General features: G+C 42.8%; 47 protein-coding genes. 28 read left to right on the forward strand and 19 right to left on the reverse strand.

Going from position 1 to position 50,933, the window contains the following annotated elements:
* The first annotated feature begins 148 nt into the window (after positions 1-148).
* Positions 149-811, forward strand: coding sequence for a uracil-DNA glycosylase family protein (locus IEY48_RS15285; protein ID WP_188921850.1), 663 nt, complete (start codon positions 149-151; stop codon positions 809-811).
* A 1-nt stretch (position 812) separates the two neighbouring features.
* Here IEY48_RS15285 and IEY48_RS15290 read toward each other — a convergent pair whose 3' ends face one another.
* Both IEY48_RS15290 and glnD read right to left on the reverse strand, forming a co-directional pair.
* Complete coding sequence (locus IEY48_RS15290) at positions 813-1,316, reverse strand: YcxB family protein (protein WP_188921852.1); 504 nt, start codon at positions 1,314-1,316, stop codon at positions 813-815.
* 98 nt (positions 1,317-1,414) lie between these two features.
* Positions 1,415-4,057: a [protein-PII] uridylyltransferase gene (glnD, locus tag IEY48_RS15295; RefSeq protein WP_188921853.1), complete on the reverse strand. Its 2,643-nt coding sequence runs from the start codon at positions 4,055-4,057 to the stop codon at positions 1,415-1,417.
* A gap of 70 nt (positions 4,058-4,127) precedes the next feature.
* Here glnD and IEY48_RS15300 point away from each other — a divergent pair, with 70 nt between their 5' ends.
* The 4 genes from IEY48_RS15300 (at position 4,128) to IEY48_RS15315 (ending at position 11,184) form a co-directional block, all read left to right on the forward strand.
* Entirely contained in the window at positions 4,128-4,838 is a 711-nt protein-coding gene (locus IEY48_RS15300; protein WP_188921855.1) for a 16S rRNA pseudouridine(516) synthase, read from the forward strand.
* Between the two features lie 67 nt (positions 4,839-4,905).
* Positions 4,906-5,862 (forward strand): LysR family transcriptional regulator, encoded by a 957-nt coding sequence (locus IEY48_RS15305; RefSeq protein ID WP_188921857.1) that lies wholly within the window; start codon positions 4,906-4,908, stop codon positions 5,860-5,862.
* 337 nt (positions 5,863-6,199) lie between these two features.
* Positions 6,200-8,539 (forward strand): OmcA/MtrC family decaheme c-type cytochrome, encoded by a 2,340-nt coding sequence (locus IEY48_RS15310; RefSeq protein ID WP_188921859.1) that lies wholly within the window; start codon positions 6,200-6,202, stop codon positions 8,537-8,539.
* 335 nt (positions 8,540-8,874) lie between these two features.
* The gene (locus tag IEY48_RS15315; protein WP_188921861.1) at positions 8,875-11,184 is read left to right on the forward strand and encodes an OmcA/MtrC family decaheme c-type cytochrome; all 2,310 of its coding nucleotides are present in this window, start codon (positions 8,875-8,877) and stop codon (positions 11,182-11,184) included.
* A gap of 751 nt (positions 11,185-11,935) precedes the next feature.
* Here the strand turns inward: IEY48_RS15315 and IEY48_RS15320 are convergent.
* From IEY48_RS15320 to pepA, 8 genes are all read right to left on the reverse strand, one after another.
* The gene (locus tag IEY48_RS15320) at positions 11,936-13,471 is read right to left on the reverse strand and encodes an MFS transporter (protein ID WP_188921863.1); all 1,536 of its coding nucleotides are present in this window, start codon (positions 13,469-13,471) and stop codon (positions 11,936-11,938) included.
* Positions 13,472-13,610: 139 nt separating this feature from the next.
* Positions 13,611-13,949 (reverse strand): PBPRA1643 family SWIM/SEC-C metal-binding motif protein, encoded by a 339-nt coding sequence (locus tag IEY48_RS15325; protein WP_188921865.1) that lies wholly within the window; start codon positions 13,947-13,949, stop codon positions 13,611-13,613.
* A 144-nt stretch (positions 13,950-14,093) separates the two neighbouring features.
* The gene (locus IEY48_RS15330; protein ID WP_188921872.1) at positions 14,094-17,006 is read right to left on the reverse strand and encodes a valine--tRNA ligase; all 2,913 of its coding nucleotides are present in this window, start codon (positions 17,004-17,006) and stop codon (positions 14,094-14,096) included.
* Between the two features lie 33 nt (positions 17,007-17,039).
* Positions 17,040-17,489, reverse strand: a complete 450-nt coding sequence (locus tag IEY48_RS15335) for a DNA polymerase III subunit chi (RefSeq protein ID WP_188921938.1) — start codon at positions 17,487-17,489, stop codon at positions 17,040-17,042.
* A gap of 85 nt (positions 17,490-17,574) precedes the next feature.
* Positions 17,575-17,946, reverse strand: a complete 372-nt coding sequence (locus IEY48_RS15340) for a hypothetical protein (protein ID WP_188921874.1) — start codon at positions 17,944-17,946, stop codon at positions 17,575-17,577.
* Positions 17,947-17,955: 9 nt separating this feature from the next.
* On the reverse strand, positions 17,956-18,648 hold the full coding sequence (locus IEY48_RS15345) for a hypothetical protein (protein ID WP_188921876.1): 693 nt from the start codon (positions 18,646-18,648) through the stop codon (positions 17,956-17,958).
* Positions 18,649-18,905: 257 nt separating this feature from the next.
* Positions 18,906-19,679 carry a substrate-binding periplasmic protein gene (locus IEY48_RS15350; protein ID WP_188921878.1) on the reverse strand — a complete coding sequence of 258 codons (774 nt, stop codon included), beginning with the start codon at positions 19,677-19,679 and terminating at the stop codon, positions 18,906-18,908.
* A gap of 208 nt (positions 19,680-19,887) precedes the next feature.
* Positions 19,888-21,396 (reverse strand): leucyl aminopeptidase, encoded by a 1,509-nt coding sequence (gene pepA, locus IEY48_RS15355; RefSeq protein WP_188921880.1) that lies wholly within the window; start codon positions 21,394-21,396, stop codon positions 19,888-19,890.
* 273 nt (positions 21,397-21,669) lie between these two features.
* Here pepA and lptF point away from each other — a divergent pair, with 273 nt between their 5' ends.
* Complete coding sequence (gene lptF / locus IEY48_RS15360) at positions 21,670-22,782, forward strand: LPS export ABC transporter permease LptF (RefSeq protein ID WP_188921882.1); 1,113 nt, start codon at positions 21,670-21,672, stop codon at positions 22,780-22,782.
* Entirely contained in the window at positions 22,779-23,837 is a 1,059-nt protein-coding gene (lptG, locus tag IEY48_RS15365; protein WP_188921884.1) for an LPS export ABC transporter permease LptG, read from the forward strand. Before lptF ends, lptG begins: the two co-directional genes overlap by 4 nt.
* Positions 23,838-23,949: 112 nt before the next feature.
* Here the strand turns inward: lptG and IEY48_RS15370 are convergent, their stop codons facing one another.
* From IEY48_RS15370 to IEY48_RS15380, 3 genes are all read right to left on the reverse strand, one after another.
* Positions 23,950-24,459, reverse strand: a complete 510-nt coding sequence (locus tag IEY48_RS15370; protein ID WP_188921886.1) for an RDD family protein — start codon at positions 24,457-24,459, stop codon at positions 23,950-23,952.
* A gap of 26 nt (positions 24,460-24,485) precedes the next feature.
* Positions 24,486-24,740 (reverse strand): DUF2960 domain-containing protein, encoded by a 255-nt coding sequence (locus IEY48_RS15375; RefSeq protein ID WP_188921888.1) that lies wholly within the window; start codon positions 24,738-24,740, stop codon positions 24,486-24,488.
* 222 nt (positions 24,741-24,962) lie between these two features.
* A complete protein-coding gene (locus IEY48_RS15380; protein ID WP_188921890.1) occupies positions 24,963-25,496 on the reverse strand; it encodes a GNAT family N-acetyltransferase in 534 nt (177 codons plus the stop codon).
* 91 nt (positions 25,497-25,587) lie between these two features.
* On the opposite strand from IEY48_RS15380, the gene IEY48_RS15385 reads away from it, so the two are divergent.
* Positions 25,588-26,160, forward strand: a complete 573-nt coding sequence (locus IEY48_RS15385) for a DsrE family protein (protein WP_188921892.1) — start codon at positions 25,588-25,590, stop codon at positions 26,158-26,160.
* A 186-nt stretch (positions 26,161-26,346) separates the two neighbouring features.
* Here the strand turns inward: IEY48_RS15385 and IEY48_RS15390 are convergent, their stop codons facing one another.
* Together IEY48_RS15390 and IEY48_RS15395 are read right to left on the reverse strand one after the other, a co-directional pair.
* On the reverse strand, positions 26,347-26,991 hold the full coding sequence (locus tag IEY48_RS15390) for a DUF2913 family protein (RefSeq protein WP_188921894.1): 645 nt from the start codon (positions 26,989-26,991) through the stop codon (positions 26,347-26,349).
* Positions 26,992-27,112: 121 nt separating this feature from the next.
* Positions 27,113-27,688, reverse strand: a complete 576-nt coding sequence (locus IEY48_RS15395) for a DUF4136 domain-containing protein (RefSeq protein ID WP_373293743.1) — start codon at positions 27,686-27,688, stop codon at positions 27,113-27,115.
* Between the two features lie 158 nt (positions 27,689-27,846).
* Here IEY48_RS15395 and IEY48_RS15400 point away from each other — a divergent pair, with 158 nt between their 5' ends.
* Positions 27,847-28,164, forward strand: coding sequence for a DUF1289 domain-containing protein (locus tag IEY48_RS15400; protein ID WP_188921942.1), 318 nt, complete (start codon positions 27,847-27,849; stop codon positions 28,162-28,164).
* Positions 28,165-28,206: 42 nt separating this feature from the next.
* Here IEY48_RS15400 and IEY48_RS15405 read toward each other — a convergent pair whose 3' ends face one another.
* Both IEY48_RS15405 and IEY48_RS15410 read right to left on the reverse strand, forming a co-directional pair.
* Positions 28,207-28,797 (reverse strand): TetR/AcrR family transcriptional regulator, encoded by a 591-nt coding sequence (locus IEY48_RS15405; RefSeq protein WP_188921896.1) that lies wholly within the window; start codon positions 28,795-28,797, stop codon positions 28,207-28,209.
* A 76-nt stretch (positions 28,798-28,873) separates the two neighbouring features.
* Entirely contained in the window at positions 28,874-30,295 is a 1,422-nt protein-coding gene (locus IEY48_RS15410) for a coniferyl aldehyde dehydrogenase (RefSeq protein ID WP_188921898.1), read from the reverse strand.
* 307 nt (positions 30,296-30,602) lie between these two features.
* On the opposite strand from IEY48_RS15410, the gene IEY48_RS15415 reads away from it, so the two are divergent.
* The gene (locus tag IEY48_RS15415; protein ID WP_188921900.1) at positions 30,603-31,034 is read left to right on the forward strand and encodes a universal stress protein; all 432 of its coding nucleotides are present in this window, start codon (positions 30,603-30,605) and stop codon (positions 31,032-31,034) included.
* Between the two features lie 137 nt (positions 31,035-31,171).
* Here IEY48_RS15415 and IEY48_RS15420 read toward each other — a convergent pair whose 3' ends face one another.
* Both IEY48_RS15420 and IEY48_RS15425 read right to left on the reverse strand, forming a co-directional pair.
* The gene (locus tag IEY48_RS15420) at positions 31,172-32,770 is read right to left on the reverse strand and encodes a PH domain-containing protein (RefSeq protein WP_188921902.1); all 1,599 of its coding nucleotides are present in this window, start codon (positions 32,768-32,770) and stop codon (positions 31,172-31,174) included.
* A complete protein-coding gene (locus IEY48_RS15425; RefSeq protein ID WP_188921905.1) occupies positions 32,763-33,494 on the reverse strand; it encodes a PH domain-containing protein in 732 nt (243 codons plus the stop codon). Before IEY48_RS15425 ends, IEY48_RS15420 begins: the two co-directional genes overlap by 8 nt.
* A gap of 194 nt (positions 33,495-33,688) precedes the next feature.
* Here IEY48_RS15425 and IEY48_RS15430 point away from each other — a divergent pair, with 194 nt between their 5' ends.
* From IEY48_RS15430 to bfr (IEY48_RS15515), 18 genes are all read left to right on the forward strand, one after another.
* On the forward strand, positions 33,689-34,015 hold the full coding sequence (locus IEY48_RS15430; RefSeq protein WP_188921907.1) for a winged helix-turn-helix domain-containing protein: 327 nt from the start codon (positions 33,689-33,691) through the stop codon (positions 34,013-34,015).
* 38 nt (positions 34,016-34,053) lie between these two features.
* Complete coding sequence (locus tag IEY48_RS15435; RefSeq protein WP_188921908.1) at positions 34,054-35,022, forward strand: magnesium transporter CorA family protein; 969 nt, start codon at positions 34,054-34,056, stop codon at positions 35,020-35,022.
* Between the two features lie 24 nt (positions 35,023-35,046).
* Entirely contained in the window at positions 35,047-35,694 is a 648-nt protein-coding gene (locus tag IEY48_RS15440) for an alpha-ketoglutarate-dependent dioxygenase AlkB family protein (protein WP_229786512.1), read from the forward strand.
* 122 nt (positions 35,695-35,816) lie between these two features.
* The gene (locus IEY48_RS15445) at positions 35,817-37,235 is read left to right on the forward strand and encodes a DASH family cryptochrome (RefSeq protein ID WP_188921910.1); all 1,419 of its coding nucleotides are present in this window, start codon (positions 35,817-35,819) and stop codon (positions 37,233-37,235) included.
* Between the two features lie 129 nt (positions 37,236-37,364).
* Positions 37,365-37,664: a BolA family protein gene (locus IEY48_RS15450; RefSeq protein WP_188921912.1), complete on the forward strand. Its 300-nt coding sequence runs from the start codon at positions 37,365-37,367 to the stop codon at positions 37,662-37,664.
* Positions 37,665-37,922: 258 nt separating this feature from the next.
* Entirely contained in the window at positions 37,923-39,011 is a 1,089-nt protein-coding gene (locus IEY48_RS15455; protein WP_188921914.1) for a TRAP transporter substrate-binding protein, read from the forward strand.
* Between the two features lie 143 nt (positions 39,012-39,154).
* A complete protein-coding gene (gene luxS / locus IEY48_RS15460; protein ID WP_188921916.1) occupies positions 39,155-39,664 on the forward strand; it encodes an S-ribosylhomocysteine lyase in 510 nt (169 codons plus the stop codon).
* Between the two features lie 179 nt (positions 39,665-39,843).
* The gene (locus IEY48_RS15465; protein WP_188921918.1) at positions 39,844-41,916 is read left to right on the forward strand and encodes a TonB-dependent receptor; all 2,073 of its coding nucleotides are present in this window, start codon (positions 39,844-39,846) and stop codon (positions 41,914-41,916) included.
* Between the two features lie 412 nt (positions 41,917-42,328).
* Positions 42,329-43,663, forward strand: a complete 1,335-nt coding sequence (locus IEY48_RS15470; RefSeq protein WP_188921920.1) for a Na(+)-translocating NADH-quinone reductase subunit A — start codon at positions 42,329-42,331, stop codon at positions 43,661-43,663.
* Positions 43,663-44,862 (forward strand): NADH:ubiquinone reductase (Na(+)-transporting) subunit B, encoded by a 1,200-nt coding sequence (locus IEY48_RS15475; protein WP_188921922.1) that lies wholly within the window; start codon positions 43,663-43,665, stop codon positions 44,860-44,862. Before IEY48_RS15470 ends, IEY48_RS15475 begins: the two co-directional genes overlap by 1 nt.
* On the forward strand, positions 44,855-45,640 hold the full coding sequence (locus tag IEY48_RS15480) for a Na(+)-translocating NADH-quinone reductase subunit C (RefSeq protein WP_188921924.1): 786 nt from the start codon (positions 44,855-44,857) through the stop codon (positions 45,638-45,640). The genes IEY48_RS15475 and IEY48_RS15480 overlap by 8 nt, the downstream gene beginning before the upstream one ends.
* Positions 45,640-46,272, forward strand: coding sequence for an NADH:ubiquinone reductase (Na(+)-transporting) subunit D (locus tag IEY48_RS15485; protein WP_188921926.1), 633 nt, complete (start codon positions 45,640-45,642; stop codon positions 46,270-46,272). The genes IEY48_RS15480 and IEY48_RS15485 overlap by 1 nt, the downstream gene beginning before the upstream one ends.
* Before the next feature lie 5 nt (positions 46,273-46,277).
* The gene (gene nqrE / locus IEY48_RS15490) at positions 46,278-46,886 is read left to right on the forward strand and encodes an NADH:ubiquinone reductase (Na(+)-transporting) subunit E (RefSeq protein WP_160055340.1); all 609 of its coding nucleotides are present in this window, start codon (positions 46,278-46,280) and stop codon (positions 46,884-46,886) included.
* A 45-nt stretch (positions 46,887-46,931) separates the two neighbouring features.
* A complete protein-coding gene (gene nqrF, locus IEY48_RS15495; RefSeq protein ID WP_188921928.1) occupies positions 46,932-48,179 on the forward strand; it encodes an NADH:ubiquinone reductase (Na(+)-transporting) subunit F in 1,248 nt (415 codons plus the stop codon).
* Between the two features lie 118 nt (positions 48,180-48,297).
* Positions 48,298-49,311: an FAD:protein FMN transferase gene (locus IEY48_RS15500; RefSeq protein ID WP_188921930.1), complete on the forward strand. Its 1,014-nt coding sequence runs from the start codon at positions 48,298-48,300 to the stop codon at positions 49,309-49,311.
* A 55-nt stretch (positions 49,312-49,366) separates the two neighbouring features.
* Positions 49,367-49,591 carry a (Na+)-NQR maturation NqrM gene (gene nqrM / locus IEY48_RS15505; protein WP_188921932.1) on the forward strand — a complete coding sequence of 75 codons (225 nt, stop codon included), beginning with the start codon at positions 49,367-49,369 and terminating at the stop codon, positions 49,589-49,591.
* A gap of 220 nt (positions 49,592-49,811) precedes the next feature.
* Positions 49,812-50,282 carry a bacterioferritin gene (bfr, locus tag IEY48_RS15510; RefSeq protein WP_188921934.1) on the forward strand — a complete coding sequence of 157 codons (471 nt, stop codon included), beginning with the start codon at positions 49,812-49,814 and terminating at the stop codon, positions 50,280-50,282.
* Between the two features lie 11 nt (positions 50,283-50,293).
* Positions 50,294-50,761, forward strand: coding sequence for a bacterioferritin (bfr, locus tag IEY48_RS15515; RefSeq protein ID WP_188921936.1), 468 nt, complete (start codon positions 50,294-50,296; stop codon positions 50,759-50,761).
* Positions 50,762-50,933: the final 172 nt, after the last annotated feature.

Genomic DNA, 50,933 nt, shown 5'->3' on the forward strand with positions numbered 1-50,933 from the left:
CGGTGAAACTCCCAAAGGGCAAGTTTTACACGCGTTTATGCTGCGTTATTGATTTTGGAAAGGGAACAACCATTACCTGCAATCAATGCCTTGCCTAAACGCGTGTAAATTCTTGCTGAAATCGAGCATCTTCAGGTTGTTTGGGTATATGACCGATTTTGAGGTGTTACTCAAGCAGGTTAATCAATGTCAGCTTTGTGCGGCTTCATTAACTCATGGTGTACGCCCTGTGGTGCAACTCGACCCTCAAGCAAAAATATTGATCATTGGTCAGGCGCCAGGGCGTAAAGTGCATGAAACAGGCATTCCTTTCAATGATGCCAGTGGCGATAGATTGCGTGAGTGGTTAGGCGTAAGCCGTGAGGTGTTTTACGATGCTAAGCAGGTTGCCATTATGCCAATGGGGTTTTGTTATCCAGGGAGTTATAGCGCGGCTACAGCTAAAAAAGGTCAATCGGGTGACTTACCGCCAAGACCAGAGTGCGCCCCTAAGTGGCATGCATTATTATTGGCTCACTTAACTCAAGTTAAATTGGTGTTGTTGGTTGGCCAATATGCGCAACAGTATTATTTAAGTGAGCATCGCTTAACGATTAATGCATTAACCAATAGTGAGTTCGTTGATTTCGATATCGCGAACAAACCTAAAACCCTCACCGAAACGGTCAAGCAATGGCGCAGCTTTGGGCCACTTTTTATCCCCTTACCGCACCCCAGTCCGCGTAATAATATCTGGTTGAGCCGCAACCCCTGGTTTAAAGACGATTTACTTAGCCACCTTAAACAGCGCGTTCGTGAGGCACTGGTTTAAATTACCCTTGTTTGCTGGCAATAAACTCGATACTTGCGGCATCTAAGCAGCGTTTAGATAAGTAGGTGATACTTTTTTGTAAGGCGATTAAAAAGCCTGCTTCAGTCTGGGTGATACGATAAACATCAGTCCATAAAACCTGCTGGTTCACATGGGTTGATTGACTGTGAATGCCGGTATCATCAATGACCAGTGTAACTGTGTCTCCAGCTGCTTTACTCATCATTTGACGCCATAACCACCAGGTTCTTTTAAAGCGGATACTTAACCATTCCACCACACCGAGACCAATAAAAAAGTACCCTAAGTAGTAGGTCTCTTTATTGCTAATAGGTAATTGGCTGAGGTTATTAAGCAGTAAAATACCTAAGCCAATTATCACAAAGATGGCGGTTTTAAGGTACTGCTTGGGATGCGTTTGCGTACTAACAGACTGATCAAAGCACTCTTCAAAGTAGGTTTTATCTAGCAGGTATTCTGCTGTGTAACTAAACGCTTGTGACATGATGATTTAATACTGATAAGAGAATAAATGTCATTATCGCATAGCCATTGGTTTGCTCAAAGTAAAGTGCAAACTAATGGCTAGGGCGTTGACCTTTGCTAATCCGTGATGGCGCTCGCCAACTCTAGGGTCAATTGTTGCTGTTCTTCAGGGGTTAATTGTTGGTCTTGCTTATTAGAGATTGAGAACACGTTGTCGGCACGCTCACCGACCGTACTAATAGTCGCTGAGTGAATATTAAGGTCGAGTGCTCTAAATGCACTGGCGATTTGCTCCATAAATTCACTGGTGTCTAGTGCTGATATATTGACTAGGGTGCGGGTTGATTTACGTGAATATAAAAACTCAATGCTGGGCTGATTATCAAAGCTTTGATGGCGTCTTGATGCCCGTCTTTTAGGGATGGTGACATCTTTATCGAGCACTTGATATAACTTGTTGAGCACTTGTTTGCGTCGTTGAGCGCTGGTAATTGGCTTCTCATCAAAGTCGAGGACTTTAAAAGATTCGACCACATAACCGTCTTTAGTGCGGGCAATTTGAGCCTGTTTTACTGACATGCGCAGTGCGGCTAAGGTATTAAATAATTTAACAAATAATCCGGCCCTGTCTTTGGTATACACAAATACGTCGCTGCAACCTTTAACCACTGAGTCGTCGAGTAAAATCAATGTATTGTATTGATTGTCTTCGACTGGCGTTTGATTATGTTGTAATAATGCTTGGGTGTATCTGGCAATATCGTCGGCTTCAGCATTACTGAAAAAACCAATCGGTAAACGTTTCCACAGTGCTTTAATCGCATCGGCTGTCGTTTCATCTGCATCTAACAGATTAAGGGCTTCTTGCTTGTGCTCGCGCACGAGAGTACGTATTTGCAACACATTTTCAAAGCCGCCGCGTAATGCTTTACGAGTAATAAAGTATAAATCTTTTAATAATGATGCTTTCCAATCGTTCCACAAGTCATCATTAGTGGCTTGAATGTCAGCAATGGTAAGGCAATAGAGTGCGTCTAATCGGGTAAGTGTGCCGACTTTTTTGGCAAAGGCATTGACGACTTCAGAGTCGTAAATGTCCATACGTTGCGAGGTAATCGACATTAATAAGTGGTTTTCTACTAACCAACTAATCAGCTTTTGCTGTGACACTTTTAGGCCGTGGAATTTGGCAAACATATTGGCATCCACTGCGCCTAACTCACTGTGGTCACCACCACGGCCTTTGGCCAAGTCATGAAATAATGCGCCAAATAACAAAGTCGATTTGTTGGACATTTTTTGGTAAATGTCTGCTGCTAACGCTAAGTCTTTATCGAGGCTTTTAATGTCTTTACCGTAGGCGTAGATGTTTTTCAGCACTTTATGGGTGTGCTCATCGACGGTGTAAGCATGAAATAAATCAAACTGCATTTGGCCGACCACTTCACGCCATTGGGGTAAATACGAGGCCAAAATACCGTGTTGATGCATTAAGGTGATGGCAAGCCCCATACCTTGTGGGTGGGCAAAAATGGCTTTAAATTGTTCGCGGCAACGCTGAAAATCTTGTAAGTCGCCCATGAGGCGACGCCTAACTTGACGCAACGAACGTAAAGTTTCGGCACTAATGCCAACGATTTTGTCATGATGAATCGCGATAAACTCAAACAACGCCATAATTTGAGTGCGATCAATAAAGACGGTTTCATCGCGAACATGAATGTATTGGTCGACAATTTCAAAGTTGTCGTTAATTGGGATGATTTGTGGATTGAGCTGCGGAATAATTTCTCGCTGAAAATACGCCATGAGTATTTTATTTAATTCGCCAATGCGCTTCATGGCCCTAAACAGCTGACGCATCATTTTTTCAATGGCGATATTGCCACTCTCGCCGATGGGCATACCATCACCAAAGCCCATAAGTTTGGCGACTTCTGCTTGATATTGCAGTAACAAACGGTTTTCTGAGCGCTGTGCTGCTTGGTGCAGGGCAAAGCGCACTCTAAATAAAAAGTGTTGGCATTCCATTAATTCAGAGTATTCATCATTGGTTAAAAAGCCAAAGCGTCGTAATGACTGCATACTGGCCACACCAAAATGTTTACGGGCAACCCAGGTGAGGGTTTGAATATCGCGAATACCACCAGGACTGGTTTTTAAATTAGGTTCGATACTGAACGAAGTGCCTTGCGCTTTGGCATGACGCTCTTGTTGCTCGCTCAGTTTGGCATTAAAAAATGCTTGGCTCTGCCATAAGTCCTGGCCATATAATGCATTTAATACTTGCTGTTGGTGTTCTGTATTGCCGTACAAGTGCCTGATTTCAAGTAAACTGGTGGCAATGGTGACATCTTCTTTACAGGCTTGAAAGGTATCGTCTAGGCTGCGTACAGCGTGACCTAGGTCGAGGCCGATATCCCACAGTTGTGTTAAAAAGTCGCTGACTTTCGCGCCGTCGCTGGCAGACAGTTTTCCATCGTGGATAATACAGATATCAATGTCTGAAAACGGATGTAAGGTTTGCCGGCCATAACCGCCAACTGCGTTAAGCGAAATATGATTGTGGTCTAGTTCGAGTGACTGCCAGAGTAGGCATAATAGAGTATCAAAAAACTGCGATCGCTTGTTCAAGGTGTCATTAATTGCGCTTTGAAATATGTTCTCTTGTAAAAAAAGATCCAATGACTTAATCGCCTGCTTAAACTCGGCGGTGGTCATGTCTGGGCGCATATCTGTACTAGCAGGTAGCGAAAGCATGTTACTCCTTATTAATGTAGTCCTTAGACAGAATAAGGTATTCTTAATCAAATTGGTATAGTGAGGTTTTATGGCGTCTAAGCGTGGTCGACTAGACCAATTTATTGCTCGTAGATTACAGGTTTCCAAAAAAGCGGTTCGTCAGTTATTAATTGACAACAAAGTCAGCGTAGACGGTAAGTATGCTAAATCACCTGATTTACTGATTGATGAATTTAGCCATATTGTTTGTAATGACGTGGTGTTACAGCAGTATGAAAAGCAATATTACATGCTCAATAAACCTGATGGTGTCGTGAGTGCAACGGTTGATGACAAACATCCCACGGCTGTGAGTTTGTTAGTCGGGGTTGAGCTTGATATGCTGCATATTGCAGGACGACTTGATTTGCATTCAACGGGGTTATTATTGATTACCAATGATGCTAAATGGTCTGCGGCATTAATGGCGCCAGACAATAAAGTCGATAAACATTATATTGTCACCTTAGCCAACCCAATTGATGAGCGATATATCGACGCTTTTGCTAATGGTATGTATTTTGAGTATGAAGATATTACGACATTACCTGCAACCCTAACGATGTTGTCTAGCCATCAGGCAAGGGTGAGTTTATGCGAAGGTAAGTATCATCAGATAAAGCGCATGTTTGGCCGTTTTCGCAATCCCGTGGTTGGATTGCATCGTGAGTCCATTGGCAAAATCGTACTCGATAACACCTTATTACCTGGAGAGTTTCGTTTATTAACAGAAGCTGAAATTGATTGTGTAATTCAGTAGTAGATCAACTTTTTAAGTCGCTTAACATGTTAATTTATGCGTTTCTTGCAATGGATTGGAAAAGAACATGGATTTACAAGCATTAAAAAAAGTCAGTGAACTAGATGTATTTAGTTTAATGGTATTTAAGTTCATTTACGAAACCGGTTATGCAAACTTTGCAGCAAAAGAGTTGGCTGTATCTGCGCCTAAGATAAGCCGCTGTTTAACATCGTTGCGCATGATTTTTAATGACGAACTGTTTTTTCGCCGTCAACAAGGGCTTAAGCCGACGCCTTTAGCTGACCGTTTATATCAACCCGTTTGTCAGCTTTGTGACATGTTTAGCCAAATGGAGCGCTCCGTTGAAGAAAATGTTAATCATTGTAAACGTAACGTATTGCACTTAGCTGTTTCGCCAAACATTATTACCAGCGTTGCCATTGCGCTAAGCGAGTGTCCTCTAGATACCGTTGGTAAAGTTAGGTTACACAGTTGGCAAGCTGACACAGAAGAGTTGATTTACAATGGCGAGTTAGATTTTGGTATTGGTTATGATACTCAAGATTCCCATGGTTTAGATGTTTACCCTATAGCATGTCCTAAGAGCATTTCTGTTGTTGGCAATGCGAAACACCCTATTTGGGATAATGTCGATAACATTACAATTGAAGATATTGTTCAACACTCACTGGTGTACTTACGTTGTCGCGGTTTTAATAATCGTATTGATCCATTAGAACTGTATTGTCAAAACAATGGCTTGTTATCAGACAACATTGAGTATGTTGGCAAGTTAGAGGACTGGTATTGGCATATACTGACCATGAATAGTTTGTCATTAACCATTTGTCATGAAGGATCTTTTGCAGAAAAACTCCCACAATTACGCGTAAAGCGCTTATCTAAAACAGAACTTGAGCGACTTAAATCAGTGATGCCAATGCCAAATTATTGTTTAATTGAACGTGCAGAGCATTATCGACGTTATTCTGCAGATTTGCGGGGAATGATAATCAATATTGTTAACTCGGTGTTGAAATAGATATCTGTATAAAAAACAACCTTGAAGAGTGTAGTGGGGTAATTAACAATTTTATTACAGTTTACTTGATTTAACCCTGCAACATCAGTGTTTTGTGTGTTTTAAGCTTGAACTTTTATGGTTCAAGCTTTTTTTTTTAAATTAAGTCGCCTTTTTAAGCTGGTAAATGTGAAATCAGTAGTTTCATATTTATATATACCCAATATTAAAATCACCAATTTTCGCTATTGAATTTGTAACCAAGCATCACAGGTTTGTTATGTGGCGCGGGTATTTTTGTCTAAATCCTTATATTTTGTATGTGCAAAACTTACAAATCTAAATCGGGGGATTTAAGATGAGAAAATATAAAAAAACCTTAGTAGCGACAGCCTTTATCGCTGCTTTTGGTTTAGCAGGTTGTGGCTCTGATGGCAGTGATGGTGCTGACGGAGTTGATGGTGTCAATGGTGTCGATGGAGTTGATGGTTCAGATGGTACTAATGCCACTTTATCTGTTACGACCGTTGAAGATGCTTCACTATTTACGTTAACAATAGCGCCAACAGATATTGTTGTTGTGGGTACTGATACATTTAGTGTTAAGTTTACCGTAACAGGCGAAGGTACTGGCGGATCCGCTGTGCCATTTTCTGGACTTGAGACAGTTGCCTTGTATGCCACTAGCCAGTCTGAAAATACGACTGATACAGGTGCACCTTATTTATGGACAAACCATACTTTAGCCAATGATTTTGGCAACAGCATGTATTGTAGTTCAACGGGTTCGGCGACTACCATTACGGGGGCTGAAGTTGAAGCGTGTACATTGGTTGAAGATCCAGCTAATCCTGGTACCTATACTGGTACTTGGGAGCATGATGGTACAGCGCCGATAGTATTGACCGATGGTGATGCGAATGACTTAGTTCGTGTCATGATCCGTGCCTATGATGTTGTTGATTCTGAAGGTACAGATGTAAGTGATAAAGTTTTATCAACACCGATTGATTTTATTCCTGCAACTGGTGAACTCGCCGTTTCAGCTAAAGACGCTGTGTCAAATGCAGCGTGTATCAAGTGTCACAGCCCAATGGAAGGTTATGCTGATACTGATCTGCGTATGAGCAATATCAGTGCGCATCATAATTACCAAAAGGTGGAAAACTGTGTCGCGTGTCATAACCCAGCTTATGCGGGCGGACAAGACGACCCAGAAGTAGGTTATAACGTTAACTTTAATGCGATGATCCACACCATTCATATGGGCGATGAGCTTGCTGATTCGCTAACGGGTGAAGCACTAGAGTTGTTTGGTGAAATCGCTTTCCCTGCTGAACATAATGAATGTGCTGTTTGTCATGATAACGGCACTCAGTGGAACGACAACATCTATGCTGAAGCCTGTGAATCTTGTCACGTCGATGTGAACTTTGAGACAGGTGAAGGCCATGATGGTATTGTGCCTGCAAGTGATGCGGTATGTTCTGGCTGTCACGGTGCTGGTAGTTTAAGCCCTATGGAAGCACACAGTGTTAATCGTCGTGCAGACTTAGCCGATGGCTTAGTGTTAGATGTGGTTTCTGCTGAAGTCGCTGCTGGTGAATTAACTGTCACTATTGGTGTTGAATTAAACGGTGCGGCTCCGGCTGATGGTACTGATTTAGCAGATTATCTAGCTGATGCCTCATATGCTAAAGCTATCTTAATCGGTACACTTGATGACAATGGTGATTATGTCCAAGGCTCTAGTATCTCTACTGATAGCGGTATGTTTGTTGTTACAGGTGGTCAAATTGTCTTAACTCAAACACTTACAGACCCTACTGATTTAGATGGTGAAACACTTTATGTGTCATCTGAAATGGCTATGTGTGGTGATACTGAGACTGATATGATCGTTGCAACTGCTGATGGTTGTGATGTTGGTATTCCTGCTAACATTGAGACTAAATACTTTGTATTTGGTGATACCGCAGCGACAGGCGTTGAAACTACTGATGACTTGCGTTTTGTCAACTCAACTGATTATAACGCACCTACACAGGTAGGTAATGACCGTACCACAGCTGATGAAGCAAAGTGTAATGCTTGTCATGATAACTTAGCGCACATTAAATCGCCTCGTCATGGTGTGACTAACTTTACCCAATGTGCTGATTGTCATAACAATGCGAGCCCTGTCGGTTCTCATCATGAAACTGTTCAAGTTGAAGCTGAAGATGGTACGTTTGAAGTGGTTGAAGGCCTAGAGTATTACAACCGTGATTTAGCAACAGTTTCTCATCGTTATCACAGTGGTACGTATGCTGAAGAAGCATCTGGTGTTTATATTAATGCTGATGGCGACTTAGTAAATTACCCTGCTGAGCAAACTAATTGCCAGGCGTGTCATAAAGATGCAAATACTGCTGGGGATGCAATGGCATTCTTTGACGGTACTGGTACTTTAACCTCAGGTAGAACTTCGGTAGCATTAGGTAACGGCGAATATATTTCTCCAGTTACTGAAGCTTGTCGTAGTTGTCACGCTCACTCTGGTGACGCAGCGCTTGCTCACTTCAAGAGTAATGGTGCAACTGTATTTGGTGATAACATTACCTCTGCAGACGCTGTACCAGTAGAGTCTTGTGCAACATGTCATGCTGAAGGTAAAACTTACGGTGTAGACGTAGTTCATGGAAGCTCTGCTCACTAAGTCATTGAATAAATAATAACTCATTTCTTAATCATCACTTAAGAAACTAAGTAAAAGAGAGGCAATATTGCCTCTCTTTTTATTCAATGTTATCTATAAACAATTCATCATAGGCAATATTTTTCGTTAATTTTTGTATGTTGAATCTCTTGTCTGCATCACTAAAATCAACGTGTTAATTTTACTTTTGGTAATATCGAATATTGAAATTACCGATTTCAGTATTCGAATTTACAACCAGCTATCACACCTTTGTTACATCTCACGGGCTTTCTGCCTCAATTCCCTATATTTTGTACGTGTAAGACTAACAAATCTAAATCGGGGGATTTAAGATGAGAAAATATAATAAAACCTTACTTACGGCAGCCTTTATCGCTGCTTTTGGTTTAGCGGGATGTGGTTCTGACGGCAGTGATGGTGCTGACGGAGCTGATGGTGTAAATGGCGTTGACGGTACCGATGGATCAGATGGTGCTAATGCCACTTTATCTGTTACGACCGTAGAAGATGCTGCAGAATTTACGTTAACAATAGCGCCAACAGATATTGTTGTCGTGGGTACTGATGACTTTAGCTTTACATTTACTGCTACAGGTGAAGGTACTGGCGGAGCGACTATGCCATTCTCTGGGCTTGAAAAAGTTCAGCTATATGTCACCAGTCAGTCAGAAAATACCACTGACACGGGTGCACCAAACATATGGACAAGTCATATTTATGCTAATGACTTTGTTAGCGATAACGCCATGTATTGTACTCTTACAGGTACAGTAACCACTCGTGCTGGTGTTGAAGTTGAAGCTTGTACGTTAGTTGAAGATACTGCTAACCCTGGTACTTATACTGGTACTTGGGAGCATGATGGTAATGCGCCGACAGTATTAACCGACGGTGATGCTAATGACTTAGTTCGTGTGATGCTACGTGCATATAACGTAGTGGATGCTGACGGTACTAGTATCAGTGATAAACTGTTATCAACACCGATTGATTTTATTCCTGCGACTGGCGAGTTAGCTGTTTCAGAAAAAGATTCAGTGTCTAATGCGGCATGTATTAAGTGTCATAGTTCATTAGACGGTTACGCTGATACAGATATGCGTATTGCTAACATTGATGCTCACCATAACTATCAAAAAGTTGAAAACTGTGTCGCTTGTCATAACCCTGCGATGGCCGCTGATGAAGACTATGCAGATTTTGGATATAACATCAGCTTCAATGCCATGATCCACACTCTTCATGCCGGTGAACATATCGCTGATTCGCTAACGGGTGAAGCAGCAGAGCTATTTGGTGAAATCGCTTTCCCATCTGCGCTAAATGAATGTACTACTTGTCATGATAATGGCACTCAGTGGAACGACAACGTTTACGAAGAAGCTTGTGTGTCTTGTCACGTTGATGTTGATTTAGATACGGGTGAAAACCATAACGGTATTGTACCATCAAGTGACGCTGTTTGTTCTGGTTGTCACGGTGCTGGTAGCTTAAGCCCAGTTGAAGCGCATAAAGTCGGTCTACGTGATAATGTTGCAGAAGGATTAGTCTTTGACTTTACTTCAGCCGTTGCCACTGCGACAGCCGATCCATTAGTGTCAACGTTAACTGTTACAGCCAATGTAACGCTTAATGGTGCTGCAATGCCTGATGGTACTGACTTAAGTGCTTATATGACTTCTACAAGTCGTGGCTTCTTAATTGGTAATTTATCTGAAGATGGCGCAGTTACTCGTGGCCTTGGAATGTCAGTGCTAACTGATGCGGTAAGCTTATCTGGTGGCGTCCTAACGGTTGCTGCAGATTTTGATGCAAGCCGTTTAGTTGGCCCAATCTATGTGACAGCTGAAGTACAAGTTTGTGCTGAAAATGACATGATTGTGATGTGTACAACTGATGACGATGGCAATATTGAGCAACTTGGCGTGGCAAACAGTGCACCTGTTAAGTATTTCAATTTAACTGATGCTGATGCTGCTGAAGTGATTTCTCGCTTTGATGACCCTGCACGTATTACTGTAACTGAAGCTAAATGTAATAGCTGTCACGGTAGCTTAACGTACGTGAAAGGTACTCATGGTGTGACAGAATTTACTCAATGTATGGACTGTCACAACGAAAATACTGGTTCTTCTGGTCACCCTGTACAGTATAAGTCTGTTGATGCTGATGGTAATGCCACTTGGGTTACTGCAGACGACATTACATTCAGTCAAAGAGACCTATTTGCTGTGTCACACAGATTCCATTCAGGCCTTTGGGATGCAACTCGTGGTGACCCTGCTATTTACCGTGATGAAAGCGGTGAATTACATGGTTACCCAGCTGTAGAAACCAATTGTACAGAGTGTCATAACGACGGTGAGTCTCTATTTGCTGACGACGGTGGCTTAACTTCTGGTAAACGTGCAATTAAAGTGAGTACTACTGAAGAGTTATATATCTCACCAGTAGCAGAAGCTTGTCGCTCTTGTCATGCTCACTCTGATGCTGCAGCACTAGCTCACTTTAAGAGTAATGGTGCGACTGTTGAAGGTACACCTGATACAACAGCTGATTTACCAGTAGAGTCTTGTGCAACATGTCATGCTGAAGGTAAAACTTACGGTATCGATACTGTGCATTCAAGTGTTGCTCACTAAACGAGTGAACAGAAAAACCATTTCTTAATCATCACTTAAGAAACTAAGTAAGAGGGAGGCAGTAATGCCTCCCTCTTTTTTTTGTTTGATTTTCAGTGTGGCTAGGTCGCTGCGCTGCTAGGACGGACTTCGTCCTGCTAGGGTCGCTGCGCTGCTAGGGCGGACTTCGTCCTGCTAGGGTCGCTGCGCTGTTAAGATTTTATAGATTCTAGCCGCGCAGCGTTCTAGTAGCGAAGCGCTCTAGGCTCTTGCTATGGGATAACAACGTTATTGTGGTTTGCTAACAATGATGGTTGGACTCACTGCTAAGATTTTATAGATTCTAGCCGCGCAGCGTTCTAGCAGCGAAGCGCTCTAGGCTCTTACTATGGGATGACAACGTTATTGTGGTTTACTAACAATGATGGCTGGACTCACTGCTAAGATTTTATAGATTCTAGCCGCGTAGCGTCCTAGCAGCGTAGCGCTCTAGGCTCTTGCTACGGGATGACAACGTTATTGTGGTTTGCTAACAATGATGGCTGGACTCACTGCTAAGATTTTATAGATTCTAGCCGCGTAGCGTCCTAGCGTCCTAGCGTCCTAGCGTCCTAGCGTCCTAGCGTCCTAGCGTCCTAGCGTCCTAGCAGCGAAGCGATCTAGGTTCTAGACTCAAGAATGGGTCGCCATTTTATCGTAGATAGCAAAAGGGAGGCATTAAAGCCTCCCTTGGTATTGATGATTTGCAGCACTCATCGAGTGCTATTAGCGATTACGCTGCTTGTTGGCGCTGCATGTTCAATAACCATTTACCGTAAATAAAGATACCCACAGCTGAAATAATCCCGATAGCAGCAATGATGTACCATGCCATGCCGATGTTATTGGCTTCATACAGCATATGCGTTAACGGTTGTGCTTCCATGCCGGTAAAGTCGACTAAACGCATAAAGGCTTCACCTTGTGGAATCGCATCAACGTCGGTTTGGCTCATGCCGCGGCTGACTAACTCATTACGTGAGATAATTTCTTTAGAGGCATAAATTTGGTAAAGCTTAGGAGCAAAGTAGCCTTCTAAAGTCCAACCAATCCCTTGCGGTAACATCACAAAACCCAGGTACATGGCTTTTTTACCTTCAGGGGCAATGTTACCCATAAACTCGTTTTTCTTCGGGCTAATCATCATTTCACCTAAAGAAAACATCACAATGGCCAGCACAATCATCCACGCAGCATTAAAGACGCCGACCAACATAATGGCGGTAATACTTAAAATACAACCCACTAACATAGCGGTGGTAATACGGTATTTAGCGGTAAACGCGGCCACTAAAAAGCAGGTGGTCATGATCATACCTGCGTTCAGGTTTAACATACCCTCAGGCATCACCTTGGTGCCGTCATTACTAAGACCTAGCCAGAACTGCAATATGCCGTTACTGGTGCCTTCTGGGCCAAATAATGAGGTAACAATGATGCTGGTGTCGACCCATTCGGCAATATGAATAGGCAGGACGTCAAATAGCGAGTTATACAAAAACCAAAAGCCAGCAAACACTAGCATGTAGTAAAGCACGATAGGTTTTTTAAGTTCATGCAGTGCATCTTTCCATAATGCTTCTTGTTGAATTTCACCTGACTTGACTTTAGCCGCTCTGGCTAAACGCTCGTCTTTACCTGGTTCTTTATAGGCCAATAAAAATAAGAAGTTAAATGAGATAATCGCGGCACAAGCATAAAACACATTGTCCCACGATAACTGACGCATATGCACAGCGACTAGCGGACCTAAGAAGCCACCGATATTCACGACTTGATAAAATATACCCCAAGCCATTGACGTGTTTTCGCGTTTTGTTGACAACACGAGCGTGCCTTGAATACCGGGTTTAAATACCCCTGTACCTGCAGCAAGCAACATGGCACCGGCTAAAAATCCCCAAAAATCAGGGAAAAACGCCATGGTGAGATAACCCATGATTTTAATGATGGTCGAAACGAAAATGGTTTCTTTATAGCCGACACGGTCTGAGATACCACCGGTAAACACCGGGATAAAGGTTTGCAGCATAGCCCACACCGCAATAATAATACCGTAGTCGTGTAAGTCGATACCTAGGCCGCCTTCAGAGACGGGGGATTTAGCATATAAACCGGCAGAGGCTTTTACGCCATAATAGGCGATACGTTCAACCAGCTCCATGCCGCCGACCAGCCAAAAAATATAACCGAGGCTAGTGATTGATGCCCACATCCCCAGTTGTTTTACTTCACTCAGGTCGTTACCTGAATGCGAATTAGTGCTCATAAGTCACCCTTTATTATTGTGTGTTGAGTTAACGCAAGACACTCTACCTAAGTTGAGGGAAAATATCCAAAAAACAAAAAGCGGATCGTGAGATCCGCTTTGTTTATTGTATCTTGCTTTTTATCAAGCGTGGGGCGTTTTAAGCACCACAGCACTTTTTGTACTTTTTGCCGCTACCGCAGGTACAAGCGTCGTTGCGATTAGGTTTGGCTTCAAAACTCACTGACTTAGGCTTATTTAGCAGTCCTGTTAGCTCAATAATGTTCTCAGCTTTATCAGCATCAACCGTAATGTGAGCAAATAGCTTATGCTCAGCAACCAATGCCGCAACTTCTGCTTTACGTTCATCGGTTTGCACCGACAACAATAATGGCGACAGTTCTGTGCCGGGTTTGGTGGTACGCTTGGTGTTATAACCGCTCTCGCCATAGGCTGGCTTTGGGGTTCTACGACCTTTAAAAAAGAATTTATCAGACATGGTTTTGACCCATTAAATAGAATGATGATATTGGCGCAAGCTTATACAGCAAAAACGCAAAATGAGATATTAAAGTTTGATATAAGTGTAAAATAAAAAACCAGCGACGCATCGCTGGTTTTTCGTATAAATTTAACTGATTGATTAAGCGTCTATTTTAGCCAACTCAATTTTTTGCTCGTTTAATTTTTCAATATCGCGAGTTAAACCGGTCATTTTTGCACGTTCTTTTTCAATGACTGCAGCAGGGGCTTTAGCCACAAAGCCTTGGTTAGAAAGCTTGCCTTCAATACGGGCAATTTCTTGCGCCAGTTTTTCAAGCTGCTTGTCGATTCGAGCCATTTCAGCAGCAACATCGATTAAGCCTGCCATTGGGATAAGCAGTTCCATATCGCCCACTAACTGCGTGGTCGACATTGGCGCCGTTTCACCTTCTTCTAACACTGTAATGGTTTCAAGCTTAGCAAGGCTTGCAAAGAAAGCCTGGTTGGCTTCAAGGCGGATACGGTCTTGGTAGCTTACACCACGCACTAATGCGTTAAGTGGCTTCGACGGTGCAATGTTAAGCTCAGCGCGAATGTTACGCACTGCCACAATCACTTGCTTAACCCATTCCAAATCAGCCATTGCGGTGGCATCAACTTGATCCGCTTGATAGGTTGGGAAAGTGGCCAACATTAAGGTGTCACCTGTTACGCCAGCTAAAGGCTTAACACGTTGCCAAATGGTTTCGGTAATGTACGGCATGATTGGGTGCATTAAACGCTGCATTTTTTCAAGTACAGTCACCAAGGTATGGCGTGTACCGCGCATTTGTGCTTCGCTGCCATTTTGCATTACGGGTTTGGTTAACTCTAAATACCAGTCACAGAATTGGTTCCAGGTGAACTCGTATAAAGTGTTCGCTGCTAAGTCAAAACGGTATGCAGCCATATAGTCGTCGAAGGTTTTCACGGTTTGATTAAATAAACCAATAATCCAACGGTCGGCTAATGACAGTTCCATTTCACCTGGTTTGCCGTCCACTAAGATTTGGCCGCAATCAAGTGGCGTGCCGGCTTCATCGCTGTCTGGGTTGGTTTGAGTTTCGGTGTTCATCAGCACGTAACGTGATGCATTCCATAACTTGTTACAGAAGCTGCGGTAACCGTCTAGGCGCTTCATGTCCCAGTTAATGTCACGACCGGTTGATGCCATTGCGGCTAAAGTAAAGCGCAGTGCGTCGGTGCCGTGGGCTTCAATACCATCGGCAAATTCTTTGCGAGTGCTCTTTTCAATTTTTGCGGCCAACTGTGGCTGCATCATATTGCCGGTACGCTTTTCAACTAGGGCTTCGAGTTCAATCCCGTCAATCATGTCGAGCGGGTCAAGTACGTTACCTTTCGATTTTGACATCTTGTTACCGGCTTCGTCACGGATAAGACCGGTCACGTAAACGGTTTTAAAAGGCACCTGTGGTTTGCCGTTTTCATCTTTAATGAAATGCATGGTCATCATGATCATGCGGGCAACCCAGAAGAAGATAATGTCAAAACCTGTGACCAACACGTCGGTTGGGTGGAAGGTTTTTAAGTCTTCTAAATTGTCTGGCCAACCTAGGGTTGAGAAGGTCCATAATGCTGAGCTGAACCAGGTATCAAGTACGTCATCGTCCTGGCGCAGTACTGCTGAGTCGGCAAGCTTATGTTTGGCGCGCACTTCTGCTTCGTTACGACCAACATACACTTTACCGTTTTCGTCGTACCAGGCAGGAATGCGGTGTCCCCACCATAACTGACGTGAAATACACCAGTCGTTAATGTCGCGCATCCACGAGAAATACATGTTTTCGTATTGCTGTGGCACAAATTTGATTTCGCCGGTTTCAACCGCTTCAATGGCGGTTTTGGCCATAGACTCAACCGCAACATACCATTGGTCTGTTAGTAATGGTTCAATGACCACACCAGAGCGATCGCCATAAGGCACTTTTAAGCCGTGCGGAGCCACTTTTTCAAGTAAGCCTAAGGTGTCAAACTCTGCCACGATAGCGTCGCGTGCTTTAAAACGGTCCAGCCCAACATAACGCTCAGGTAGTGCCATTTCGACGTCTTTGTTTGGCGTGCCGTCGGTGTTAATCACTTCAACAAAGCTACGTACAGATGCATCTAGGGTGAAGATGTTGTACATAGGCAATGCATGACGTTTACCCACTTCATAGTCGTTAAAGTCATGTGCTGGGGTGATTTTTACGCAGCCGGTACCAAATTCCATGTCGACATAATCGTCGGCAACGATTGGGATCAAACGATTGACGATTGGCAGTAAAATGAACTTACCAATGAGTGACTGGTAACGCTCGTCATCTGGGTGTACGGCTACGGCACTGTCACCTAACATGGTTTCAGGGCGGGTTGTTGCAACTTCTAAATAATCTTTACCGTCTGCGGTAAGTGCGCCTTGCGCCAAAGGATAGCGAAAGTGCCACATGTGGCCTTGCTTCTCTTTGTTTTCAACTTCCAAATCTGAAATGGCGGTGTGCAGCTTTGGATCCCAGTTCACTAGGCGCTTACCGCGATAAATTAATTCATCATCATATAGGCGTACAAACACTTCTTGCACAGCTTTTGATAAGCCTTCGTCCATGGTAAAACGTTCACGATTCCAATCAACAGAGGCGCCCATACGACGAAGCTGTTTGGTGATAGTGCCGCCAGACTGTGCTTTCCAGTCCCATACTTTGTCGATAAAGGCATCACGGCCTAAATCATGGCGTGTTTTACCTTCTTCCGCTTCAAGTTTACGCTCAACTAACATTTGAGTCGCAATACCGGCATGGTCGGTACCCACTTGCCATAAAGTGTTTTTGCCCTTCATGCGTTCATAGCGGGTGAGGGTATCCATGATCGTGTCTTGGAATGCGTGACCCATGTGTAAGCTACCGGTTACGTTCGGTGGCGGGATCATGATGCAATAGTTGCCTTGTGATTCATCGCCATGCGGCTTGAAGTAACCTTGCTCTTCCCAGTTTTGGTAAAGAGCTTGTTCGATAGACTTTGGGTTGTATGTTTTTTCCATAGGAGCGTTATGTTCTCTATCTAAATTAAGTGTTTATTCCGCTAATGCTTGAGTGCTAGGTGTAATGCCTGCACTTTGATATTGGCGATAGCGATTGCGGGCAATGCGCTTGAGCTCATCGTCATTAGCGACAAAATCGATAATATGGGGCAAGTTTACCGCAAAAGTGGGCATGTGGTCTGCAAGATTAATCAGAACTTGGCGACTTTTATTTGGCCCTAAGGTGTCAAAACCAATTTCGACCGGCGCCCCTGTCACGGGGCCTTCACCTTTTAAATTGTGCGGCACAAAGGCATTGGGCTCAAATTGCCACAGTAACTCATCAATTGCATAGGCTTGTTGCTTGTCTTTGCAATGAATATAGACGTTTTTTTGTTGACGATAGTGTTGTTCAGCTAACCGGCAGGCAGCCAAATAAAGCGCATCTAATGCACTCATTTGATTATGATTATCAGGCATAAGGTAAAACAAGGCTTGAGTCATGTTGTGCAGCTTTTTACCGGTTAATAATTTGGCCACGAGTTTACACTAAAATCGCTTGCGGGTTAATGGTTGTCTGTAGTGGTTTTTATAGGATGTTGGACTCGCTGAGTATCCCTAACGTCAGTTTAATCGTGCTGATTAAGCCGATATAGAGCGCGATCATAATGGATTTTCTACGCCGTTGAGGTAATAGCTCTTTGATGGAGAGCCGGTGAGGACATGGTTGCTGTGGCGTTAAGCTTGAACGCCACAGCACAAACCATCTAATTGTAAAATAGTAAGGAATATCATTAATCATTAGTTGCTGTTTACGCCATGGGCCTAGCAGTAGTAGCCGGGTATAAACCCGTTGCTCATTAATGGATAAGTTAAAACGAGTCGTAAAGCGGTCGTAACTGACCTCTATTTTGTGATTATCAATGAGATGTGTTTTGTATTGCTGACGCTCAAATTGCATTACTTGCCCCTAGCGAATGAATTCACATTTTACATGAGTAGGGCTTGTGCCTTTGGTGCACTCATTTAATGCTCTGCGTTGTGCTTTTAACATGGAATCATAACCAAAACCGTAGCCATAGCGAATATGACCACTATCGCTCACTGATACGGCAAGTGCTTTATGGTTTTTAAAGTCTTTAAATTGAATTAACACATCAATAAATTTTTGATCATTTGTGATGAATTGACATGCTTTAGCTTGCGGGTTTTGTTCACAGACTACTGGATATTGCTCAAATACAGGGTAGGAAATATCGATACTATCAAACCAAGAGGACCAGCTGCTTGCTTGAGTCTCAATTGTAATGTCAGCAGGAACATGAATTTGCAGATGTTGATTGTCAGAATCTTGTTGCCCTAACCAGACTAAGTTGAGTTTATTGTCGTTAGGATGGCCATTAGCAACGAGCACATCGCCAGCGCAATTGTCACACAGTTGCTCGTCAGCTTTGATGATTGATATTTGAGTTGAGTAGTCAGAAGCACCGCCGCAACTGCGTTCAAAAATGACAGCCTTGTACATTTTATCTAATGATAGCGATTCGGTGTAAACGGTGTTACCGCACATGGAGCTGAGTAGCCAGCCCAATAAAATTGCCACTAACCCATAAAGGGCCAATGCACTAACGATTGTAATGATGATGACTTTTAGCGCTTTCACCTGAAGATCTCTTTCTGCGAGTTTGTTTTATAGATTATGGACTTATTATGTTTGCAAACGAGATAATAGGCTTGTTACGTATGTGTAACAAGTTAACAATTGTTTAGCTGTAGATGCTTTGAAATTGATTAAAGATAGCCATTGTTAGATTGATAAAAAGGCGCTTGGCTAATGTGATTGGCACAATGGTTGGTCGGTACGACAATAGGTTTTCAGTACTGCGATGTTACATAACTTGCTGTTTAATAAGGTGCTGTTTAGTGGTTGGCAATTTTTATTTCTTTGTTAAAGTATTGATCGAAAATAGTTTGATAGTGCCCTGATGTTTTGAGTTGATCAAATGCTTGCTGCCATTGCGCGATAATCTCGTCACTGGTATCGGCTGAAAAAGCAATATATAAGGTTGAGTCGTATAATTTAATGGACGTGCGTTCAATGGTATTGATATCAATATTTGCGGCTTGTGCTAAAAATGGCATGACCAACTCGCTCATCGGGGCAACATCAACCCGCCCATAACTGAGCATTTTGAGCGATTGTAATTGATCGTTATCAGTACTGAGGTTGGTAAACCCTATGCTGTTTAAGTAACTGTGATCAGCGTTATCAAGTACAACTCCCACATTTTGCAAACGTTTAAGATCGTCTAATCGAGATAACGTCAGGTTAGCGCTGCGTTTTTTATAAAAATACACTCCACTGGTAATAATCGGTCCAACCCACTTCATGTTTTGTTCTCGCTCAGGTCGTTTAGCGATAGCAAATAGGGCGGTATTGGATTGTGACTTTAATTGTTGAAAGCCCCGATTAAAAGGATACATCTCAATTTGGGCATCGATGTGCGAGTTTTGTATTATGGCGTTAACAATGTCTACTGCGAATCCCGTTACCATGCCATCTTGCTGATAGCTGAAAGGGCGTAACGGATAGGTCATCAGTTTGGTTGTGGGTTGTGCCGCGGTTACATTGGCGGTGAGCAACAAAGTGATCGCCAAAAGTAAAGGTTGAAATGACAAATAAGGAGGTTTCATATCAAAGGCTCATAGGTCAATGAGTTTGTATGCGGTTTATATTGTGTCATTAATCAAATCCCTATGATTGTGATGAGTTTTTTATCCTAATTGTTATAGCGGTGCAGTTTATACCATCAACTCTGCATGTTCAATAAATGTACAATGCAAACGAATAAAAAAAGGTAAAGCAGATATGCTTTACCTTTTTATAGAGAAGGTTTTAGCGTTATTCGCTAATTTCAACTCCAGCACGATTAATTAAGAACTGGCTTAAAATAGGTACCGGACGACCGGTTGACCCTTTGTTTGCGCCACTGTTCCAAGCTGTACCTGCTACGTCTAAATGCGCCCAGTTGTACTTTTTCGCGAAGCGAGATAAGAAACAAGCGGCTGTAATAGAACCTGCAGGACGACCACCCAGGTTAGTCATGTCAGCAAATGGGCTATCAAGCATGTCTTGGTACTCATCCCACAATGGCATGCGCCATGCGCGGTCGCCACTTTGTTCACCAGCATTAAGCAATTCATGTGCTAATGGATTATGCGAGCTAAACAAGCCTGAAGCGTGTTTGCCTAATGCAATCACACAAGCGCCGGTTAAGGTTGCTGTATCGATAACCAATTCTGGCTCGAAACGCTCAACGTAGGTTAATACGTCACATAATACTAAGCGGCCTTCAGCGTCGGTATTTAATACTTCAACCGTTTGGCCAGACATGGTGGTTAAAATGTCACCAGGGCGGTAAGCGTTGCCAGCAGGCATGTTTTCACAACCGGCCAGTACACCAATCACATTGATAGGCAACTTCATTTCACACAATGCTTTCATGGTGCCGATAACACCTGCTGCACCACCCATGTCGTATTTCATTTCATCCATGGCTTCGCCAGGTTTTAATGAAATTCCGCCCGAGTCAAAGGTTAACCCTTTACCCACTAATACAATCGGTTTTTCAGTGCTGTTGACTGCGCCCTGATATTCCATCACGGTCATGATCGACTCGTTTGAGCTAGCACGGCCTACCGCAAGGTAAGAGTTCATGCCTAATTTGGCCATTTGCTCTTCACCAATGGTGGTGACTTTAAGGTTTTCATGTACTTCAGCCATTTGACGCGCTTGTGACGCTAAATAAGCTGGATTACAAATGTTAGGTGGCATGTTTGCCACGTCGCGGCATAAATGCATACCCGCAGACACTGACGTGCCGTGTTCAATTGCGCGCTCGCCAATGGTCAACTCACGGCGTGTTGGTACATTAAATACCATTTTACGCAGTGGACGACGAGTTTCACCCTTGCGGGTCTTTAATGCGTCAAATGAATATAAGCTGTTTTGAGTCGCTTCTACGGCTTGACGAACTTTCCAGTAGGTGTCGCGGCCTTTGACATGCAGTTCTGTTAAGAAGCATACTGCTTCCATTGAACCGGTTTCGTTCAAGGTGCTAATGGTTTTGGTGATAATTTGTTTGTATTGACGCTCGTCTAACTCACGCTCTTTACCACAACCTACTAATAACACGCGCTCACTCAATACGTTTGGTACATGATGCAATAGCAGCATTTGTCCTGGTTTACCTTCAAGGTCACCACGACGAAGTAGGTTACTGATGTAACCTTCACTGATTTTATCCAATTGCTCTGCGATACCAGACAAACGGCGGGGTTCGTAGACACCAACAACGATACAGGCTGAACGTTGTTTTTCGGGGCTGCCGCTCTTTACGCTAAACTCCATGAGCACTCCTAGATTCTTAAAGACAAATTTTTATATTTATTAGATAATGTTTGCATTAGGCCATCTGGCATATATTCAACGAAAAGGTGTTAACTGTTTGGGATTATTAACTAAAAATAGGCGAAAATTGACAGCCAAAATAGATGTTAACCACGACCCCAAAGCACCTTCCGCGCTGGTCAGAAAACTAGCAAAACTTCTGAAAGTAGACAGTTTACATGAAAGTTGCTCTGATACCAGTAAAAAGATAAGTTTAGCCACCGGATCCTACTTGTGATTGTATTTAGATACCTGATTGGTGAAGTTTTAAAAGCGCAATTTGCAGTACTTTTAGTACTGTTAACTATTTTTATCAGCCAACAATTTGTGCGCGTGTTAGCCGACGCTTCTGACGGCGAATTTCCGGCATCGTTAGTGTTGACGTTATTGGGGTTGAATTTGCCTCAGTTGACGGTGTTGGTGCTTCCTCTTAGTTTCTTTTTAGCGATTTTATTAGCCCATGGGCGAATGTATGCTGAAAATGAAATGGTGGTTTTGCATGGCGTGGGGGTCAGTGAGTGGTATGTAACTCGGGTGACATTGCTGCTGGCGTTAGTTAACCTCGTCTTTACGGCTTATTTGTCTATTTATGTTGGCCCATGGGCAGAAGAGCGCCAAAATCAGGTGTTAGAAAAAGCTCAGTCTGAAGCCGGACTTGCCGCACTAACTCAAGGGCGCTTTCAAACCAGCCCTAACGGTCGAGCGGTGTTATTTGTTGAAAAGATTAATAAAGATAATACTCTCAATAAAGTGTTTGTGGCGCAATTACCTGATCCTGAAGATGAAGATGGCTTAACTAATCTTGTGGTTGCTCAGCAAGGGCGAGTGACAGAAGACGATATCGGCAGCCAGCAATTAGAGCTCGAAAAAGGGGTGCGTTATCAAGGCAACCCTAAGTCACTGGATATACAAGTTATTGAGTTTGGTGGCTATAAAATGGAAATTAAAGAGCAAGAAATCGACGAGCGTAGACGTAAATTGTCTGCATTGCCAGTCGATGAGTTGCTGGCGACACCTGGCTCTGAAGCCGTGGCCGAATTTCAATGGCGATTAGCGATCCCTATCGCCATTCCATTAATGACCTTAATTGCTGTACCGCTGGCTCGGGTGAATGTGCGCCAAGGTAAGTTTGCAAAAATGTTCCCTGCGATTTTATTGTATTTGGGCTACTTTGGCTTAATGGTCGCAGGACGTAAGGCGCTACAAGATGAGGTAATCCCATTATCGTTGGGGATGTGGTGGATCCACGGTTGTGCATTGATATTAGGGTTATTGTTGTTGATAAAAGAACGGCCATCTGGAATGAAGTTGCTCGGATTTTTTAAGCGTAAACAGGTGGCAGGATGAAAATTTTAGACCTTTATATTGCTCGTATGATTGTGAGCACCTCAGCCTTATGTTTGCTAATTTTAACCGGGTTATCGGGCATTATTAAGTGGGTTGATCAGCTGCGCGTTGTCGGTCGAGGCAACTATACCATGATGGATGCCGGCGTTTATGTGCTGTTTTTAGTGCCTCGAGATATCGAAATGTTTTTCCCTATGGCCGTTTTACTCGGAGCATTAATTGGGATGGGCATGTTAGCGTCCAACTCGGAACTTGTCGTGATGCAAGCTTCTGGTATGTCGCGTTTGCAAATCACTCAATCGGCAATGAAAACCGCAATACCGTTAATGATAATGGTGATGGTGCTCGGTGAATGGGGGGCCCCAGTTGCTGAAAAAAGCGCAAAGGAACTCCAAGCCGTTAAAGTGTCGGGCGGCAGTTTAATTAAATCAAACCGTGGTATTTGGGCTAAAGATGGCGATATGTTTGTCAATATCGGCGAAGTGCAAAATGTGGATATGCTTAACTCTGTTAGCTTGTATAAGTTTAACGATAGTCTTGAGTTAAGGTCGGTGACACATGCTGAGAAAGCTGTATTTACTGGTAATATATGGCAATTAAGTGGCGTTGAAAATACGTCAGTAAAAGACGATAGAGTCGTTCGTGAATTTTTAGAAACCGATGAATGGAAGTCAACGTTAACGCCAGATAAGCTCAGTGTGGTGTCGGTAAAACCTGAATCGTTATCGATTAGAGGGTTGGTTGATTATCTTGATTACCTCGAAACTAACCAGCAAGACCCTAGCCGTTATGAGTTGGCGTTATGGCGCAAAATTATGCAACCAATCACGGTGGCGGTAATGATGCTGGTGGCGTTGTCATTTGTATTTGGTCCGCTACGAACGGTCACAATGGGGGCTCGGGTATTGTTAGGTGTGGTGGCTGGGTTTAGTTTTTATATCAGCAACCAGATATTTGGCCCTATGAGCCTTGTGTATGAGTTACCCGCTTTTGTTGGGGCTGTTGCGCCAAGTTTGTTATTTACCGCTTTAGCCATACATTACATACGCAAATAATCGTCTCATTAACCAAGACACAAAAATGGCAACCTATGGGTTGCCATTTTTATTCGCGAGTTACCCTTTATATGATTATATTGCTATAAAATCAAAATGTTAACTTGATATTTTATGCGCCGTGCCAATTGCGCATTTGATTGGCTTCAACCGACAATACCACCACTTCTGAGCGGGTCATCATATCTTGCAGAGCCAGTTTATCGTCGTTGATTAAAATCCATAAGTTACCAATCCCTAACAAAGACCACACCACGCGAGCGCAAGCGGTAATGAAACTGAGATTTTGACCATTAGGATGCTGCACTTTTAAACGCCATGCTCGCATCCCTAAAGTTTGACCGCCACGGCTCCAAAATATGGCGTAAAAGCTACAAACACACAATGCCAACCATAATTGATATAGCCCATGGTAAAGCGGTGTGTTATTGAGTAAGTCTGAGGTATGCTCAAAGCCGTTCATTGCAATCACCCCGGTGCTTTGTAAAGCAAAAAACACCCCAAACCCAATGCCACCGGCAAACATGTATACCGCGACGGCCAATAATGAATCGTAAATGATAGCGCCAACTCGACGAACAAAGCTCGCTCGAGGAAAGTTGGCATGTTCTGAATTTAACATCGATATTCCTTAAGGCTCAGTTGAGATTAGATTTCATCGTCTTCGCGAACAAACTTAATACTGGTAAAACCAAAGCGTGCAAATTCGGTTTTACGAAACTCTTTTTCAGCTTTTGCGCCTTTTTTGGAGGTTAAGGCTATTTGCTGCTCCATGGCGAGAAATCTGGTTAAATCTATCCCTTCCGCCTCAGCTGCGGCTTCATAAAGGTCATGGTGGATGTCATAGCTAAAGGCGATAGTTTTGGTTTGGCCTTTAAAGGTATAAATTACTTGGCGCGCCATGGCGAACTCCTGAAATTAATGTCATTTACATTCAAAATAAAAAGATAGCCCTTAATCAATATCATCTAACAGATATGTTTTCGACGATAAGGACTCAAACGCAACCAGTGCGCTAATAGTGTAGTTAGATAGTGTGGTTAATTGTCCCACGTTCGTAGGCCGATAACCAACTAGAACCCCAATGAGTTGCCATAAATAGCACACTTTATTTCGTTCACAAGCCTAATCGAGGGTTAAATACAGGTAACACGCATCAACAGGATAAGTCTTTAAAGCAGCTTTTAATGCTGAGGAGGGGGCTGCGGGTAAAAAACCTTGTGCTTGCCAATAGCCTTTTGCTCCCTGAACGGCAACCAAACCAATACCGTGTTTAGATAATTGAGTCGCTTGGTAAATCACGTACTCGAGTAACTGTTTACCCAGCCCCATACCTTGAGCCGCTGGCGAAATCGCCATGTCATGCAAATACCAGCTATGACTCTTTATAGGGGTAATGGGTGTGTCTAAAGACGGTGCATCACCCTGAGGCCAAGGGTGGACTAATGCATAAGCAACAATGTTTTCAGCTTGCTCAATGACCAAGCATGTCGTTGGCGACGCTTGCCATTTACTTTGCATGACCGCAAGGGACTCTGGGGTTAATTCAATATAACATTGCGCCTGAATAGCCATAATGGCTGGCCAGTCTGAAGCTATGATTGGGCGAATTGACATATCATTTAGGTTGTCGCGTGGTTTGGCCGCGATTATACCCATATGCGCCATAAAATCTAAGCGTTAATCTGTGTTAAAGTGAGTTAGGATGAGCCAATGATAGGCCTAAAAACAACAACGACAAGGATAAAATATGCAACAACGCTTACCTCTTTTGGCTAAACGAGCACTGTATGGTGCCATGTTAATTACAAGCACCTGCACTCCTTTTATGGCCGCTGCGGGTATGGAAGCTTTTAAGCCTGGCACAGTGATCACAGAGTACGGTAAAGTGGCTGCCATTGAGAGTAACTTGGCAATCCCCGCAGGAATGAAGTTTAAGGTGGCTTTTGATTTAGGTGCAGCGGCTAAACCCGGTGAGTTGAATCGTCGTATCGATACCCTTGCTCGTTTTATTAATATGCACGTAGCAGCAGGCGTTAAACTGGAAGATATTTCACTAGCGATGGTGGTGCATGGTCAAGCGGCAAGCGACATGACTCAAGAACACTACTATCAGATGCTAAATGCTGAAAAAAATAATGCTAATAAAGACCTGATTGCACAGTTGGTGAAAGTTGGGGTTAGGTTTTATGTGTGCGGTCAAACGGCGGCGTATTACGGCATGAGTCAAAAGGATTTATTACCTGGTGTTGACATGGCGTTGTCTGCGTTAACAGCCCATGCGGTATTAGCTCATGAAGGCTACAGTGTAAACCCATTTTAAACCCCAGTTAATTTTGTGCTTGGCTATTGTCAGTGGCTGGGGTTTGTTTAGGGGATTTAAGCCAGGTATCAGCGTAAGTGTTTAACGTATAACAAAGCAAACATCACTACATAATGCGATAAGGCCGTTTCTTATAGACACTCCTTATTGCTTGTAATGCATTCCCCTTACGCTGATCAAAAAGGTTTAATATTGCTCAAGGCACAGCAAGCATAAACTAGGATGAAGATTGTTCGGCATTAAGGTATAGGTTTTGTGGTGTTTGATTAACGTAGTCTTTTTATTACCTTGGCTCAGTAATAAGCCCTGAGTTAACGCAAGTTGAGCTACGATTTTTTCATCGCCACGTATGTACATTGAAATCGGCTTAACAATCTTGTCATCAGCAATGTGTTGATTAAACGCTGTGGCAGAGATAATTAAGCTAGATTGCCCATCACTGTCTAATTTAAGTTTAGCGTCTATATCAGTATCGGTGATGATAACCCATTGCTTAGCCGCTAATTCTGTTAATAAGTTTTTAAGCCCGGTACCTGTCGCAATAGGGCTGTTATTGGCTTGCTGATATTGGTCTGCAATGCAGGTGAGCAAACGTTTTAGTTGCGCCCCAGCCCCTTGGCTACGAGCTTGACGGATCCACGCGGTTAAGTCGTCGGCAACCAATTTAGAAAAACGCTTTGTTTTTAACGATTCAACCATCCAATTACATAAAAAATGGCTTTCTTGCGCAGGCGTGCGTTGGGCTTTGTGTTGTGATGCAGAGGTATTGATGGCATCAATGCCGGCAAGTGCTAATGCCAGTAAGGCTTGGTTATATGTTTCGGTGGTCATGTCAACAAATCGATAAAGTAGAATAGCGGCTAGTTTACCGTGCAACCGTTAATTGCTAAATAGATTTTTTTACAATGCGATGGCCGTTGTTGCATTTGCGGTTAACAACGGCCAAAAGTGGTTATTTTTGTGGTGGGAATTGCGCCAAAATTGCCGCAACGGTTTCGTTAATACCTTTGGCCTTATCTTCGCCGCCTTGATCAAAATGATACTGGCCATTACCGCGCCAAATTAAGCGCTTATCTGTTGAATCAACAATATCAATTTGGATCGTTTGGGTTTTGGCGATATTACTGCCAAGCGGGATCCCAATGCTGGTACCAAGACCAATACCGCCTTTAGAGCCCCAAGTGCCAGAGCCTAAACCGATTGAAAGGCTAGAGTCTTTTTCTTTATCTTGAGTGACAAACGCATAGTTAACTATAAAATCGCCACCCTCTGGTTGATAAACAAATCCCTGGTTTAACAAACTTTGCTTGATATCGGCGTTAATTCTGTCGGCTGTTAGTGGGTCATTCGTTTGTTCAACACTGAGTTGGCTAAACGTTTTAAGTGCAGAGAAATCGTAATTAACATCATAATCTTGTTTAGGCTTTGTTGTGCATGCCGCGAGGATAAATAAGCTACATATTATTAATGTCAGTCTGCGCCAGGTTGGACTGCTTCCTCTTAACATGGAACGCTTTGATGTTGTCATAAGACCTCCTAAAACGTGTAATAATGTACAAAATTAACTCAATTAGTATAACCTTAATATACAACGATTGTTGGCCTGTATATTTTTAGGCCTTTATGACTATATCGCATATCAATAAATAGTCTGCTTTTTATGTACAGGAGTTAATCTCACTGATGATGGAACAGTTAAGCTTTTTTGCGGTACCCAGCCCTTGTGTCGGTGTTTGTCAGTCTGACAGCCGCGGTTATTGTGTTGGGTGCCTGAGAAGCCGTGATGAGCGTTTCAATTGGATGAACTACAGTGAGTTACAAAAGCAAGATGTTATTCGATTATGCTTACAGCGCAAGCGTCGACGCCAATATGCAATGCATAAGGCTAAGCAACAAGAAATGCTTAACCAGCAAATCGCACATACAGCGCAATTAGATTTTGAAGATAACAACGACTCAGCCGCAGATGATGTTGATTTAGCGGGTTTTGATTTAGATGGTTAATATTTTTAGGTCGTTATAGCTTGGCTCGCTGTCAGTGAGGTGTTACTGGGCTTTCATCGCATGCCAAAACAATTTAAAGCTTGCACTGCGATGTTGTTCGTCACTACCGAGTTGTGGATTGTCTGTAAAGAAGCGGATAGCGGCTAAGTACTGCCCATGGCAGTTTTCGAGTAATAATTCGCTGGGGAAATTGGCAATAATGCCTTGCTGCTTGCCTTGCTCAATCAACTCAACCACAAAGCCTAAGATGCTTGTCATCGCTTGCTTTCTCACCGCAACATCAATATCGGCTGACATTGAATATTGTAAAAAGAATAATTGCTTAAGAGGTTGTGCGATAGCCCAATCAATGGCTTTTTGCCATAGGTTATGGGCGTCTTTTTCAATGTCACCAGACAACTGAGTATTGCTGACCATATTATTGGCAAACTCTTGTTTTATGGATAGAAACAATTGACTCATTATGTCATTTTTGGTCGGAAAATGATGAAATAATGTCCCGGTTGCCACTCCCGCAGCTTTGGCAATGGAGGCAGTTGATGTTGCATTAAAGCCTTTACTGACAAAAAGCAGCAATGCTGAGTCTAAAATAGCTTGTTTTTTATCTGTGGTGGTTGTGGTTTTACTGCTCATTAAGTCAAAAGTGCCTGTGGTTGAAAATGATTAGCTGCCCAGAAAATGTCTATGAACTGCCTGGGCAGCAGCGTTGTTAACGCAAGAAAAACTTCATTAATAGTCGTTGAATGAGCCCACCATAAGGAGGGTGCACAAACACGCCTGTGTTGATTTTACCACTGTTTAGCACCGTTTTAGCGTGACTAAAGGTTAAGAAACCTTCTTTACCATGGTAATGCCCCATGCCTGAAGGGCCGATACCGCCAAATGGCGCGTCGTCTGCCGCCACATGAAATACCGTGTCGTTAATACACACACCACCAGAATGGGTTTGCTGTAAAATATGGTGTTGGGTTTTATCATCGAAACTCATTATGTATAACGCCAGCGGCCTGTCTCCACGGTTAACATAACCAATGGCCTCTGACACATTTTGATAGCTAATAATGGGTAAGAGTGGCCCAAAAATCTCATCTTGCATCAACAACATGTCGTCTGTTGTGTCGGTAATCAGTTGCGTTGCTAATTTTCTGTTATCGGTAGAAATTGGGTCATCCGTTGCGGATATGACCTTTGCACCTTTTGCTTTAGCATCGTCAAGCACTTTCAATAAGCGCTGATATTGGCGGTCATTAATGACATTGCCGTAATCTTGGTTATTAACAAAATCAGGGTACATTTTGTTAAAACGAGCACGATAAGCTGCAATAAACGCATCTACTTTGTCGGCAGGGCAGAGCACATAATCAGGGGCCACACAGATTTGACCGGCATTTAAACATTTTCCAAAAATGAGTCGTTCAACAGCGGTGTCTATCGACATGTCGGGCGCAATAATCGCGGGCGATTTGCCACCTAGCTCCAACGTCACCGGCGTTAAGTTATCAGCTGCGGCACGCATAACATGTCGTCCAACAACGGTAGAGCCGGTAAATAAAATATGATCAAAAGGCAGAGATGAAAACTCTGCGGCAACTTCCGCTTCACCTTCAACAATAGCCACTTCAGAGGTATCAAAAATAGTGGCAAGTAATTGGCGTAACACGGCATTCGTTGCAGGAGTAAACTCAGACATTTTGAGCATGGCACCATTACCTGCGGCAATGGCGGTGACTAATGGCCCCATTGATAACATGATAGGGAAGTTCCACGGCACAATAATACCAATCACACCTAAAGGTTGATATTGCACTGACACTTTTGAGGGGGATAGCAACATGCCTGCATGACGACGGCTAGGTTTCATCCACGATTTAAGGTGCTTAATGGTGTAATTGATATTGTTAACGCACGGCATGATGTCTGAAATAACAGTGTCATTTGAAGACCTGTGACCATAATCTTGGTTAAGAGCTTCAATGATTGCTGGCTGACTCTCAAGTAATGCAAGTTTTAGTTGAGTTAATTTGTCAACGCGAGATTGATAACTTGGCGCGGGTTGAGATAAATAGCGGCTTCGTTGAGCGTCGAGTAATGGCGCGAGTGAGTTTACGGTTTGATCAACTGCCATGTTCATTATTGTTCTCCGGCTGAAAATATGAATCGGTTCGTTGTGCCTGATACTGAATGAGATGCCATATTGAGCTTAGTTGAAGCGCTTAAAAACAAACCGACTGATTAGTCGGTCTGATGTTAGGCGTTTTTTTGAACTAAAGCAAGTTTTCGGCATTGATTTGATTTTGATCACTAAAAATACTCAAATTAATGACTACACTTAAGTTGAAAGAGGGGGTTATTAACTGCGTGAATACAGTCTGTTGGCTGTGCAAGTTTAAGCTGGTTAACTGACTCTTTAGCTGTTCACGTTTAAGGAGGGTAGCAAAATGCGTACACGTAATATTTTATGGCCTACCGATTTTTCAGACACGGCGTCACATGCCTTACGATATGCCATTGAGATGGCAAATCTCTACAATGTAGGTATTCGTATTTTGAATGTGGTTGATCAACCTCTAGGTGACGAAAACTATATGGTGCTTGCGATTACACCTGAAGAGTTGGCTAAAACCATGGAAGATGCTGCCGCCAAGCAAATGCATGAATTATTAGCTCAGTTAAAAACCGATTTAAAAGTTGAAACAGTGATCCGTCGTGGTGATGCTGTGACCGAAATTTTAGCTGAAGCTAATGGTGAAAACATTGGTATGGTGGTAATTGCTAGCCACGGACGTACAGGCCTATCGCACTTTTTGCACGATAACGTTGCAGAAGAAGTGGCGAATAAAGCCAAATGCCCAGTGTTAGTGGTTAAATAAGCTTTAGAAGCTTGATCTTAGTTAATAATGCTGACCAGTCACCAGCGATGGGTGACCGGTCGCATTTGGCATCTCGATTAGAAAAGTGTCTGGTTGGTATTGCCCAAAACAGTTGTCTTTGTGTAAGCGATATGACGTTAAATCCAGTTTTGGCTATTACGGCTAACCGCATGTAGCGAACGGGAAATGATTTGATTAGCAATGTCGATAGGGATATAAGGAAACACCACACTGCCGCTGGCAAGACCGATTTCAATATAAGCTAAGTTTGCCCGTTTTTGTCCCTGTGTTTGAGTTATTTTGACGTGTTGTACTTTGTCAAAAGCAATGCGTTTCCATTGCCTGCCGAGTAAGCCTGTGTGCTGCCAGATTACCTGGTCTTCAATGACATATCCCCAATGTTTATAACGTAAATAAATAAGCCCAATAATCACCGACGTGGTTAGCCAGGTGGATTCAAAAAAGCTCAAACTACGTCCATCAAATCCGCCAGTGACCGATAACAATATGGCGATAGACAGTGGCAGTATGATCCGCCTTGTAAACCATTTTATGTGAATTGACCTGTAATTGGGTGGTAAAGCGCTTGCGCCGCCACTGAGATTGGGCATGGCCGTTAATATTGCTGCTACTTCGTTGGGTTTTACGCTGGGAATAAGCATATGCTGTTTGGTTTTTTGCTCAACCTCCTGGCCTTTGACTTGCTTAAAATACAGGGTCCAACGCTTAAGCAACCGAGCTAGCACAGGTTGCTTTGCCTGGATCAGCTGCACCCTTTTAATGGCTAATGCATCTTGTTGGTGTGAAATAACTCCGCCACTGCGTTGCAGGGTGTCGGTATGCCTATCGAGTTTGTAGGGGTGATATTTTAATACAGCGGCGATAATCGAAATAAGCGAAAACAGTCCGTATAAAAACAGCAAGCCAAGAATAAAAAACAAGCTTTGTAAGCCAATATTTTGATGGGTTTGGCTCTCAATCCACAGCCAAAATTGTTTGGCGATTGCTGAGTCAAACACCTTTTCCATATCGATTTGACCGATGATGGGCCCCGCAATTACCGCAAACCAAATAAAGTTGTTTTGATAAAAGCCAAACAGTAATAAATCACCCAGAGATTTACGCGTTACAGGAGTAGAGCTTTGCGTTTGAGCATCAAGTTGCGGCTCAATATTGGCTTGAGCGGACGACGGTGTCGTAAGCAATAAGCGTTTGAGCGTTTGCGCCTGTTCGATGTTTAACGCTGCGAGCTTGGCTTCATCTTTTTTCGACCCTGCGGTTTCTATTACCAATGTGCCAAGGGCGAGCGGTTTAAAATAAAAAGGTTGCTCGTAACGAATATTTTGAATTCTGCTAAGGGGGATTTCATCTTTTTTGGTAAAAAATAGTCCCCGCTTAACATCGAGTTTTTCCTCTGACAAACGAAAGCGAAATTTGTGCCACTCAATCACTGCAGCCACACTGACAAGCAGCACTATCACGCTTATCATCAACGCCAACCATTGCCCATCAAACCCTTGTTTCCAACCGGTATAAACGATTGGGATGATGGCAATACCATTACTGAGGATCCCTTTGAGTGCACCAATTACGTAGGTAATAATCGACCAGGGCGATAATGCTTGCCACTCTTTGAGCTGATTGGCGAGAGTGTCACTGCTGTGCTGCTCAGTCGTAGCAGCGGCTATAACATTGGGTTGTTTTATTGATTGAGGTGTTTTTGGCGACTCATCCATGAGGTGTGTCCTCACTTGATGTTTCGGCTTTAGCCGTGGTGAGTTGATGCTCCACATCTGCGCTGGTTTGCGTGTCATTTTCTGGTGAACTATCGCTGTCATTCTCAGGCTGTTCTATTATTGGCTGGTGGCTCGCTGCGGCTTTAGCTAACAGGTGCTGACGTAAATGTTCAGCCAGTTCAGCATTGAGTCCGGGCAAATCAATCTCTGCCACGCCACTGCCGGCACTAAAACATTTTAATGACACCAGATTAAATTTTCGCTCAGCCGGCCCTTGAGATAAATTCACGTGCTGCAGGCGGGTATAAGGTAGGGCAGTTGTTGACACCCAAAATAGCCCTTCACGGAACACCAGTTCATGCTCAAATACACCATAGGCAATCCGTTTGGCTTTCATATGGATAAGTTTAATGATAATCACTGCTAGCAATGCATAACCTGGCAATATGGATAAGGTCACACTCGTTGGAATATCGGGATTAATTAGGCCAAAAATGGTAATGCCTAAGGTGATTAACACCGCAATCGTAATGCTAATAATCAGCAGTAATTTGGGGTAGTTAGCATCGACGGCTTGCAGCGCTAACCTGGATAGTGGGATATATTGAGCCGGCCTGAGTATATGACCATGTTGGTAATGGTTTAATTCTGCCGCTGACTCAGCTGTTGAATCTGAGGCGTGTGCGATTAAAGGCTGGCTTTTTTGTGTCGGGTCCATGTTCATTATTATGTTATACCTTTGTTACCGTCTCCTTATCATACTGCCATGGTTTTGGGGCAATTTGCGACTAACAGGTTGTAAATGTTTATCTCAAACCGTAAATTTGATTATTGCTTAGCTGTTGATATTACTTGCATGCAGGGCAACACATGCAGTAATTTCAAATAAAGTCGTATTATTTATAGGGCGTTATATCGATGTTTTCTCAAGTTAACGTTATTAATAAATCGCAAAAAGCATTTTTGCGAAAGCTATATCTGGCACATCTACTCGATGAAGAGCAACATAATCTGTTAAGTCTACAAAAGTTAACAGGTATGCCAAGGCGTACCCTGCAAGATGCTATTGCAGCTTTTGCCGATATTGGTATTAAAGTTGATTTTATTCAGCAAGGGCAAAGGCATAATGAAGGACATTATCGAATTTCGACCTGGGGGCCGATCAGTAGCGCTTGGGTTAATAGTCATTTTGAACAAATTAAAGCCATTATTGAAGATGTAGAAACCCAAGAGTTAGCCTGCTAGTTCGAAAGGCGGCCCTGTTGTCTTAGTATGAGTTAATTATGACCATTCACATCTTATTGTTTGATAACCAAGGTCAACTATTGTCGCATGGCGACGAGCGTCTTATGGCGCAATACGAGCCAGAAAAACAGCGTATTTGGATTGACATCAGCGGCCCCAATAACCAAGCTTTTTTTCAAGCACATCCGCAATTTGGCATTGATAATCTTGATTTTGAAGAAGCGCATCGTGAACGTCACCCACCTCAAATTGAAGCCTATGCTCATCACGCATACTTATTGACGCATGAGTTAATGGAGCGAGAAGCCTATTTAATACTCGATAGAAGCCATTTACTGATGCACGTTAATCGTCAGTTTTTGATTACTCAGCATTTAAAGCCTTCAATTAGTGTGGCTAAAATTACCGAACAAGTCATGGCTAAGCAAAGCCTTGATAGCCCGGAAATGAGCTGGGTGTGTTTTGCGATTATGCGTCAAATAGTGACCGACTACTTAGCCGTTATGTTGGCATTAGAAGAACGCTTAAATGATATAGAAGACGAAATTTTTGATGCATCAACTGACGATTTACTTGCTGAGCTAATGGCATACAGCAGTAAATTACAAAAGGCAAAACGTTCATTTAGTTATCATGAAGAACTACTGCAACAACTGTTAGGTAATGATGGTGCTAAACACATTGAGTTTGACTATCAACAGTTAAGTTATTTGTATAATCAGTTTGAGCGATTATCGAGCCGCGCCAGTTTGTATCAAGGATTAGTGAGCAGTTTGATTAATGGCTTTATCTCTGTGAGCGCGCATAAAACCAACCGGGTAATGATGACGTTAACCTTGGTTACGGCCATATTTTTACCTTTAACGGTCATCGCGGGTATTTATGGGATGAACTTTGACAATATGCCAGAGCTAAAATGGTCTTATGGTTATTTTGCTGTGTTGCTGCTTATGGCGTTGATTGTGATTTTGGGGCTATGGTGGGCTAAAATAAAGCGCTGGTTTTAACTGTTTAATGAAATAGGAGGTAAAGTGTCTGGTTTGCAACAAGGGTTTGACTTTGAGGCACCTCAAGCCCAGTTAGATCTCGATACAGATGTTGATCATCCATTAACGCCACCTGTTACCTGGATTAAAGGCTTTTTGTCCGCTAAACAGCAGCAGTTGTTACTTAACGAAGTTGAACACTACCCGTTAGAAAAAGTGTCTATTGAAGTCTATGGTAAGCGGCATCCTATTCCGCGCACTCAAGCGTGGTTTGGCGATCCGGGTTGTGACTATCATTATTCTAAGTTACACATTAGCGCCTTGCCTTGGCCTAAGGTGTTAAGTCGTTTACGACAAAAACTGTTTACAGATCATCAAATACAAAGCAACACAGCGTTAGTCAATCGCTACGCAAATGGGCACGATTGCATGGGCTGGCACAGTGATGATGAACCCGAAATTATCGAGGGCTCAGCTATTGCCTCTGTCACTCTTGGAGCCTGTAGAGACTTTGTTGTGCGCCATAAAAAAACGCAAACCAAAGTGAATTTTGCCCTAGAGTCTGGAGATTTGTTGATTATGCACCCTGGCATGCAACAACACTGGCAACATGCTTTGCCTAAACGACTTAAAGTTACAGAGCCTAGAATCAACTTTACCTTTAGGCACATTATCCCCCATTACTATCGCTAAGCTTTACGGTAAATAGCATCACCTCAAGCCCCGTTAATGACAAAAACAATCTTTTATTGAACCTTGCCGCGGTGTGTTTACGTATCAATTGAGCATGAAACACGTAATCAGTGGTGCAATACATGAGCAACGTAAATGCTCCATCTTTACCGGCTAGTAAGGCAATTACCTCGGCAAAAAATGTTAGGGCACTTTATTGGCTTGGTGATGACTTACGCCTATCTGATAACGCCATATTTGCCGACATCGCTCAACATGCTCAACAACTGATGATTGTGTACTGTATCGATCCTCAATGGTTTAAGGGAGAGCAATATCAAGCCCAGTACCTAGGGCAACACAGGCTAAAATTTTTGCTAGAGTCGCTGCATGCTCTCGATGAAGCACTTAATCAATATGGTCAGCAATTGCATATTGTGTATGCTCAGGCGAAGCGTTGTCTGCCTCATTTAATCAGCACTCATGATATTACCCGAGTCTATCGAAGCCATCACAGCGGTGCAAATGAGCGAGCCGCTTGGCAAGCGATTCAACAACAATGTGCTACAGACATTGAATTTGTCAGCTGCACGACCCAAACCTTGTTTGATTTACCGCAACTGCCTTTTGAGTTGGACGCACTGCCACCCAGCTTTAGTCAGTTTAGAAAACGGGTTAAAGATAGCCATTTTGATGCAGCAAAAGAGCAAATATCTTGGTTACCACCAATGGTTGTGTTGCAGTCGCAAGATACATTATTGCAGTCGTGGTTATCTTATCCCGCCTGGCTGCCACAAACTCACATGTTGAATAACGTGTTTTGTGGCGGCGAAGCACAAGGGTTGTTACAACTAGACAGTTATTTTTCCTCTAAGTTAGCCCATAGCTATAAAATTGTTCGAAACGAATTAGCGGGCTGGGAGCACTCAACCAAGTTTTCCCCTTGGTTGGCAAATGGTTGTTTATCGGCTCGACAAGTGGTGTCGTCATTACGCCAATTTGAATCGCAACATGGTGCAAATGAGTCAAGCCAATGGATTGAATATGAACTGCTGTGGCGGGAGTATTTTCATTGGTATGGTCATAAGTTTAACAACAAGCTATTTTGCTTTTCAGGCATTAGCGGCAATAAACCACTAACCAGTTTTTATGCGCAGCGATTACAAGCCTGGAAAAGCGCAACAACCCCATATGCATTGGTGAATGCATTGATGACGCAATTAAACCAAACCGGTTATATGTCTAATCGTGGCAGACAAATTGTCGCCAGTTGTTTAATTCATGAATTGCAATGCGATTGGCGCTACGGTGCAGCCTATTTTCAGCAACAACTCATTGATTATGACGTTGCAATTAATTGGGGTAATTGGCAATACCTAGCAGGTGTGGGCGCAGATCCTCGAGGGGGTAGACGGTTTAATCTTGCCAAGCAACAACAAACTTACGACCCTCAAGGAAAATTTATCAATGCCTGGCTGGGTAGAGAAAACCTGCCGCAAAGGGGCAGTGAGTATGATGTCGAACTCGATTATGTCGATATAGCCGATTGGCCAACAACATGAACATGTGGGTTGGATTTAAGTTGCGGTAAATTTGTGCACCAGTAATAAGTTTTAGTTTGCTTGTTTGACCTTTATTCGGCAAACCAGTACCCTGCGATTTCATTGATATGGATTAATAAGAGTATCACTATGTCTGTCGAACAAATCATTACAGATAAATTGAGTCAAGCCTTTACGCCATTGCACCTTGAAGTGATTAATGAAAGTAATCGTCATCATGTGCCACCTAATTCAGAGACCCATTTTAAAGTCGTTGTTGTCAGCGATAAATTTAGCGAGCAGCGTTTATTAGCTCGTCATCGTTTAGTTAATCAAGCCTTAGCTGATGAATTAGCTAATGGTGTGCATGCATTATCAATTAATGTTTACACTGAAGCTGAATGGCAAGCCTTGGACGAAGTGCCTAAAACGCCTAACTGTAAAGGATAGCGTGATTGTCGCGGTCACTATTGCTGAGCAATAGCGTGTCTTTAAATATGACTGCGACAAATGGATTGTTAAAAATAATAATCCAATCAACATTATATATGGTAAAGCCTCACAAGTTGTGAGGCTTTTTTATTTGTTATTGAGACAGACATCGTTGTTAGTTGTTATTGTTATGTTAAGGTGATATTTATGTGATTATTGTTCAAATCAGTGATCTATTTTAGTCCGTTATCAATGACAGAAAGTAAGGATTTCATCATGGGGAAGTTGAAACTGTACTGCGGGTTATTGGGATTGTTGTTGCTGTCCAGTTGTCAGCAGCCACCTGCAAACACAGTGACTAAAACTCAAACTGCTACGTCTCATCAAGCAATTGAATGGCGTTTAGCAACATCTTGGCCTAAAAACCTTGCCGGATTAGGCATGGCACCTGAGCGATTTGCGCAACTGGTTGAGCAAATGTCTAATGGTCGCTTAGTGATTCATGTTTATGGAGCAGGCGAGTTAATGCCAGCCTTGTCTGTATTTGATGGCGTAAGCAAAGGTACGGTGCAAATGGGTCACAGTGCGGCGCATTACTGGAAAGGAAAAGCACCAGCATCGCAGTTTTTCTCATCAATTCCTTTTGGTTTAAATGCCCAGCAAATGAATGCTTGGCTGCACCATGGCGGCGGAATTGAATTATGGCAAGAGGTTTATCAGCCTTTTGGTATTTTGCCGCTAGCGGGGGGAAATACGGGCATGCAAATGGGAGGCTGGTTTAATAAACCCATTATGTCTCCAGCAGATTTGAAAGGCCTTAAAATGCGTTTGCCTGGTATTGGCAGTAAGGTATTAAAGAAACTGGGTGGGGTCCCGGTTGACGAGTTAGCTGGACGTGAGCTGTACAGTGCATTGCAAACAGGTGCCATTGACGCGGCAGAGTGGGTGGGCCCTTATAACGATTTACCACTCGGGCTACATCAAGTTGCTAAGTATTACTATTATCCTGGTTGGCATGAACCTGGTTCTTCAATGGAGTTTTTAGTTAATCAACAAGCGTTTTCAGCGTTACCAGCCGATTTACAAGCGATTGTAAAAGTGGCGGCTAGAGCGATAAACCAAGATATGCTCGATGATTATACCCAAGGCCACATTGCAGCAATGGACACCTTAATCAGTGAACATAATGTGCAAGTAACCCCTTTTCCACCAGAGGTTATAGCAGCATTAAAACAGGCTAGGGATGAAGTATTAACAGAAGAAGCCGCAAAAGACCCAATGTTTAATAAAGTATTACAAGCTTATTTAGCCAACGAGGCTGCGGTTAAACGTTATTTTCACTATACCGAAGACGCGCTTAATTAATGTCAAAATAACCTTGCAAGCTCAATCGTTCTTAAGATGAATAAAACGATATAAACTCAGGCTGTGACGTTGGCAGATAAGTGATACTATTTCGTTATTCGATCGTATATTGTCAAAATCATTTTATATTCTGGGAGAGAGCAATGCCTTTATTAGACAGTTTTACCGTAGATCATACTCGTATGAATGCTCCAGCTGTGCGCGTTGCAAAACACATGAGCACGCCAAGTGGCGACGCGATTACCGTGTTTGACTTACGTTTTTGCGCACCCAATAAAGATATTTTAAGCGAGCGCGGTATTCATACGCTGGAGCATTTATTTGCCGGCTTTATGCGCGACCATTTAAATGGTGATGGTGTTGAGATTATCGATATTTCGCCAATGGGCTGTCGTACCGGTTTTTATATGAGCTTAATTGGCCAACCAACAGAGAGCGCTGTTGCTGACGCATGGCTTGCTGCAATGGGTGATGTAACCAATGTGGTTGAGCAAAAAGACATTCCAGAACTTAATGAATACCAATGTGGTACTTATGAGATGCATTCGCTTAGTGAAGCACAAGATATTGCTCGAATGATTATCGCTGCAGGTGTTAGTGTCAATCTAAATGATGACTTAAAATTGAGTGATGAGATTTTAGGTAATCTCTAAACTGATCTCTACTCTTATAAAAAGCGGCTTCGGCCGTTTTTTTTGTTACTAAAATCGCATTTTGTGGGGGAAACGTTATCGGCATGCTGTTTTTATGTCACTGAAACCGTTATTGTATCGGCATAATAACAAATATGATGTTTATTTTGGCTTGACCAGACAAATATACGGAGATAATTATGTCTAACCATCCATTTAGCCTGTCAGTGATTGCCGTTGCAGTCCTTTTTGCTTGTCACTCTTCTGATGCCGCTGCCGAAACGGTCACGGAATCAATCGATACAGTCAATAATCACCTAGAGTTAAAGCAGCCTACTCAAAGCGCGTTTCATTATCGTCAAAGTGATATCGCTATTGGGTTAACAGGCGCGACAGTGCTCCCGACGGCAACAAATGAAGACGTTGAACTAATGCATCGTGGTGTGTCAGACGGTGTGGCGGTTATGCAAGATGGTATTTTCTTTTCTCCGGCGCCTTATTCAGGTCAAAATTTAGTGATTCAACCGAATATGCTGCATCAGCAGAGTGTCACCTTGTCGAGTATGACCAGTATTGTCGACGGTTCAGAAGCTTCATTTGGTAAGCTTGAATATCAATCCGCTGCGATTAGCCCCAAAAAGAACGCGGGTGAGTTTAACGTAGAAATGAACGATAACAGCGACTTTAGTGTCGGTGGGATCGCTAGTGGAACCACCAAAGAATACGGCATGCTTCTGGCGCTTGATTATCAATCGGCATCAGATGAGGTGGGTTACCAAGTTGATCGCGATGCAGACGCAACTCAAACTGACCTTATGTTTAAAATTACCGCCGACAGCTTGCCTGGCGCAAAAAATAAACAAACCACAGAATTTAGCTATCAATACTCGAGTAAAGATAGCGACATCGGATCGCTTGGTTTAACCAACACTGATTTTGACCAAGATCCTGGTAAACTTTATTCTGCTGCTAATATTGATATGGAAGAAACAGAGCGTAATCGCTATGTGTTAGCCCATAAGCTTTATTTGTCGAAAACCTCAACAGTCGATACCGACTTTTATTACCAAACCTATTCACAAAAAACCGTCGACATGTTGTATGTTGATGGTGACACGATTAATTCACTCCTGTTAAGCAACATTGCCGCATTTGAAGTCAATCCAACCACTGATGGCATGAATTTAGGCGCCTTATCGCAAGATAACGATTTTGCAGGTTTTGGTGTGCAAACTAAAGGCGTGAATATGTATGGCCAACATCAAGTGACTTATAGCGCTCGTTATCATACTGACAAAGCCGAAATGGAATTAGGTGGCCAAGATTGGTTATGGAATCAAGATTTATCATTAACTTCTGTCAGTGATAAAGAAGCGTTTGCAGTATACACCGATGAAGCTTCGGCATTTTCATCTGCTGTGGATGCAAAATTAAATTATGGCGACTGGTCGATAAACCTTGGCCTAGGTTATGAGCATGTCAGTGTGTCTCGCGATGTCAGTGATGATTACGATCTTACTGAAGCTGACTTTTCTGATGATGGCTGGATGCCTTCAATTGAAGTGGCTTACACTACAGGTGCATGGTCTGCAGCATTACAAGCTAAACAAGCTTGGACAGCGGCTTCAGCGGGTAATTTAGAGCAAAGCGCCCAAGAGGCGTTGCAATATCAACTTTCATTAGCGTATCAACAAGGTACTCTCGCGCTGGCAATGACCGCTTATTTGCATGATTACGATAATCAACATATTGGTTGTATGTTTGGCATGATTTGCGATTACGAGCAAATTGCATTGCAAGAAAACATCGAAGATGTGACGGTGACAGGCATCGACTTATCGGCTGAGTATAGCCTAGCGTTTGACAGTTTTTCGATTCCATTTAAAGCAAAATATCAATACACCCAAGCAGAAACAGATATTGGATATTGTTCAAATAGCAATGGCTGCTTTGACGGCGATAGCCAATTACCCTGGGTACCTAAGCAGCAGTTTAGTTTCAGCTCGGGTGTCGTCGTGGGGGATGTATCTGTAATGGCACAGGCGCTGTTCCAATCAGAATTAGAATATGAAGGCAACCTTGCCGCAATTGAGCCAATCGACAGCCAATGGAAAATCAATTTAGCCGCCACTTACAGTATTACTCAGCAGCATGAAGTGTATTTACGAGTTGAAAACCTATTTGACGAAACTTTAGTGGCAAACCGAACGTTAGCAGGCCTTCAAGCCCAGTCAGAAATGACCGCGTATTTAGGGTATCAAGCTCGTTTTTAAGCATTTTTAGACAGAAGTTTGTTAAATTTTTGAGCCTATATCAATAGCCCAAGCACATTTTTTGCTTGGGCTATTGTGTGTTTGGCTGCGGTTAAATGATATAAATTATTTCTATAAAAATTAATGCTATAGTATGCCAAATCAAAAAATAGCCATTATCTTTTTGTATTGTGCTGTTATTTATTAAATTTGAGTTAAATGTTGCCGATTCGCGAGGGCATTGGTTTGAAAACACCTATTATTTTCGTGGCGATAGTCTCATATTTACGGTAAAATGCGCGCGACCAGCGTGATTTCGATCGCATTTCCGTGTTAAATCTGCGCTAGCTCAAATGGCAAGTATTTGTTAATACTTTGTTTTTGTAGCGGAACGTGGCGCATTGTCTTTCCTTCAAACGTAGTGCTTGTGGATATGATTACAATTAAGAAAGGATTGGAACTGCCTATAGCAGGCGGACCAGAGCAAGTTATCCATAATGGCCCAGCCATTGGACACGTAGCTACTTTGGGTGAAGAGTATATTGGCTTACGTCCAACGATGAAGATCAAAGTGGGCGATAAAGTACAAAAAGGCCAGGTTCTTTTTGAAGATAAAAAGAATTTAGGCGTTAAATATACGGCTTTAGCCAGTGGTACTATTTTAGAAATCAACCGAGGTGCAAGACGTGTACTTCAATCTGTAGTTATTGCTGTAGAAGGTGACGATAATGTTGCTTTTGCTCAATATGATGCAGACAAATTAGACACGTTAGATGTACAAGCCGTTCGCGATAATCTGATTGAATCAGGTTTGTGGACTGCATTACGTACTCGCCCTTTCAGTAAAGTGCCCGCCGTAGATGCTACTGCAGCAGGTATTTTCGTTACTGCAATAGATACTCAACCTCTTGCTGCCGATCCTGTGGTAGTCATCGCTGAACATAAAGACGATTTTGCTAATGGCCTTAAGGTATTAGCACGATTAACTGAAGGTAAAGTTTACCTATGTAAAGCGCCTGGTGCTGATATCCCTGCAGCTAACGCTCAAGTTGAAGAATTTGCGGGTAAACACCCTGCAGGTTTAGTGGGTACCCACATTCATCACGTACTTAATGCTTCTGCTACTCGTAGTGTGTGGCATGTTGGTTACCAAGACGTGATTGCAATTGGCCAACTATTTACTCAAGGTGTATTAAACACTGAGCGAGTAGTGGCAATTGGCGGCCCTAAAGCAAAACAACCTCGTTTAGTGCGTACCGTGTTAGGTGCAAGCATGGCTGAGCTTACTGCTGATGAAACAGTAGGTGAAGGTGTTCGTATCGTTTCTGGTTCGGTATTAAATGGCCGCACTGCAGTAGGACCTCATGCTTATTTAGGTCGCTACCATCAACAGGTGAGTGTACTTGAAGAAGGCACTGAGAAAGAATTGTTTGGTTGGGCGATGCCTGGTGCCGACAAATTCTCTATCACTCGTGCATTTTTAGGTCACCTAAGCCCATCACGTCTGTTTAATATGACCACCAGTACTGGCGGTTCTGATCGTGCAATGGTACCGATTGGTAACTACGAACGCGTGATGCCTTTAGACATTCTACCTACCATGCTACTTCGTGATCTTGTCTCTGGGGACTTTGATGGCGCAGCTCGTTTAGGCGCATTAGAGTTGGACGAAGAAGACTTGGCATTGTGTACGTTCGTATGTCCTGGTAAGTATGACTACGCTTCATATTTACGTGACTGTCTAGATACGATCGAGAGGGAAGGCTAATGAGCTTGAAAGATTTTATCGAGCGTATTGAACCGCAATTTGAAAAAGGCGGTAAGTACGAAAAGTGGTATGCCCTTTATGAAGCGGCAGCCACGGTATTTTATACTCCAGGTAAAGTGAACCATGGTTCAACTCATGTTCGCGATAACCTTGACCTAAAACGTATGATGATTACGGTTTGGGCTTGTACGTTTCCTGCCATGTTTTTTGGTATGTACAACGTAGGCTTACAAGCACAAGTCGCTATGGCCGCCGGTTTCGGTACCCCTGACGTTTGGCAGGTTGGCCTATTTGAATTATTTGGTGCACAACTTACTGCAGATTCAGGTATTGCATCGCTGATGTTTTATGGTGCCTGCTTCTTCCTACCGATATACGCAGTGACATTTATTGTCGGCGGTTTCTGGGAAGTGCTGTTTGCCTCGGTGCGTGGTCATGAAGTTAACGAAGGCTTCTTCGTTACATCTGTACTGTTTGCGTTAACCTTACCGGCAACGATTCCGTTATGGATGGTGGCATTAGGTATTACCTTTGGTGTGGTGGTCGCAAAAGAAATCTTCGGCGGTACAGGTCGTAACTTCTTAAACCCAGCATTAGCGGGCCGTGCATTCTTGTTCTTTGCCTATCCATTAAGCATGTCAGGCGATACCTCTTGGGTTGTTGCTGATGGGTTTTCGGGTGCAACAGCATTAAGCCAAGCCGCACAAGGCACATTTGATTACAGCTCAAATGCAAACTGGTTAGACGCCTTTATGGGCTTTATTCCTGGTTCTGTAGGTGAGGTATCAACCTTTGCTATTTTGCTTGGTGGTTTAGTGATCATTTATGCTCGCATCGCGTCATGGCGCATTGTGGGTGGCGTATTGTTAGGCATGGTTGCGATTGCAACGTTGCTGAACGTTATCGGCAGTGACACCAACGCCATGTTTGCAATGCCTTGGCACTGGCACTTAGTGTTAGGTGGTTTTGCATTCGGTATGATGTTTATGGCGACAGACCCTGTTTCTGCGTCGTTCACAAATACTGCAAAATGGGCTTACGGTTTCTTAATCGGTGCGATGGTAGTGTTTATCCGCGTGATTAACCCTGCGTTCCCAGAAGGTATGATGTTAGCTATTTTGTTTGCTAACCTTTTTGCTCCTTTATTTGACCACTTCGTTGTACAGGCAAATATCAAGCGGAGGATTGCTCGTGGCTAGTAATAAAGATTCGTTCGGTAGAACGCTATTTGTTGTTGTCGGCTTATGTCTTGTTTGTTCTGTATTGGTATCGACAGCAGCTGTGTTGTTAAAACCGACTCAGTTAGAAAACAAACTGTTAGATAAGCAAAAGTATATTCTTGAATCGGCAAGCCTGATTAATACCAAAGAAGGTAATGTCACTAAGCAAGATATTCTTACCACTTATGACAAGTATGTTGAAGCACGTTTAGTTGATCTTGCAACAGGTGAGTTTGTTGAAGGTGACGCCAATGCTTACGATCAACGTAAAGCATCGCGTGATGTGGCAACTTCGTCTATTCCTGAAAACGACATCGCTTCAATTAAGCGCGTAGCTGACACTGCGGTTGTGTACTTGGTGCGTGATGATGCTGGCAAGTTAACCAGTGTTATTTTCCCTGTTCACGGTTACGGATTGTGGTCAACCATGTATGCATTTTTGGCTTTAGAAGCTGACTTAAACACGATTCAAGGCCTAGTGTATTATGACCAAGGCGAAACACCGGGTTTAGGTGGTGAAGTAGAAAATCCAAAATGGAAAGCATTATGGACAGGCAAACAGTTATTTGATGCTCAAGGCGACTTAGCTATCAGCGTAACTAAAAATCCTGCAGTGGCGAGTACGGTTCACGGTGTGGATGCATTATCTGGTGCAACCTTAACCAGTAACGGTGTTCAACACTCATTGCAGTTTTGGTTAGGTAAAGAAGGCTTTGCAAGCTTTATCGCTAAAGCACGCAACGGAGGGTTAAGCTAATGGCTGACGTTAAAGAACTTAAACAGGTTCTGACTGGACCGATTATCAATAACAACCCAATTGCATTGCAAATTTTGGGTGTGTGTAGTGCACTTGCTGTGACGACTAAGCTGGAAACAGCGTTGGTAATGACCATTGCACTAACAGCGGTAACAGCGTTTTCTAACCTGTTTATCTCACTTATTCGTAATCATATTCCAAGCAGTGTACGTATTATTGTGCAGATGACGATTATTGCTTCTTTGGTAATCGTAGTTGATCAAGTATTACAAGCTTATGCATACGGGATTTCTAAACAGTTATCGGTTTTCGTAGGTTTGATTATTACTAACTGTATTGTAATGGGTCGTGCTGAAGCTTATGCAATGAAGACGCCTCCTTTGATGAGCTTTATGGACGGTATCGGTAACGGTTTAGGTTACGGTGCTATCTTATTATCAGTAGGCTTTATTCGTGAATTATTCGGTAATGGTTCGTTATTTGGCGTAGAAATCCTCAGTAAAATCTCTGACGGTGGTTGGTACCAGCCTAACGGCTTATTACTGCTTCCACCTAGTGCGTTCTTCTTGATCGGTGGTTTGATCTGGATGATCCGTACTTATAAGCCAGAGCAAGTAGAAGCAAAAGGATAAACGCAATGGAACATTATATTAGTTTATTAATTCGCTCCGTTTTCATTGAAAACATGGCGCTAGCGTTCTTCTTAGGTATGTGTACTTTTTTAGCTGTGTCTAAAAAAGTGACTACTGCGATGGGCCTAGGTGTTGCAGTTATCGTGGTATTGGCTATCTCGGTTCCTGCTAACCAAATTATTTATCAAGGTTTACTTGCTCCTGGTGCTTTAGCTTGGGCTGGCGTACCAGATGCTGATTTGAGCTTCTTGAAGTTCATCACCTTTATCGGTGTGATTGCAGCACTTGTACAAATTTTGGAAATGGCGTTAGACAAATATTTCCCACCTTTGTACAACGCGTTAGGTATTTTCTTACCTTTGATTACCGTGAACTGTGCAATTTTTGGTGCAGTATCTTTCATGGTAGAACGTGATTACAACCTAGGCGAGAGCGTGGTATTTGGTATCGGCTCTGGTATTGGTTGGGCATTAGCAATTGTATTGCTGGCCGGTATTCGCGAAAAGATGAAATATTCTGACGTGCCAAATGGCTTACGTGGCTTAGGTATTACCTTTGTTACTGCTGGCCTTATGGCTCTAGGTTTCATGTCATTCTCTGGTGTTTCTCTTTAAGAGCATTGAGACGACGCATTAATTTGAACCTTTAAGGATAAGTGAATGGGTATTCTTGAATCTACTCCAATAGATGTTTATCTAGGTGTGAGTATGTTTACTGTGATTGTATTAGTGTTGGTATTAGTGATTTTATTCGCTAAATCAAAACTAGTAGCCAGCGGTGATATCACGATTGGTATCAACGGCGACACAGATAAAGCAATTAAAACAGGTGCAGGCGGCAAGTTACTTGGCGTATTAGCAGACAACGGTATTTTTGTATCAAGCGCGTGTGGTGGCGGTGGCTCATGTGGTCAGTGTCGCGTAAACATCAAATCAGGTGGTGGCGATATTTTACCAACTGAACTTGATCACATTAGCAAAGGTGAAGCACGTCAAGGTTGTCGTTTATCTTGTCAGGTTAACGTTAAAACTGACATGGAAATCGAACTTGACGAAGAAATCTTCGGCATCAAGAAATGGGAATGTGAAGTTATCTCTAACGATAACAAAGCGACGTTCATTAAAGAACTTAAGCTGCAAATTCCTGATGGCGAATCAGTGCCTTTCCGCGCCGGTGGTTATATTCAGATTGAAGCTCCCGCTCACCATGTTAAATATGCTGAGTTTGAAGTGCCTGAACAATACCGTGGCGACTGGGAACACTTTGGTTTCTTCAAGTTAGAGTCAAAAGTAGACGAAGAAACCATTCGTGCATACTCAATGGCTAACTACCCAGAAGAGTTTGGGATTATTATGTTGAACGTGCGTATTGCTACGCCACCGCCACGTAATTTAACCCTACCTTGTGGTAAAATGTCTTCGTACATTTGGAGCCTCAAAGCTGGCGATAAAGTGACAATTTCTGGTCCATTTGGTGAGTTCTTCGCTAAAGATACTGATGCAGAAATGGTCTTTATTGGTGGTGGTGCTGGTATGGCACCAATGCGTTCACACATTTTTGACCAATTAAAGCGTCTTAAATCAAAACGTAAAATGAGCTTCTGGTACGGTGCGCGTTCTAAGCGTGAAATGTTCTACGTTGAAGACTTTGACGGCCTAGCAGCTGAAAATGATAACTTTAAGTGGCATGTAGCGTTATCTGATCCGCAGGCTGAAGATAATTGGACTGGCTACACAGGCTTTATCCATAACGTATTGTACGAAAACTACTTACGTGACCACGATGCGCCAGAAGATTGTGAGTTCTACATGTGTGGACCTCCAATGATGAACGCTGCCGTGATTGGTATGCTAAAAGACTTAGGCGTTGAAGACGAAAACATCTTACTCGATGATTTCGGTGGCTAATGAGTTAACTCATTACATTGACAAGTAAGTCATGAAATTGCAGCAATGCAGACAAGGTGATAAACACAGGTCTGCAAGCTGCAATTTTTTTTATTCATTCAACCAGTGTAAATATGAAATGACCGTGAATGCTATCAAGTTATTAATTACATCATTATTGTTACTGGGCATGAGTGCTTGTAGCTCACCAGAACCCATTATTGCGCTATCTGGCAGTACGATGGGGACCACTTATCATGTCAAAGTTGTGCCAGGCAACAACTTGCCTGAGGCGCAGTTATTACAAGCTGAAATCGATATGGCGTTAGATGTGGTTAACGATCAAATGTCGACGTACCGTAATGATTCTGAATTGTCTAAATTTAACCAATTACAGGTGCAACAAAGCGTTAAAGTGTCTGCAGATACACTCAAAGTTGTTAACGAAGGCATACGCTTATATCAAGACACCGACGGGGCACTAGACATAACCTTAGGGCCAATAGTGAATTTATGGGGCTTTGGTCCAGACAAAAGGCCGACGACAGTGCCTACGCAGTCGCAAATCGATGCCGCAAAAGCCAAAATGGGTATCAGTGAGCTGGCCATTAAAGGGCAAACTTTAGTTAAGCATAATGCAGATTTGTATGTTGATTTATCATCAATAGCCAAAGGTTTTGGCGTTGATAAAATCGCTGCTATTTTAGACAAGTATCAGGCCAGTGGTTATTTGGTTGAAATTGGCGGTGAGCTAAACGTAAAAGGTAAAAAAGCCGATGGAAGCGCATGGCGCATTGCTGTTGAGCAGCCTACAGATGGCGGTCAGGCCGTGCAGCAAGTGATTGAACCCGGTACTATGTCAATGGCAACATCAGGCGATTATCGTAACTTTTATGAGGAAAATGGCGAACGTTTTTCACATTTAATCGATCCTCGTAACGGATATCCTATTAAGCATAAACTTGCCTCTGCAACCGTGCTACACTCTAGCTGTATGACCGCAGATGGATATGCCACTGCCATGATGGTGTTAGGTACACAAGCTTCGTTGGCGCTTGCTAAAGAGAAAAATTTAGCAATCATGCTGATTGAAAAGCAAGATCAAGGTTTTCAGGTCTATTACAGTGATGCTTTTAAAGCATATGTAAAATAGGGTTATATTACTGATTTTTACGTCAGGCCTAAAATTGAGTTAATTGGAGTTAGTTATGAGTACATTTTTAGCAGCGTTTGTGGTGTTGTTATTATTTTTCTTGTTAATGTCTGTTGGTTATATCGTGAAAAAGAAAGCGGTAGAAGGCAGTTGTGGTGGCTTGGGTGTGCTTGGTATTGAAAAAGCCTGTGATTGTGACAACCCATGTGATGCGCGTAAACTCCGCATGCAAAAAGAACAAGAGCGCAAAGAGATGCTGAATCAAAACCGAATTATTTAATCTTTTTGATCTCAGCTAATGCTTACAATGTAAAGAGCCTTCATTTTGAAGGCTTTTTTTGTGGGCGTTTTATCGCACTAGAGTTACAAACCTTAGTTATAATGATAATGGTTATCAATTGTAAGTTGATGAAATTAAAGTAAAATTTGCGTTTGTCTCTACAGTGTTTTATGCTATTAAAAATTGATCGAGATCAAATTATTCACCAAGGGACATTACTATGAAAGGTCATCCTAAAGTCATCAGTCAACTCAATCGTGTACTGACGTGTGAGCTAACGGCTATTAACCAGTATTTTTTACATGCACGCATGTTTAAACATTGGGGATTAGAGAAGCTAAATGAAAAAGAGTACAAAAAATCGATTGAAGACATGAAGCATGCTGACAAGTTGATTGAACGAGTATTGTTTCTTGAAGGTTTGCCTAACTTACAACAATTAGACAAGTTGCGTATTGGCGAAGATGCAGAAGAAATGCTCAGCTGTGATATGGCTGCCGTCACTGAACAAATTGCCATATTACGTGAAGCGATTAATGTATGCGAAATAGAGCAAGACTATGTCAGCCGTGACATGCTTGAAGAGCTGCTCGAAGACGAAGAAGAACATTTAGATTGGATTGAGTCACAACAAGGGCTCATCGTCCAAACCGGTATTCAAAACTATCTTCAATCTCAAATTAACGACTAATAGGATTTATCATGAAAGGCAATCCAGAAGTTATCGACGCCCTAAACCTACTGTTAACTGGCGAACTATCGGCAATGGACCAGTATTTTGTTCATGCTCATATGTACGAAGATTGGGGATTTAACGAATTATATACCCGTATTTTGCATGAGTCTGACGATGAAAAATTGCATGCGGCAAAGCTTGTTCAGCGCATTTTGTTTTTAGAAGGCACTCCAGATGTTGCTAGCCGTGAAGCATTAAACATCGGTAAAGATGTGCAAGAAATGCTAAAAAATGACCTAGATTACGAATACAAAGTGGCAGACGATTTACGCCGAGTGATAAAGCTGTGCGAAGAAAAAGCAGATTATCAAACCCGTGAAATCTTAGAAGTGTTGTTAGATGACACTGAATCAGACCATATGTACTGGTTAGAAAAGCAATTACGGTTAATTGACCGTGTTGGCTTGCAAAACTACCTACAAAAGCAAATGTAATTTATTGCTTTATGTAATGTAAACGACTTAAAGCCCAACTCTGTTTGGGCTTTTTTGTTTGCCCAGCGAAGCTGGCAAACCCGTCAGGTTGAAAGAAACCTGAATCACCCCGACTGAGGGGAAGATAATCCGAATGGCAAGGGCGTTGCTGGCCAACGGCAGGGTCTGAAGG

This window comes from Shewanella saliphila, assembly GCF_014648295.1.
Lineage (GTDB): Bacteria > Pseudomonadota > Gammaproteobacteria > Enterobacterales > Shewanellaceae > Shewanella > Shewanella saliphila.

Coding starts and splice junctions, on each gene's coding strand:
- IEY48_RS15325 (WP_188921865.1), bottom strand. CDS start 13,949: ATGTCTGATAAATTCTTTTTTAAAGGTCGTAGAACCCCAAAGCCAGCC.
- IEY48_RS15310 (WP_188921859.1), top strand. CDS start 6,200: ATGAGAAAATATAAAAAAACCTTAGTAGCGACAGCCTTTATCGCTGCT.
- IEY48_RS15330 (WP_188921872.1), bottom strand. CDS start 17,006: ATGGAAAAAACATACAACCCAAAGTCTATCGAACAAGCTCTTTACCAA.
- IEY48_RS15455 (WP_188921914.1), top strand. CDS start 37,923: ATGGGGAAGTTGAAACTGTACTGCGGGTTATTGGGATTGTTGTTGCTG.
- IEY48_RS15445 (WP_188921910.1), top strand. CDS start 35,817: ATGAGCAACGTAAATGCTCCATCTTTACCGGCTAGTAAGGCAATTACC.
- nqrM (WP_188921932.1), top strand. CDS start 49,367: ATGAGTACATTTTTAGCAGCGTTTGTGGTGTTGTTATTATTTTTCTTG.
- IEY48_RS15500 (WP_188921930.1), top strand. CDS start 48,298: ATGACCGTGAATGCTATCAAGTTATTAATTACATCATTATTGTTACTG.
- nqrF (WP_188921928.1), top strand. CDS start 46,932: ATGGGTATTCTTGAATCTACTCCAATAGATGTTTATCTAGGTGTGAGT.
- IEY48_RS15340 (WP_188921874.1), bottom strand. CDS start 17,946: ATGCAATTTGAGCGTCAGCAATACAAAACACATCTCATTGATAATCAC.
- IEY48_RS15350 (WP_188921878.1), bottom strand. CDS start 19,679: ATGAAACCTCCTTATTTGTCATTTCAACCTTTACTTTTGGCGATCACT.
- IEY48_RS15315 (WP_188921861.1), top strand. CDS start 8,875: ATGAGAAAATATAATAAAACCTTACTTACGGCAGCCTTTATCGCTGCT.
- IEY48_RS15305 (WP_188921857.1), top strand. CDS start 4,906: ATGGATTTACAAGCATTAAAAAAAGTCAGTGAACTAGATGTATTTAGT.
- glnD (WP_188921853.1), bottom strand. CDS start 4,057: ATGCTTTCGCTACCTGCTAGTACAGATATGCGCCCAGACATGACCACC.
- bfr (WP_188921934.1), top strand. CDS start 49,812: ATGAAAGGTCATCCTAAAGTCATCAGTCAACTCAATCGTGTACTGACG.
- IEY48_RS15385 (WP_188921892.1), top strand. CDS start 25,588: ATGCAACAACGCTTACCTCTTTTGGCTAAACGAGCACTGTATGGTGCC.
- IEY48_RS15435 (WP_188921908.1), top strand. CDS start 34,054: ATGACCATTCACATCTTATTGTTTGATAACCAAGGTCAACTATTGTCG.
- lptG (WP_188921884.1), top strand. CDS start 22,779: ATGAAAATTTTAGACCTTTATATTGCTCGTATGATTGTGAGCACCTCA.
- IEY48_RS15370 (WP_188921886.1), bottom strand. CDS start 24,459: ATGTTAAATTCAGAACATGCCAACTTTCCTCGAGCGAGCTTTGTTCGT.
- IEY48_RS15415 (WP_188921900.1), top strand. CDS start 30,603: ATGCGTACACGTAATATTTTATGGCCTACCGATTTTTCAGACACGGCG.
- IEY48_RS15290 (WP_188921852.1), bottom strand. CDS start 1,316: ATGTCACAAGCGTTTAGTTACACAGCAGAATACCTGCTAGATAAAACC.
- IEY48_RS15450 (WP_188921912.1), top strand. CDS start 37,365: ATGTCTGTCGAACAAATCATTACAGATAAATTGAGTCAAGCCTTTACG.
- pepA (WP_188921880.1), bottom strand. CDS start 21,396: ATGGAGTTTAGCGTAAAGAGCGGCAGCCCCGAAAAACAACGTTCAGCC.
- IEY48_RS15395 (WP_373293743.1), bottom strand. CDS start 27,688: ATGACAACATCAAAGCGTTCCATGTTAAGAGGAAGCAGTCCAACCTGG.
- IEY48_RS15465 (WP_188921918.1), top strand. CDS start 39,844: ATGTCTAACCATCCATTTAGCCTGTCAGTGATTGCCGTTGCAGTCCTT.
- IEY48_RS15285 (WP_188921850.1), top strand. CDS start 149: ATGACCGATTTTGAGGTGTTACTCAAGCAGGTTAATCAATGTCAGCTT.
- IEY48_RS15420 (WP_188921902.1), bottom strand. CDS start 32,770: ATGGATGAGTCGCCAAAAACACCTCAATCAATAAAACAACCCAATGTT.
- IEY48_RS15390 (WP_188921894.1), bottom strand. CDS start 26,991: ATGACCACCGAAACATATAACCAAGCCTTACTGGCATTAGCACTTGCC.
- luxS (WP_188921916.1), top strand. CDS start 39,155: ATGCCTTTATTAGACAGTTTTACCGTAGATCATACTCGTATGAATGCT.
- IEY48_RS15405 (WP_188921896.1), bottom strand. CDS start 28,797: ATGAGCAGTAAAACCACAACCACCACAGATAAAAAACAAGCTATTTTA.
- IEY48_RS15375 (WP_188921888.1), bottom strand. CDS start 24,740: ATGGCGCGCCAAGTAATTTATACCTTTAAAGGCCAAACCAAAACTATC.
- nqrE (WP_160055340.1), top strand. CDS start 46,278: ATGGAACATTATATTAGTTTATTAATTCGCTCCGTTTTCATTGAAAAC.
- IEY48_RS15410 (WP_188921898.1), bottom strand. CDS start 30,295: ATGAACATGGCAGTTGATCAAACCGTAAACTCACTCGCGCCATTACTC.
- IEY48_RS15300 (WP_188921855.1), top strand. CDS start 4,128: ATGGCGTCTAAGCGTGGTCGACTAGACCAATTTATTGCTCGTAGATTA.
- bfr (WP_188921936.1), top strand. CDS start 50,294: ATGAAAGGCAATCCAGAAGTTATCGACGCCCTAAACCTACTGTTAACT.
- IEY48_RS15335 (WP_188921938.1), bottom strand. CDS start 17,489: ATGACTCAAGCCTTGTTTTACCTTATGCCTGATAATCATAATCAAATG.
- IEY48_RS15485 (WP_188921926.1), top strand. CDS start 45,640: ATGGCTGACGTTAAAGAACTTAAACAGGTTCTGACTGGACCGATTATC.
- IEY48_RS15430 (WP_188921907.1), top strand. CDS start 33,689: ATGTTTTCTCAAGTTAACGTTATTAATAAATCGCAAAAAGCATTTTTG.
- IEY48_RS15425 (WP_188921905.1), bottom strand. CDS start 33,494: ATGAACATGGACCCGACACAAAAAAGCCAGCCTTTAATCGCACACGCC.
- IEY48_RS15380 (WP_188921890.1), bottom strand. CDS start 25,496: ATGGGTATAATCGCGGCCAAACCACGCGACAACCTAAATGATATGTCA.
- IEY48_RS15475 (WP_188921922.1), top strand. CDS start 43,663: ATGAGCTTGAAAGATTTTATCGAGCGTATTGAACCGCAATTTGAAAAA.
- IEY48_RS15470 (WP_188921920.1), top strand. CDS start 42,329: ATGATTACAATTAAGAAAGGATTGGAACTGCCTATAGCAGGCGGACCA.
- IEY48_RS15400 (WP_188921942.1), top strand. CDS start 27,847: ATGGAACAGTTAAGCTTTTTTGCGGTACCCAGCCCTTGTGTCGGTGTT.
- IEY48_RS15320 (WP_188921863.1), bottom strand. CDS start 13,471: ATGAGCACTAATTCGCATTCAGGTAACGACCTGAGTGAAGTAAAACAA.